Origin of the sequence: Phytobacter sp. V91 (assembly GCF_965644225.1) — a bacterium.
In the GTDB taxonomy this organism is placed as follows: Bacteria; Pseudomonadota; Gammaproteobacteria; order Enterobacterales; family Enterobacteriaceae; genus CBFFRJ01.
This window is the reverse complement of record NZ_CBFFRJ010000019.1, coordinates 1-52,663: the sequence shown is the minus strand read 5'-3', so window position 1 is coordinate 52,663 and position 52,663 is coordinate 1. Positions and strand designations below refer to the sequence as shown.

The following is a 52,663-nucleotide window of genomic DNA, read 5'->3' as shown; positions in this document are numbered from 1 at the left end:
ATACAGCTCAGCTAAGGTAAGGCTAATACAGATAAGGACTCCACTGAACCCCACCGATTAAATCGCACCTTCCCTAAATTAAGCGGTGAGAAAATTGCCGTGCAAGGGATAAAGGGAGCAAAACCAAAGAAGCCGTTGCGTTAACAACGACTTCTCAGGGCTTATTTCAACGAGGGAACGTATTTGTTTTCAATCCGCTCGCGACGGGTTACGTAAGCCGGCAGCGGTTCCACCTTACTCTGCGTGCTAAACCAGGCAAAGGGATCGGTACTCGCCACCAGGGCAAAGTTAGCCCAGGGCTCAAAAGAGCCGGAACGAATGATAACTTTGGCCCGATGGGCGATATCGTGACAGAGCGTTTCGTGGCTTGCTTCACTAAAGTCAGCGCCGGAACCGGTATAAATATCCTGCACCTGCTGATACAACGCCGGGTGGCACTCTTTTACCTCGCGGGCAAACTGTACATCCTCAACATAAAGTTCCTGGCGTAAAACCTTAAGGATATCGACAACATCCGGAATACCCGGCCAGAAGCCAAGATCGATCCGGTTGGCGTTCGCAGGAATGGGGAACCCCGCGTCAGTCACCAGCACGATATCAGTGTGGCCGAGGGTCGCCAGCGCGGCGGCAAGCTGCGGGTGCAGAATACGTGAAGATCGCATCATTATTCTCCTCTTAGCGCGACGGCGCGCCGGATAAAAACCGTTCGACGTCAGGCCGGTATTTGTAAGACGGTACGGTCTCCCAGTCGGTACAGCACAGTGCGGCGGTCGCATTGGCAAAATACGCCGCCTCTTCGATGGGCTGGCCTTCATCCAGCGCCACCGCAAGACCGGCGTTGAAGCTGTCGCCTGCGCCATTGCTGTCCACCACCTCGACCCGGCAGGGTGAGATGTGCAGAGTCAGGTTTTTGCTAAACACCGCTGACCCGGCATCACCGAGAGTCATGACCACCGTCTGACAGCCTGTTTCGAGCAATAAATCGGCTATTTCCCGGTTACTGCGGGCATCATCCGGCGCCAGCCCTAAAGCCACACGCGCTTCGGTTTCATTCGGGGTCAGGTAGTCGACCGCCCGGAGATCCAGACCGCGTAAATCCTGAGCCGGTGCGGGATTAAGGATGGTGATTTTGCCCAGCCGCTTCGCCAACTGTAACCCGTAAAGCGCGGTATCAAGCGGGATTTCCAGTTGCGCCAGCACCACATTGCTCTGCTGTAATGGCGTTACCAGCGCATCAATTTTTGCCCGGTCAAAGAGCTTGTTCGCGCCCATATCCACCACAATGACATTGCGCGCCTGCTTATCTTTGATAATCAATCCCGCCCCGGTCGGTAATTCGCGGGTCAGGGTCAATGCCGTGCTGTCGACCCCTTCGTCACGCATCAGCGCGACAAACTCATGACCAAAGGCGTCGTCACCCACTACGCCAGCATAGCTGACCTTTGCCCCCAGACGCGCGGCCTGCACCGCCATATCCGATCCTTTACCGCCCCAGGTCTGGCGAAAATCAGTACCGATTAAGGTTTCACCCGCCTTGGGTATTCGCTCGGTGGTCATAACAAGCGCTTTCGCATAACTGCCTAAAATAAAAAGACTCATTACGGACTCCTGTTATTGTCACCGTGGCGCAGGGCCACGGCGGGAGCGGGTTAGTAGGCGTTAATGTCGCCCACCAGCCCTTTAACAATTTCCGGCCCTGAGCTGGTTCCCACCAGCTCAGCTCCGGCCTCAAACATGGCTTTCATTTTTTCAAGGGTGTTGACCTTGCCAGAGACTTTGACCCGACAGGGCGCAGTAATATTGGCTTTCAGCAGGCGCACATCTTCAACCGTCGCCGCACAGCCGCCTTTGCCCCAGCCGCTGGACTGTTTCACCCAGTCAATACCCGCCTCATGGGCATAGCGGGTGGCCTTGATTTTCATCGCCTCTTCGGTAATGAACCCGAATTCAAGCATTGCTTTCACCTTCATGCCAAGGTCATGGGCCACCAGCGTGACCTGCTTCAATTCATTCAGATAAAGCGCGTCCATACCGCCTAATAAAAAGCCGGGGTTGGGCGGAAAGTCGAACTCATCGGCCCCCTCTTTTGCCAGCTCGCGCACCACCGCAACTTTCATCGCCGTAGTGTCATTGGCTTGGGGGAAATTCACCGTCGTTGCCACCCTCACACCGCTGCCTTTGAGTACCTCTTTTGCCAGCGACACCCAGCATGGGGCGATCATGGCGGCGTCAAATTGAAACTCCATACAGGTCTCAAGATGCAGAATGACACCTTCTTTAGTCAGGTCCGGGCTGACGTTGGTGAACTGAATAGCTCTGGCGACCTGCCGGGGATCGTTGAAATCAATCATGTACAGCTCCTGTCGTTCGATCGTTCGATGGATGCGTCGATTAACGCCGTGAATAGGTAATGACTGTACGAGCCCCGACACTTTTGCGTGATAGGCGAAATTCTCTGACGTATGGACGTTATTCCCAGGTGAATAAGAGTGTGAGGAAGCTCAAAAAACCGCCAGCGCATTAGCCTGAGTTATCCCCTTCAAAAGACATAAATGAGAGGATTAATAAGAGTGATTCCCAGCGTCTGATAGAGGGTTCAGGTCTGAAAATAATGACAGCGAAAAGCGGCAGGACTCAGTTTATTACCAACTGGTATCGGGAATCTGAAGAGTTTTCTACCCTCGTCAATTACCGCATCCTGCGCGCCGGACATATTCGCACCGCAAAAGAGTATGTGGTCCACCGCCAGTCCGTGGTCGGCCATGAGCTTATTTTCTGTCTGCGCGGCAGAGGTTTTATCCGTATCGACGGACTGCAACATGCGGTAACCTCAGGGCAACTGGCCTGGCTTCCGGTACGCTGGCCGCATGAACATTACCCTGATGCCAGCGATCCCTGGGAGATAGTCTGGATCCGCATTGACGGCGCCAAACTTAATAACATCATGCAGATACTGGATATTCGCCAGCAGCCGGTTTTTGATTTTCAGGCGCCGGATGAGATCCATGAAATTTATCGCCATATATTTGCCCTGATGGACGGTCATAACCTGATGAACGATGCCCGTTGCGATGTGCTTTGCGCGCAGCTCATCTATCAGTTACTGGAAAATCGCAGTCTGGAGGCAGCAGACACGCCGCTGATTTCCCATCGTGGGTTGGGGCAACTGGTTTATCAGATCCACAGCCACTACAGCGATGACTGGGATATCGAAAAATTTATGGCCTGCTGTCAGGTCAGCAAATCACAGCTGTTTCGCCTGTTTAATTCCACCTTCGGGCAAAGCCCGCTTAAATGGCTGAAAAATTATCGTCTCTTTCAGGCCCGGCGATTACTGGTGGAGACCAATGAAACCATCGGACGAATTGCGATGCAGGTGGGTTACAGCGATCCGCTGCATTTTTCCCGCGACTTTCATAAGTCCATTGGTATTTCCCCAAGCGAGTTTCGACGCCGGGAACAATTCGATAACGATCACAAATAAAAGCAGAGGAGAATCTGATCCATATGATGGGGAATTCTGCCTATCTCCCCTCGCCACCAGCTTGCCTATAGTGAACAACGAATTCTTTCGTTATTCATCCTGAGGGGCACTATGCATACGTTAGTCAGTCAACTCGTTGATGCCACGCAGCCTGTTTTACCCGAACGTTTGAATTACCGGATAGGTATTATTGGCGCCGGTTTTATTGTCGAAAACTGCCATCTGGTGGCCTATCAGAAAGCGGGATTTACGCCTTATGCCATCGCTTCGAAAGAGGTCAGCCAGAGCAAAAAACTGGCTGCGGCCTTTGCCATCCCTCACCACTATGAACACTGGCAGGAGATGGTCTGCGATCCCAATATCGAAATTGTCGATATTGCCGTCCCGCCCCATGTTCAGCTGGAGATTGTGCGCTTTATTTGCCAGAAGAATTCCCCGGCAAAACATATCAAAGGTATTTTGTGCCAGAAACCGCTGGCGATGTCGCTGGCGGAAGGTAGCGAAATTGTCCGTCTGAGCGCGCAGAGCCAGATCCCCATCGCCGTTAATTCGAATATGCGTTATGACCCGTCGATACGTGGGCTGAAATATATTCTTGAGAATCAACTGATCGGCACACCGGTTATTGCCAGTATCGATATGCGGGCGATCCCGGACTGGCAGGCATTCCTCCGGCAATATAACAAGCTCGAGCTGTATGCGATGGCAATCCACCATATTGATGCCTTTCGTTTTCTGTTTGGTAATCCGGAAAAGATCACCGCGATCTGCCGCAGCGATCCCCGCACCCCATTCCCGCATCTCGATGGCATAACTCAGTACAGCTTCCAGTATGACAATGGGCTGATTGCCACCAGTCTGGATGATGTCTGGGCCTGGCCTGGCGAGCCCTGCGGTAAAAATAACTACATCAACTGGCGCGTTGAAGGGACTGAAGGACTGGCCGAGGGGGATTTTGGCTGGCACCGTCGGCCGCCGGAGTATTGCGGCAGCACGCTCAGGCTGGCCACCCGGAGCAACCCCGCTGGCTGGGTAACCCCGGAGTGGCAGCGGCAATGGTTCCCGGATGCCTTTATCGGCACCATGGCGGGCTTACTCTGCGCCATCGAGCAGCAGCGTGAGCCGGAAATCAGCGCCAAAGACAATCTCGACACCCTGGCCTGTATTGAAGCCTGCTACGCCTCGATTCAGGAAGAGAGAACCGTCTGGCTCAGTGAAATTCACCTGGAGACTAAATATGATTAACGTCGGCATATTCACCGGTTATTACCCTGGCACGCTGAATGAAACGATCGCCAAAATTAAGCAGGCCGGGATGGGCTGTGTGCAGCTCGATCTTGAATTCTCCGATATCGATCTGAGCCGTGGGAAGATAACCAAAGAGAAAGCTCACCAGGTGCGCAATGCCTTTCGCAAAGCGAATCTCCCGGTGGTGGCCATTTCGGCATATACCAACCTGGTCCATCCGGATCCGCAAAAACGCGCAGAAAATATTGCGGCGGTTAAAGAGATCCTCGCCCATGCCAGCGACTTCGGCACCCCATACGTGATCAGTGAAACAGGCACCTATAACACCGAAAGCGACTGGCTGTACTCGCCGAAAAACAGCAGCGAAGAGGCCTGGCAGGAATTTACCGCCATCGCCCGCGAGCTGGCCGATTTTGCCTGGCGGCATAACGCGGTTTTCCTGGTGGAAAACTACGTGAACAATATTGTCGGCTCCGTGGAACAGGTTGCCCGCCTGATGCGTGAAGTCGATCACCCAGGCCTGGGGCTACTCCTCGATCCCACCAATTATTTCGACAGCAGCACCATTGAGAAAATCGACGAGACATTGATGAAGATGTTTGATGTGCTCGAAAACCGGGTGGTTATCGCCCATGCCAAGGACTGCAAAAAAACCGATGTCGTGATCGAGAAATTCGGCGACGGTGCGGCAGAACATAACAGTTTTCGCGGTGCGGGCGATGTTGAACTGCCTGCGGCCGGACTTGGCTCGCTCAACTACCCGCTCTATTTACAGCTACTGGCGCAAAAGCACCCCAATATTCCGCTGATCATCGAGCATGTCGATGAGGACGATATTCCCCGGGCCAAAATGTTTGTCGATGAGATATTAACGGCGACCGCAGGCTAACCACTCAGCCTGCTGCTGCCACTAAGCATCACCATTGTTTATCCGGATTATGAGCATAAAAGCGCAGCACCTCTTTATAGGGTTCCAGCCGCGAAGAGGGATGCTGCGCAATCTCGTCAAGCAGGATAGCCATCGCCTGTCCATGCTCTCCCAGGTTATACAGGCACAGGGCATAGAAAGGTCTGACTTCATTTGCCTGCGGCCAGTTAATCAGAATCTCTTCAAACAGCGCTTTCGCCGGCAAATACTCACCAAGGCAGCGCAACGTTGAGGCCAGGCCAAATTGCGCCTCGAACTTATCCTCTCCGGCAAGCCCGGCCTCTAAGGCTGCGCGGTAAGCCTGTTCCGCCTCCCGCTCTTTGCCTTCATTGTCGTATGACCAGGCAATGTTCAAAAACGCCTGCGCCCGAACGCCGGGCTCATCCAGCAGCAGACGCAGCGCCTGGCGGCTCTGTCGATGTTCTCCCCTCTTGCGCAGTTCAATTGCCGTTTGTAGCCTGTCGTCCATATTTGTGTCGCCTTTTTGCTGAGTGCCGTTACCATAAATATCACACCATCATCGCAAAAGCAGATTCATCGCCGTCGCCTGTTTAAAAGGACATCACCATGCTGCCTAAGTCCCTTACGCTCCTCGCTCTTCTCCCTTTGATGGCCTGGGCCAGTGAACCCTTGCCTTTGGCCATTCAGCAGGTCGAAAAACAGGGGATCAAAATCATTAAAGAGGTGAAGACTGACGGGGGATTAAGAACCTGGCTCGGTCAGTACCAGGATATGGGAGTAACCGTCTGGCTTACGCCGGATGGCAAACATGCCATCTCAGGCTACCTGTATGATGAAAAAGGAAAAAACCTCAGTGAAGAGCTGTTCAAAAGCGAGTTGTATATCCCTCAGGGGCGGGAACTGTGGAAAAAGCTAACGACGGCAAAAGGAATCAAAGAAGGGCGTCCGGACGCTAAACGCAAAGTGGTGGTCTTTGCCGATCCTTTCTGTCCTTACTGTAAACAGTTCTGGGCCGCCGCGCAGCCGTGGATAACCTCCGGCAAAGTGGAGATAAACACGCTGCTGGTTGCGGTCATTAACCCACAGAGTGGACGCTACGCCTCCGCAATACTGAGTGCTGAAGATCCCGCGAAAGCCTGGAGCGCTTATGAGCTGTCGAACGGAAAAACGCTGCCGCCGTTCCCGGATAAAACCCCGCAGGAGGTCTTCAATGCCGTGCAGTATCATCAGAAACTGATGGATGAAACCGGCGCGAATGCAACTCCGGCTATCTATTATATGAACGAGAACCAGGAGCTTCAGCAGGTCGTCGGCATGCCGGATAAACAGCAACTGGCTGCCATGTTCGGCCCGGAATAACCCGCTCTGATTCAGGCCCGGTGGCCACTCCGGCACCGGGAAAATAACAAATCTGATAACATTCACCCCCTCCAACGCCCTTACCCACCATATTTGGGGATAGACAATATTTTATATTCCAGAAACAGAGTAATAAAAAATATATTTAACTAAAAAAACCACGCTAAATTAATTTTATAAAGTCAGAAAAGCCTAAAATACTCCCTGGAGAAATCTGCACTTATATTTATCGCCCTCAGCGCTAAAGATTCCATTTTGTCTGCCGATGTTTACATAGCGTTTTCTGGACTCAGGTTCGGCGTAATGTTTTCCGTCATTTTGATATGCAAAACCCAATCTCTGATCCGGGACCGTATTCACTGAAGCGATTATAAAATGAGCTTTATGTTGCCAGATTGATAAAAGCCCCGAATTTTAAAATTTATTACAGCAATAGTGTCGACGGACAGCACATCCCCCACGCTGCTCTGTTCGATAATTTAAGGATAAAACGATGGCGAATAAGTTTAAGCGTAGCGCAACCTGTCTTCTTGTTTCTCTGACCCTTGTTCTCAGCGGCTGTGCCAATACAGGTAGCTCTCTGCTGTCGGGTACCAAACCCGATCCACGACTGACCAGTGGCGAACAATCCAAATTCTTCAGCAGCTCCGCAGCCCAGGGCTGTGGCGTTGGCGCTCTGGCGGGGGCAGGCCTTGGCGCGCTCGCAGGCGCACTGGCTGGCAACAGCAAAAAAGCCTTAGTGGGTGCCGCTGTCGGCGGCGTTGCCGGTTGTGCCGCAGGTCTGGCCACCAACTACTATCTGGATAAGCTGAAAAAAGATTACGCCACCACCGCCGATCGTCTGCAGGCGATGGATAAAGACATCAGCAAAGATACCGCTGACCTTCAGAAAGCCGCCGCGAACATGAAACAGGTTATCAGTGATAACCGTGCCGCGCTGACCAAACTGAGCCTGCAAAAAGATAATGCGGGCTTTGATAAAGCCAGCGCCAATAAAGAACTGGCGCAGATTGATGCCAACATCAAGTTTATGAAAGACCGAATTAAGACCATCAAAGAAAGCGATGCCGGTTATAAAGTGGCGCTTGAGGGGCAAAAAACAACCAATCAGGCGGATAAAGAGAAGCTGAAAACGCTGAAGACTCAATACAGCAAACTGAATGAACAGATTGGCGCTCTGGAATCTGAAGCCAATGGTTTGTACAGCCAGCGCCAGGCTATTTCACTGGGTTAATAATTTCGGGCCGATATTATTATCGGCCCCGTTCACGGCTATTACCTGCTGACCTGACATTTTATTCCGCCGACTCAATTTATGGGCCACTTAATGAGAAAATACGCACTACTCGCTTCGCTGTTACTCGCCGGCTGCGCCACCTCTCCTCAGGACTGCGACTTACACGCAGAAGATCCCAGTTTTATTACCAAACTGAGTTGCACAACCTCTGGCGGCTACCGCCAAAAAGTCGATGAGCAGGAGCGTAAAGTTCAACAAAGCCAGCGTGACAATAAAATCGCGCAACAGGATCTGGCGGACACCCGGACCAGGGCGCAGGCTACTGACGCAAAACTGGCAGATGAACAAAGCCGGTTAGCTGCGGCGAAATCCGATCTGGCACAGACGCTGAAAAAGCTCCAGTCGGGCAAAGTGAACAGTAAACAACGCCAGCAGGAAATTAAGCAGTTGCAGGCACTGCAACAGCAATCTTCTCAGGCCACCAGCGCCAGCGAAATCGCGGCTGTTGAGCAAAAAATTGCGCAAGCCAAAAAGAGAATCGCCGCACTTGAGCAAGCTAACGCGCTTTAAAAAGCGTGCCGTTTGTGTGGCAGCCCACGGGCTGCCGCTTTGCTGACAACCACACTGAAGCCAGGCTATGCAACGATTAACAAGAACGGCGCCAATTGATGATTCGACCCTCGCCACCTATGAGGCTACGGTCGCCATTATCCACCGCTATCTTCCCCCTTCCCTTGCGCTGCTTTATGCAACCGCGCGGCGCAGCGCTGAAGGCAATCTGGAGTGGTGGACAGAACGACAAGGGCTGGCGACCCCGCAGTCCGCGCTCAGCGATGCAGAGCAACTCAGGCTCCAGGATAAACGCCAGCAATATCAGAGCACGGTCGCAGGCTTAATTGAGCAGCTTAACGCACGCGGGGAAGAGAAACCGGCCCAGGCGTTGCAGACGCTGCTCACGCATTCACAGGCGCTGAACTGCTACAGCGTCGGCGGCGAACCGGTGTTAATCGACTGGGCAATCCCGGTACAACAAACGCCTGCACCCGTGCCCGTGGTGCCCTGGTGGCGACGCTACCTGCCCTGGCTGCTGCTGTTGCTGTTCCTGCTTCTGCTGGCCCTCGCCGCCTGGTGGTGGTTTGCCTGCCATAAGCGCCCTGCGCCAGTGCAGCCGGTGCCGCCGGTGAAAAACGAGGCACCCGCGGCAGCGGTGGAAGCGCCGGTGAAAAATACCGAGTTAACCCAGGATAACCCGAGCATCAATCTGGAAAAGAAAAAGGATTTCGGGCGCATCAAAGTCAATCTGACCTGGCAACAGGGGCAGCATAAAGAGCCGGTGGATCTGGATATTGCCGCCTTTGTCCGTTTAAAAGATGGCAAAAAAGGGGGCGTTGAGGCGCTCAGTAAGTCTCTCGGCGACTACGACAAACCGCCCTTTATGGTGTTGCAAAAAGATTTGCGCGGCGGCGGCGACCAGGACGGCGAGTGGCTGTTTATCAACGGCAGCCAGTGGCAGGACATTGATGAAGTGCTGATTTACAGCTTTATCTACGGCGGCACGGATAACTGGCAGGGCACCAACGCCACTATCACTATCTATGTGCCGGGCCAGCCGCCGATCACCTCCACGCTGATTAACGGCAGTGAGCGCAATAACGTTGCCGCCATCGCCCGGTTAAAGAATGTCGATGGCGACCTCAAAGTCGAGCGACTCAACAGCTTCTTCCGCAGCCGGCAGGCGCTGGATAAACACTATGGCTGGGGCTTCGAGTGGACGCCTGGTGCGAGCAAAAATTAGCCACATTCATCTGACTTGCGTTAATTAACAGCCCTACAAGGTTTAGACAATGCGAAATTCGATTCAGGGACCACTGTTACGTACCGGCAATAACTCTTCGTTTAAGGCGCTGGGTGAAACCGGCTATCCCGTGTTTAAGATGGCATTTCAGCTCCGTGAAGCCATCTACCGCCTGGATGCCGGGCGCGACCTGGCCCGCCATCTTGCCGTCCCGCAAAACGATCAGGGCGGCGACCGAACCGACTGGTACAGCAGTTTTCAGGGAGATGTCATCCCCTGGAGCGGCGCTTCCGATAGCGAACGTGCTTCTGCCCGCCAGCAGTTCAGTGAATTCCAGATGGCGGTACAGGCATTAAGCGAACAGATGCTCAATGCGGAAAACAGCGGCGCTGGCGGCGATCGCCAGGTCTTTGCCCAGCTCTTAAAATCGGTGGTCCACTTCCCCGATGATGAGTTCCTGTATCTGGTTAACGGGGTACTGGTCATCACCTTCTGGGGCTTTATTCACCCGACGGGCGAGCAGCGTAATCCTATGCACTGGCTACAACCGTCTTCTGTTGTGCAGCCGCCTCCGCTCGCCCCCGTCGCACCGCTACAGCCTGCCGCCAGCGCACCTGTCGCTCCTGAGATTGTACCCGTCGCCCGCCGCTGGAACTGGCGCTGGTTGCTGTGGCTGCTGTTAGCCCTGCTGCTGCTGGCTCTGTTGCTGGGATTACTGCGCGGCTGCGTGCCCTCAGTTTCACTGCCAGGGCTTCCCGGATTCGGCGGCGATAAAAATCTCAGCCAGCCCGTTGCTGACGCCGGGAATCATAAGATTGCAGAGGAAAATATCCCGCTAAATCCGGCCGTAACGCTTCCGGCGACCACCGCAGAGACAGGAGCGGCTACGAGCGTGCCACTGGCAACGCCCGCCGGAGAAACTCAGTTGCCGGATGGCGAACATGCCCATGGCGTGGGCGATGCGGCCACTGAGGCTGCTGTTCCAGCGGCAGAGGCCGCCGTCGGTGAGGAACCTGCCAACGCTGGCAACGGCGAAGTACCTGCAAGCGAACCGACGGCTGATGCATCTGCGCCAGCCGCCGGAGAGGGGCAAAACAACGAGGAGCCAGCAGCTGGGGTTGTCCCCCACACCGTTCCCCCGGTGATACCGGCTCAGGGCGCCCAGGGCAAACCGCTGACGCTTCCGCCTGCCTTAGCTGACGGCCCGGCGCAGTTTCTTAACGGCCAGTGGCGGGTAAACGGCGGTATCCAGGACAAGCAAACTGGCCGCCCGTTGCAGCTGCAATACAACTTTGACCAGGGCAACGGCACTGTCAGCGTGCGTCAGTCCAATGGCGTAACCTGCACCGGCGCGGCCAAAGGGAGCGTGCAGCAAGGGGCGCTTAACATTACCAATCCCGAACAGATGCAATGCAGCGATGGCTCAAACTTTATGGGCCCAACCATAGAGTGCAAATCGCCTGCTTCTGGTCACGCCGATTGTGTCGGCAACAATGATGGGGATAAAACCTTCCCCATTCGTATGCTTCAACCCAATACTTAAACAGGGACGAATTACATTATGTTGCCTGAGATTGTTTCTTTCGATCGCCAAATCACCCTGGTCGGTGACTCCGGAATTCAGTTTATGGATTTCGGCCTGAAGCTTAAGCGCCAGCCAGCCGGTGAATTTGTTAAGCTCGCCAACGGTGTGCTCACTCGTCTGATTTACAACGAGCAGCGCGATTACCATTTCTATCAACCCACCCCAGACGATATTGACAGGGCTAAAAAGCAGTACGAGATTCCTGTCGAGGAAAGCCTCAAATTACTCGACAGCGTCTGGCTGCCGTTGCCGCTGTTTCGTTTTAGCCTGCCGAATATTTACCAGGAAGGACCGCTGAACTGGGCGCGTTTTCGCATAGTGAAGCTCCCTGAACCGGATATGGACGGTCACAGCCACCGCATGACCCTGGCTATCGACACCCGCATTATGGCCAAACAGCAATCCGCTGCCGACCTGAGCCCGAATCACGAAGATGTGAATGCCGGTGCGACCTTCGCCGTAGCCACCGCCACCTATGCCCTCAGCTGGTATCTGACTCAGGACTGGGTCAAAGACTGGCTGACCGAGGTCTTTAAAGAGGCCAGCAAAGGCCGGGATATTGACGAGCGTGAAGATGAGATAAACCGGCAATACCCGCTGGCGCACTACCTCAATCTGCTGTCGCTGATGGCTGTTCCGCTGGAAGGTCTGCAAACCGAGACCGCGCCCATCCTCGAGATGCCGCAGTTTAAGGTGATCGCCAATCGGGAAGTTAACGCCATCAAACCGATCCCGGTGGATCTGATCCTCGACGTGGGTAACTCGCGAACCTGCGGCATTTTGATTGAAGATCACGGGCAGTCAGGATCCGGCCTGATGCATAACTATGTGCTGAAACTGCGCGATCTGAGCGCGCCGGAACATGTTTATACCGAGCCTTTTGAAAGTAAGGTCGAGTTCTCGCAGGCCTTTTTTGGTAAGGATCACTGCTCGGTACGCAGCGGCCGCCATGATGCCTTCCAGTGGCCAACCATCGCCCGTATTGGGGGGGAAGCCAGCCGTTTAGCCTCACGCCGCCGGGGAAGCGAGGGTTCGACGGGGTTATCCAGCCCGAAACGCTATCTGTGGGATGAGAAATTCTATGGCCAGGGCTGGCGCTTTAACGGCAGCTATGTGCAGGACACTAACCCTCTGGCCACCGCCGCGCCCTTTGCCAATTTAATCGATGAAAAAGGCGAGGCGCTGCATACCATTGAAGACGAGATGGATCGCATCCCGGTCTTTACGCCGCGTTATTCGCGCAGCTCCCTGATGACCTTTATGCTGTCGGAAGTGTTGACCCAGGCCATCAGCCAGATCAACAGCCCGGAGCAGCGTATCCGCGAAGGCCATGCCGGTCTGCCGCGCCAGCTTCGGCATATCATTCTGACCGTTCCGCCGGGTATGCCCATGGCTGAACGCTGCATCCTTGACGAGAGAATGCGCCAGGCAGTGGGTCTGGTGTGGAAATCGCTGCGCTGGCACACCGGCGAGAACGACCCTTATAGCGATGAACTCGAAGAGCACCGCAAAGGAAATATCAGGATCCCGCTGCCGAAAATCCGCGTCGAATGGGACGAGGCCTCCTGTGCGCAACTGGTGTATCTCTATACCGAGATCAATCAGAACTTCGCCGGTCACCCGGAGGTGTTTTTCAATAGCCTGGGACGACCGGATCGTAAAGAGCAGGAAACCATTACCATCGCCTCGATTGATATCGGCGGCGGCACCACGGATCTGGTTATTACCGACTATCGTCTGGACAGAAACGGAGTGCTGGGGGGCGGCGCTAACGTGCATATCATTCCCCACCAGCGTTTTCGCGACAGCTTCAAAATCGCCGGGGATGACATCCTGCTCGATGTGATCCAGTCTTACGTTCTTCCCGCGTTCGAGCTCTCACTGAAGGAAGCGGGCGTGCGGGCCATCGACACCCTGATGTCCCAGCTGTGCGGATCGCAAAATATCAGCGCCGCCGAAGCGGTATTGCGCCAACAGCTGAGCCTACAGCTTTTCGTCCCGCTGGCGCTGCACCTGCTGAGCCGTTATGAGCACTTTGATCCGCAGAATGAACAGACCCATCTGCTGATCAATCAACGGGTCAGCGAGCTGCTGCCTGCGGGGAGCATCAGTGACGAGGTTGAAAACTTCGTGCGCCGGGAAGTCCAGAAGGCGGGCGGCCCGAGTGATTTCAAACTGGCTGACATCAACCTCAATGTGCCTTTGGCAAAAATGCACCATGACCTGTGCGCCGGTAAGTTCAACATTGATAAAGTCCTCACCGCCCTGTGCGAGGTTTTATCCTGCTACCACTGCGATCTGCTGCTGCTGACCGGCCGTCCGTCACAATTGCCGGGTATTCAGGCCATTGTGCGCCGCAATCTGCCGTTGCCTCCGGGGCGTATTCTGGCGCTGCATGGCTACCAGACCGGGACCTGGTATCCGTTCCATAAAAACGGCCATATTGACGATCCGAAGAGCACCGCCTCCGTTGGCGCCATGTTGTCGCAGCTGTGCGCTAACCACAGTATTCCCAACTTCCACTTCCGGATCTCGGCGCTGAAGCCCTATTCGACCATTCGTCATATCGGCATCATTGATATGGATAACCTGATCCACGATGACGATGTGGTTTATCGCCATATCGAGTCCGAAAACGGGCAGATCAAGCTGCCGCAGGTGATGGGCGAGGACGGCGAGCCGACGACGCACAGCATTGTGATGCGCGGCGATCTGCGCATCGGCTATCGCCAGCTGGATGCTGAGCGCTGGTCGGCAGCCCCGTTATATACCCTGCGTTTTAGCGAATCAGGGCGGAAAAAATTCTCGGCGGCGTCCTCTAACGACAGCGGTTCCCCGTACCTCAAAGTCCGCCTGACGATTGATAAAGGCAAAGCTGCCCGCAAGCTGGGGCTGATCAGCGATCGCCTGACCATTGCCGATGTGAGCAGCAATACCGATAAATCTTTCAGCAAAAGTGATGTAGAGCTGGAGCTCAATACCATGCCCGATACGGGACTCATTGACAGTCGACACTGGCTCGATAGCGGGAGTGTGAAAAAATAATGAACAACGATCAAAAGACGTTGCAACAAGGCTGGGCGGCTATCGCCCAGGGTTGCCAGGATGCGCTGGGTTGGGTAGACAGCGTGCGACCGAATTCTCGCCGCCTGGATAACGAAGCCGACAAACTCAATCTCAGCCTGCTGCGCACCCGCAATCTGGCAAACAGCCTGACCCAGGTTTCCACCACGCCGATGACCGTGGGTTTCTTCGGCATTTCGCAGGCCGGTAAGTCCTATCTTATCTCGGCGCTAGCGGCAGGCAGCAATGGTGAGCTGGAAGCGCGCTATGGCAATGAGCGGATAGACTTTATTAAACAGGTTAACCCGGTCGGCGGGGGCAAAGAGGCCACCGGCCTGGTGACCCGTTTCACCCGACATGCGCCCGAAGCGCCGGTGGGTTACCCCATCCCCCTGCGTCTGTTCAGTGAGATTGATCTGGCGAAGATCCTTGCCAACACCTGGTTTAATGACTTTAACCACGAGCACCTGAGCTACAAGATTGACGAGGAGCGTATTGAAGAGCGCCTGCGTCCTTTCCTGCAGCGGGCGGGCGGGCCTGCCGCCAGTAATGGCGTCAGCCCTGAAGACGTGGTGGCGCTGTGGGACTACCTCAACGCCTCATTCAAAAAATCAGTGGAGAAGCTGGAGCACGCCTGGTGGCCGCAGGTGCTTAAAATCGCCCCGGCGCTCAACCCCCACGAACGTGCGGACCTCTTCTCACTACTGTGGGGCGAGCAACCTGAGCTCACCGAGACCTATCGTTCGCTGGCGAATGTGCTGGTGAAACTGAACCACGCCAGCATGGTGTTTGCGCCTTTAGAAACCCTTATCGATCACAGCCGCGGCAGCATTATGAATGTCGACAGCCTGAATCGCCTTGGATCGAGCAATGACAGCACGGTCGATATTCGTTTCTGGAAAGAAAACCAGCAAACCGGCAGCGCGACATTAACTCAGGCGGAACTGGCGGCGTTAACCTCTGAGCTGATTTTCCCGCTGGCGGAAGTGCCGCCCAATAGCGTTATGGAGCAGGTCGACTTACTCGACTTCCCGGGCTACCGCGGACGCCTCAAACTTCTCGCCCTGAAAGATGCGGCCCAGGAAGGTCAGAACCCGGTATCGCAACTGCTGCTGCGCGGCAAGGTTGCCTACCTGTTCGAGCGCTATACCGACAACCAGGAGATGAATGCGCTGGTCGTCTGCGCCAGCTCCTTTAAGCAAAGCGACGTGTCCGATGTTGGCCCGGTACTTACCCGCTGGGTGGAGAAGACCCAGGGCAAAAAACCGGAAGAGCGCGGGAACAGCAAAGCGGGCCTGTTCTGGGCCATCACCATGTGTGATATGCGTATTACTGACAATCTGAAAAAAACCGAGAGTCAGTTAAAAGAGGCCTGGGAAGGCATGCTGCATATGACACTGCTGGAACGTTTTGCCCAGTACGACTGGCTGAAAGAGTGGTCGCATGGCGAGGCGTTTAAAAACTGTTTCCTGGTGCGTAAACCCGGGATGGATACGCCCTTCCTGACGCTGGAAAATGGCGCCGACCAGGAGAGCTTTAAAGAAGTGGCTCTCGCTGAACGCCATCGTGATGTGCTCGACACCATGGGTCGGGTCTTTATCAGCGCCAACAACGTGCGTAATCACGTTGCCGATCCCAAAGAAGCCTGGCAGGAGATGCTCCGGCTCAACGACGGGGGGATCTCCCGTCTTACCACGGCATTACGCGGCGTCGCCCATCTCGATTTCAAATTGCAGCGTCTGCGTGAACAGTTAGCCCAATGTCGCCACGAAACCGGCGATCTGCGCCTTGGCCGTTGGTTCGAGAAGGATGGTGACGGTCAGTTAGTGAAGAAGCAGGCGATTGCCAAGGATCTCTGGCAGGGCTTGTCTACCTGTGCGCCGGTCATCGGGGAGTTGCTCGATCGTCTGGATCTGCCCGCGCATGAACTGCGCAACATCTACCTCAGTATCCGCGACCAGGGCCAGGAGCCTCAGGCGACCGGTGAGCAGCGTGCGCCAGCCCCATTTGCGGCCAATCCGTTTGGCGATAACCCCTTTGCCAGCAACCCTTTCGCCGATAATCCTTTCGCCAGTACCCCGGCAGCTGAGCCTGCGGCGGCTGAACCAACCCCTGCCCCGGTACGTGTCGGTCGGGATGATGCTTTCGCCCATCAGGCGTTCAAAGCCTGGGTGGCGCATCTGCGTGAGCTACCGCAGCAAACCGCAAGCTGGCAGCAGCTCGGTATGAGCAGCGAAATGCTCAATCTGCTTTGCGATGAGCTGATCACCGCCGCCACCCGTCTGGACCTGGAGGGCACATTGAAACACGCGCTGGCAGGCCAGGAGCAGGCAGGCACGCTGCTCAATCAGATGATTGCCCGCCAGGTTCTGCGCGCTCAGCTGACCATCCGCGATTTTATTGCCTGGTTTGGCTACCTCTCATTACCCGAAGAGCAGGTGCCGAATAGCTATGTTGGCGAGAAAAAGAAAGTCTTTACTCGCAAGGGTCCCCTTGCCCAGGACGAGTTGCCGCAACTGCCGTCGCTTGCACCGCAGCCCGGCGTCGCCTGGATGGGTGACTGGCTATCGGCACTGATGACCATCATCCTGGACAACGCGGGGCACAGCGCCACCCGCGATATCTCCATTGAACATAACCGGCAACTTGGCCAGATAATCGGCCAGATGAAACAAGAGAATATGTGATGCTAGCTAAAATTTTTCCCTGCCAACCCTCTGAGCCGGGTAACGCGCAATTGATGATTCGCCTGCGTGGCGAACCGGGCGAACTGTCAAACCTGACCTTTAGCCTGTTCAACAATGAGCAAAACTATCTGCAACCGGACACCAGCTGGAGCCCGGCGCCGCACTGGTTTACCATCGACGGCGGCTACCCGTTCAACGGCGGGAGTGGTTTTCGTATCGGCCCGACCCTGCTCGATCCGCTGCTTGAGCGCGCAAGCCAGGTGCAAATTCAGGTAAAACTGGCATCGGGTGAAATCCGCAGCACCACGCTCCAGATGGTGCGTGACGAACTGCTGTCCTCCGATGCGCGCGGCCAAACCGGCAACTACAGCGGCAGCAGCACCTTAAATACGCCGCCATCGGCGCCTGCCCCAACGCCTGCGCCAGCGCCTGCGCCGACAGAAGCGCCGAAGCAGGTTGAAACACCCGCGCCGGAAAGGACGCCGACTGCCCCTGCGCCTAAACGCAACACCGCGCTTATTCCGCTGATTATCGCCGGATTACTGGTGCTGCTTATTGCCGCCGGGGCGCTGTGGTGGTTCCTCGGACGGGACACCGCCGCGCAGCCAGCCAGCGCAGACAAACAACCGGAAGCGCCGGTCGTTGCAGAAGCGCCAGCGCCAACGCCTGCGCCTGCTCCGGCCGCAGAAGCCAAACCCAACGCCAGCGAGTGTTCCCCTGCGAACCTGGCAAGCCAGAGTGAACTGGATTTTGTGCAGAACTGCGTGGAGCAAAAACTCGACAGCAGCAAATTACTGACCATTATCGAAGCGGCTAAAGAAGCGCAGAAATGCGGTGTCGCCCAGCGTCTGTACGCCAACCGCGCTCAGGGCGGCGATGTGAAGATAGCCCTGGCTTACGCTGGCGAATACGACCCGAAAGATCATAAACCAAGCGCGTGCTTCAAAACCCCGGATGCGGATACCGCCGCCTACTGGTATGAAACCGTGCTGCAAACCGAGCCGGAAAACCAGCAAGCGAAACAGCGTCTTGAGGAGCTGAAAAAATGATGAAGACGCATTTTCTTCGCCTCGCTCTGCCGCTGTGCGGCCTGCTGCTCGCAGGCCACGCCGTTGCCGCTGAGGGTGACAAACCCCTGTTGCAGGAGGGCAAAAAGACCCTCTTTCAACGGGTTCTGACCACGCCAGGGTGCAAACTTGGCACGGCTGCTGGCGATGATAAAGGTGAATTACAACCGGCATTCAGCAGCCTGTATGTGTATCAGAAGGCCGAAGTTAATGGGCAAAGCTGGGTTCAGGTTGGCCCTGACAGCTATGGCAAAACCATTGGCTGGCTGCCGCAGTCGTGCACCGTTGACTGGAAAATGCAGCTCACGCTGGCCTTTACCAACCCGGCGAACCGCGACCGGCTGGTGTTTTTCAAAGAGAGAAAAAGTCTTGATGACATTCTCTCCGCGCCCGATCCGGTCTCAGTGGTGGCCCCTTTGCGCGCCCATCTGAAACGCGACGGCAGTGCCGATGGCGTGCTGGCTCAGGAGCCGGAATACTTTGTCGATCTGCAAAAGCAGTTTTACCTGCTGCCGATCCTCAGCGGCGAAGAGGTGATGACCGAGAGCGGGTTCTACACCCGTTTACTGAATGTGGCCTCGGTGAGCAAAGCACAGCCTGAAGAGAAAAAGGGCGATGATATCAACCAGTTGAAAGGCTTTAATGCCTCGGTGGTTTTCGTTATCGACTCCACCATCTCAATGGGCCCGTACATCGAGCGCACCAAAGAAGCGGTCAACAAAGTCTACGCCAGGATTAAGCAGGAACACCTGCAGGATCAGGTTAAGTTTGGTCTGGTGTCCTTCCGCTCCAACACCAAAGCCGTGCCGGGTCTGGAATTCACCTCGAAGATCTTTGCTGACCCTAATCAGGTGAAAGATGGCGACGATTTCCTGAAAAAAGTCGCCGGACTGAAAGAGGCCAAAGTCTCCAGCTCTTTATACGATGAAGATGCTTATGCCGGGGTGCTTTCGACGATCGACAACATTGACTGGAGCCCGTTTGGCGCCCGTTATATCGTCTTAATCACCGATGCAGGCGCCATTGAGGGCAGCAATAAACTCTCCGCCACGGGCATGGACGCCAAACAGCTGCGCCTCGAAGCGGGCAACAGAGGTATTGCGATTTATACCCTGCACCTGAAAACCGCTTCCGGCAAAGACGATCATGCCAAAGCAGAGGGCCAGTACCGGGATCTGTCTAACTTTGACAGCACCCAGTCCAACCTTTACCAGTCCGTCGATGCCGGGGATCTGAAGACCTTTGGTCAGCAGGTTGATGCCCTGGCGAGCGCCATCACCGAACAGGTTAAGGCGGCGTATATGGGCGATGCGGCAATTGGCAGCGCGCTGTACGCCAAAGATGACGGTAAAAAACCGACGTCGGAGGAGAAGCTGCTGGAAGATACCGCCCTGATTGGCCATGCCATGCAGCTGGCTTATCTGGGTAAAAAGAACGACACCCAGGCCCCGCTGGTGTTTAAGGCCTGGATCAGCGACCGCGATCTGATTAAGCAAAATATCCCGACCACCGACGTGCGCGTGCTGCTGACCAAAGGACAGCTAAGCGACTTAAGCGATGTGGTGAGTCAGATCCTGCAAGCCGCCAACGAAGGGATGATCTCGCCGGATAAAATGTTTGAGCGCCTGCGTACCGTCGCCGCCACCATGGGGGCCGATCCGAATCAGCTTAAACAGAAAGAGAATGCCAAAATCAACGAGCTGGGCGTGTTAGGCGAATACCTTGCGGACCTGCCTTATCGCAGCGATGTGCTGAATCTTGATGAAGAGACCTGGAAAAGCTGGGATGGCCTGTCGCAGGAGAAATTTATCCGCACCCTGTCAGCCAAGCTGCGCCATTACCAGAAGTACAATGCCGATGTCGATCGTTGGGTTGAGCTGGCCAAAGGCAGCGATCCCCGGGATCGGGTATACCCGGTACCGCTGGAAATGATGCCCTGATGCTGCACATCGACGCATTATCCGTTGTACGAGGCCAGGGCGCTCAGGCGCATCATGTTTACCTGCCGCAGCTGAGTCTGCGGCCAGGCCAGGTGGTGGCGGTCACCGGCGAGAGCGGCTGCGGCAAAAGTACGCTTCTGGAAGCCATCGGCCTGCTGCTGGCCCCGGCAAGCGTCGGGCGCTTCGAATTGCATGATGAAAAGCTGCTGGATGTCGCCGCGCTGCTGAAGAACAGACAGCAGGCGGCACTGGCCGACGTTCGCGCCCGCCATCTGGGTTTTGTGCTGCAAAATGGCGGTCTGCTTCCCTTCCTGAGCGTGCAGGACAATATCCGCCTGCCGTGCCAGCTACTGGGCAAAACGCCGGATAAAGCCATGCTGAATCGGGTCGTTGAGACCCTGAAACTGGGCCCATTGTTGAGCAAGCTACCGGCACAATTGTCGTTTGGCGAAAGGCAGAGAACCGCGTTTGCCCGCGCTATTCTGCACCGCCCGGGCCTGGTGCTGGCGGACGAACCGACCGCGGCGCTGGATCCTTACAACGCGCAACAGTTGTTCAGCCTGTTTATTGATCTGGTGGCGCAGGAGGGCATGATGGCCCTGGTGGTCTGTCACGACTGGCCGCTGGTGCAACGCTTCAACCTGCCGTGCTTAGTTGCCCGCCCCGATGCCGGAACATCAAACCAGCCTGACGCGCCCGCCCTGAGGGGAACTCACTTTGTCTTTTAACCGCACCCTGCTACTGGGCCGCCTGGCGCTGCAAGATCTGTGGCACGACAGGATCATCTCTTTTTGCATTGTCTCCTCTCTGGTTGCAGTGATCGCCCCGCTGTTACTGCTGTTCGGTTTACGTTTTGGCATCGTCAGCCAGTTGCAAAACGATCTCGCCAGCGATCCCCGTAACCTGGAAATCCGCATGCTAAGCAGCGGCAGCTATGATGACGGCTGGATAGAACAACTGCGTCAGCGCCCGGACGTGGGCTTTGTCATCGGACAAACCCGGTCGCTCAATACCCTTGCCGACCTCCAGGTGGACAGCAGCCATTTTATCGAAAGCGCCGAAGTGATCCCGACCGGCGCTGGCGATCCGCTGTTAGGTAAGCTGGCTCTCCAGGCGCCAAATGAGGTTGTCTTAACTCAGGAAGCCGCACGCAAACTGGCGGTGAACGTCGGGGATACTCTTACCCTTCGCGTCAGCCGCCAGCTGGAAGAGCGCCGGGAATGGGGGCGTAAAAGCCTGACCGTTGTCGGCATTTTACCGCCAACCATATTCAATCGCGCGGCGGTGTTTACCCAACCCGCCCTGCTGCTGATGCTTGAGCATTTCAGAGATGGTTATGCCATCCCGGACTTTGGAGTTAGCAGCGGTCAGCCGTTAAGCAACAAACCGCCGCTCTATGCCCGCGCCAGGGTGTATGCCAGAAGCATCGACCAGGTTGCCGGTCTTGAGCGTGACCTGCGCGCGCAGCGAATCGAAACCACCAGCCGACTGGCGGATATTGAGAATGTGAAAAGCATTAACCGGGTGCTGGGGGTGATTTTTAATACCATTGCCGCCACCGCGCTTATCGGCTGTGTGGCCTCTCTTGTCGGCTCGTTTATCGCCAACGTCGATCGCAAACGTAAGCATATTGCCGTCCTGCGCCTGCTCGGTTTCACCGGCCCCTCGGTGGGCGTGTATGTGATCCTGCAGGGCTGCCTGCTTAGCCTGCTGGCTTACGTCGGTGGCTATGGCATCTATCTTATCGCCAGCCAGGTGTTTAACCACGCGCTGGCCGGAAGCCAGGCAACCGATCAGATGCTGTGCAAAATAACCCCTGAACATAGCCTGCTGGCCATGGCGCTTACCCTGGTCGTCGCCCTGCTGGTTGCCAGCATTGGCGCGTATCGGGCCATTAGGATAGAACCTGCGCAGAGCCTGCGCGAGGTGTGACGTTGCCACCTCATCTTTCAGTCAACTGATGATTAGCGGAGATTGTTCGTGACCAAAACCTCTTCCTCACTGCCGTACTGGTTGGCGCTCGGCCTGCTTGCCAGCGCCTCCTCTGCGCTGGCAGAACCCTGGGATGCGAAGACCTGGAACCCTAAGCCGGATGACGAAGATGTCGTCTTACCTATGCCGTGCGAAGGTTCAATGGCTTTTCGTCGGGTGGAGATCCCCATGGCAGGCCCGCTCGATGATATGCCCATTACCCTGGGCCAGGACGGTGGCGACTGGGGCGTCATCGAGCATAGTTATCCGGCCTTTATTGCCGGCAGTTTCACCGAGGCCAAAAAAGGTAAGGGACGTTATTACCTGATAGCAAAATATGAGCTGACCGACCTGCAATATAAGGCATTGATGGAAGGCACCTGCCCGACGCCGTCAAAGATGCTTACCTTACCTGTTACCGGAAAAAGCTGGTTTGATGCGGTCACCGCCGCCGATAAATACAACCAGTGGCTGCGGACTAATGCCCTGGATAAGCTGCCGAAAGAGGACGATAAGCCCGGCTTTTTACGCCTGCCGACCGAGGTGGAGTGGGAGTTTGCCGCGCGCGGCGGCCTGAAAGTAAACAGCGCTGAGTTTCGCGATCTGCATTACCCCATGGATGATATGAAAAACTTTGAATGGTATTCAGGGGCGCAGTCCTCCAATGGCAAAGTGCAGGTGATTGGCCGCCTGAACCCGAATCCGCTTGGCCTGTATGACATGCTGGGTAATGTCTCAGAGATGATGTTCACCCCCTTTTACCTCAACAAGTTAAACCGCCTGCATGGCCAGGCCGGTGGCTATGTGGTGCGCGGCGGCAGCATTATCTCTGGCCCGGAGGAAATTCGCAGCGCGGCGCGTAAAGAGGTGAATTACTACGACAACGCCACCCCTTTCACCAGTAAAACCACCGGCATGCGGCTGGTGCTGGTGGCCCCCACCATCACCTCGACAAATAAAGTGAAGCAGCTCGAAAAAAGCTGGGAAACCCTGGGAGCGGAAAGCCCGGCCAGCGAAAAGAAAGCCGAAGAAGCAAAAGACACCGCCAAAGCGCTGGGTAGTCTGGCCTCAAATGTCGATGATGCGGCCCTCAAGCAGAAACTGAAAGAGCTGGAAAATCAGCTACGCGCCAGCAACCAGAAGCAGCAGGAAGAACGCGATCAGTCAGTTCGCGCCAGCCTGAATTTAGGCTCCTTCCTGTGCACCAAGTTGCAGGATGACGGCCGCTTCCTTGATTTCTTAAATCATAACTATGAGCTGCTGTGTAAGGACAAAGACGCCAGCGATGCCAATTGCGCGACCCGCAAAACCAAGCTTGGCGAGCAGTCTGACCGACTCCAGCAGCTAACGGGTTACTACGCCAGCAGCCTGGTGGATTCGGCAACCCTGTACGGGCAGGAGGGGCTGAAACGCGAGGTCTCGGTGTTTGAGCAAATGCTGACCATCAACAAACGCCTCACCGGCCTGAAGCCTTTCCTCGCGGCCCACTGGCAGAACCAGCAGAAGTACCTGGAAAACGGCAAGATTGATACCGCAGGCTGGCTGGAGACCTGCAAACAAACGAACGCAGGCAAGTAAGACGCCTGCCACAACCAGAAAAGGAAATGCCATGAAACGGACAGCGAAAATATTACTTATCAGTCTGCTGTCAGGCCTGGGCTGGGGGTCCGCCGCGCATGCTGAAGAACCACGTTATATCAGTATTCGCAATACCGACAGCGCCTGGATACAGGGGCAGTGCTCTTTGGTTTTCAGGCTGGATAATGGCGGCAGTGGAGAATTCAGCGCCCTTTCCCTCACCCTTCAGCTGAAGGACAAGGCGGGCCACACATTGGGCGAAGGGACGCTGAATGTCGCGCCTTTTGGCGACAGTGACGCCACCCGCTCCGTTGACGCCGCGACCGAGTTTGACTGCGATGCGGTAGAGAAAGCCAGCACGATAACCATCAGCGCCGCCAGCGAACTACGCGGCGGTAACAAGCAGGTTAAGCTGCCGCTCTCCACCTTCGATCCGCAGTATTACAAGCCGTTAAAGATAGCAGTCGGCAAGCCGTAATCGCGGGACGGGCAGTCCGGCTTTAAGCGATGCCCGTGTTCCCCTCACTCAGCAGCGCCTGAGTGAGGGAAACAAATGACGCCAGGGCCGGGTTGTGGTTGTCTTTTCGCCACACCAGCACCTGGACAATCGTCGGGCTTTGCGCAATAGCTCTGTACTCGACGTCGGCATAATTCAACTTTTTCACTGATTCCGGCACCAGCGCCGACCCTAATCCTTCAGCCACAAAACTGACGATAGTTTGCTGTAGGTGGGTTTCCAGCCGGTAATAAGGTTCGACCCCGTTGCTGCGCAAAAAAATATCGATGGTTTCCCGAAGCACCGGCGCCACTGCCTGAGGGGTGACAATAAGCGGTTCATTGCGTAAATCAGCCGCCACAATCTGCTGACGCCCTGCCAGAGGATGATGTCGGTTCACCGCCAGACAAAGCCGCTCCTGGCGCAGCGGCAGGCTGTTTACCCGCACCGTCTCATTGCTCTGAAAAGTCACCCCTGCATCATATTCGCCGTCGAGTACGGCCTGGAGTAATACGCCCGGCGTGGCTTCATGCAGCAGCAGCTTCACCTGTGGATAGTCGGTGACCATTCGCCGCGTCAGTTCAGGGATCGTCGTCCAGGCCGCATGCATCATAAACCCCACGGACAACGTCCCTCTCTCGCCTTTGGCTGTCTGCTGCGCATTGCGGCAGGCCTGCTGGTAAGCGCTGATAATGGCTTTCGCATCCTGATAAAACCCCTCCCCGGCCAGGGTAAGGGTCACGCCCAGGTGATGACGCTCAAACAATGTCACCCCCAGTCGCTCTTCCAGGGCGGCAATCTGTCGGCTTAACGGGGGCTGGGTAATATTCAGTAGCCCGGCAGCCCGGCCGAAATTGCGCGTTTCAGCCAGCGTGATGAAATAGTGCAACTGGCGAAAGTCAGCCATCATGTTGATACCTTAAAGGTATGAAGATAAGCATTTAAAGGCATTAGATTATATAGAGCGCGACGGATAGAGTGTGCTTTTTTTACCACCGTCATCAATAACAGTCATCGCGCTATGCTCTCAACACTGAATGTCGTTCTGCCAATCTTTGCCCTGATACTGACCGGATGGCTGGCCCGCAGATTAAGGATCCTTGGGGAAAATGCCCTGTCTGAACTTAATCGCTTCGTTGTCTATCTTGCGTTGCCGGCACTGCTTTTCGATATCATCGCCAATGCAAAATGGAGCGATCTGGCGCAACCGGCGTTTATCCTGGCCTTTTCTGGCGGCATGTTTGCCATTTTTGTTCTCATCCTGGTCATTCAACTTCGCCGCACACGCCATCTTGCCGATGCGGCGATCGATGCCCTGAACGGCAGTTATGCCAATACCGGCTTTATTGGATTTCCGTTAATACTGGTGTTTTTAGGCCACGAGGCGCTGGCACCGACGCTGGTGGCCACTATTCTGACGGTATCGGCCCTGTTTGGGGTCGGCATCATCATGATTGAAATGGGGCTACAGGGAGAGGTCAAACGGCGGATTATTATCGTCAAAGTGGCAAAATCACTGGTGCGCAACCCTCTGCTGGTCTCTCCGGTACTGGCGCTGGTCGTTCCGCTCTCGGGGGCCAGCGTACCAGGCTCAGTCAATGTGTTTCTCAAACTGCTGGGCGGCGCGGCATCGCCGTGCGCATTAATCGCCTTAGGGCTTTTCCTCGCCGGGAAGTCCGTCGACAGAGCCAAAAATCAAAACGTCACCGTGACCCTGCTGGTGGTGCTCAAACTTATTTTGCAGCCCTTAATCACCTGGGGACTGGCCGTTGCGCTTCATTTGCCGCCGATGCTGACGCACACCGCCGTATTACTGGCGGCATTACCCACCGGTACCGGCCCTTTTATGCTGGCTGAGTTTTATCGCCGTGAAGCAGGCACGACCTCCCGCTGTGTGCTGATGTCCACAGTGGTGTCGTTATTCACCCTCTCTTTTTACCTGTCGTTCATTGGGCTATAACTGAGGTGAATGAGTCGAATCATTCCTGATGACTAACGGGGCAAATTGCCCCCCTTACTTCAGGAAATACTTTTACATTGATCACACTTTTCAACTGAAAGTTAACAAAAAACCATAGGGTCATTGACTCGCCATGAAAGAAATCTATAGTTCCAGCCGTAGTTCAAAGCTTGTTACCGTTCGGCGGGCAAAACATAAATACAGCCAGAGGAGACTCTGTGGCTGCGTTTACGTTTTGCCCGTTTTGCTTTCTGGAGTTGGCGATGCTGATAAAACAGATCCTGAATAATAATGTCGTCAGTGTTTCCGATGCCAGCGGCGCTGAATGCATCCTGACCGGGCGAGGTCTGGGATTCAATGCCAAAGTCGGGGATGTGGTGAATGAGCGTAACGTTGAGAAAACCTTCCGCCTGGACGATAACACGATCGCCGATCGGTTTAAGGTTTTACTCAATGAGGTTCCGGTTGAAGTCATTCAACTGACCGATGACATCATCACCCTTGCCAGAAACACCTTAAGCCATGCGGTCAGCGACGTGCTGTATGTTTCCCTCGCTGACCACCTTCATTTTGCCCTGAAACGGCATCTTGAAGGGCAGGAAATCCATAACCCGCTGGAGTGGGAAGTTCGCCAGTTATACCGCAAAGAGTATCTGGTCGGGCGACAGGCGCTGGCGCTGATCGCCTCCCGTACCGGGCAACTGCTCCCGGATGCCGAAGCATGCAGCATTGCGTTGCATATTGTGAATGCGTCGGTGAACGTCCCTGACGGGCAGGTTATGGAAATGACGCGCCTTATTTTTCAGATACAGAATATTGTTAAGTATTGGTTTGCAGTCAGCATCGATGAACAGAGCCTGAATTATCAGCGTTTTGTTATGCATCTGAAATTTTTTGCCCAGCGCGTTATGGCCGGTGAAATTTTGAATAATGATGATGCAGAACTCTTTGAGCAGATGCCGAAGCGTTATGAAAAAACCCTGGGCTGTGTGCAGGCGATCAGTGAATTTGTCGCCAAAAACTACAGCCATACCATGAGTAGTTCAGAGAAGTTATACCTGACGGTGCATATCGGGAACGTGATTAACCGTCAAAGCAATTCCATATAGGCTTGTTACTGTTTAATCAGGCAAACCCCAGAGGAAGCAACCTGTCCGGTGAAAACCGGCAATTGTGAACAGGCATTTTATTGCCTTTATTCTGGAGAATCAGACCGTGGATTATCAACACACTGCGCGCCGAATTATTGAGCTTGTTGGCGGCGCTTCTAATATTAATTCCGCTTTTCACTGTATTACCCGCTTAAGGTTTAGTCTCAAAGATAATGACAAACCAGACCGGGACGCGCTGATGCAGGTCGATGGCGTGATGGGCGTTAATCTTTCCGGCGATCAGTTCCAGGTCATCATCGGCAATAAGGTCACCCAGGTATTACATGCGATACAGGATGAAATACCGTCTCTGGGATCCGCCAACGCCGCAGCGCAAGAACCGGAGACAAAAAGAAAAAATCCGGTCTCTCTCGCCTTCGAGATTATTTCCGGCATTTTCTCGCCCATTATTCCGGCAATTGCGGGCGCGGGTATTCTGAAAGGTTTGCTGTCGCTGTTTATTACCTTTGGCTGGGTGACCGCGACCAATCAGACTTATCAAATAATGACGGTCATCAGCGATGGCGTGTTTTATTTTATGCCGATGGTTCTGGCATTCAGCGCCGGTCTGAAATTCGGCGCTAACCCCTATCTCTCGGTAGCGCTGGCCGCCACCCTGTTTCATCCAACGCTCTCCACATTGTTCCGCTCGGGAGAGCCGGTGGCCTTTGCTGGCCTGACCGTCTCCGTGGTCTCTTATGCCAACTCGGTGATTCCGATCATTCTTTCCGTTTGGGTGTTGAGCTTCGTCGAGCGTTTCTTTAACCGCATTATCCCGACGTCTGTCCGAATGATGTTTTCCCCGCTGCTCAGTCTGATGATTGTGGCCCCGGTGATGCTGATTCTGATTGGCCCGGCCGGTATTTTTGCCGGTAATGCGCTCTCAGGCGGCATTATCTGGCTGGTTGAAAATATGGGTCCACTGGCGGGTATTATCGTCGGCGGCACGCTGTCGCTGATGATTATTACCGGCATGCACTATGTGCTGGTGCCGATTATGATCAACAACATTACCCGCCTGGGGTTTGACCCCATCAAGCCGATGTTTTTTGTCGCCAATTTTGGTCAGGCCGGAGCCGCTTTTGGCGTGTTCCTGCGTTCGCGGAATAAAAAAACCAAATCGCTGGCGCTCTCCACCTCCTTCAGCGCCCTGATGGGCGTTTCCGAACCCGCTATGTACGGCGTAAACATTCGCCTGAAAAAGCCCTTTGCCGCGGCACTTATTGGCGGTGCGCTGGGGGGCTGCCTGGCCATGACCATGGGCGTGAAGGCTTATGCCTACGCTCTGAGCGGTCTCTCTGGTCTGCCTGCGCTGGCTGGCGCTGGCTTTGGCTGGGCGCTGGCGAGTATGGCGCTGGCCTTTGCCGCCGCGACCCTGCTCACCCTGGTGCTTGGGTTTGAGGAAAATCAGGAAAGCAGCCCTGCTGGAGCGGGTGAATCGACGGCGATGGGATCTCCTGCTGTCACGCTACAGCCGCAAAGCGGAAATCTGCCCTCTCAGGCTAAGACCCGCCACGCAGAGACTCAGCTCTTTGCCCCTGCAGACGGGCAGCTCACCCCGCTGAGTGAGCTGAGCGATCCGGTTTTTGCCGACGAAGTCTTTGGCAAAGGAGTGGCGATTGTACCGGTCAACGGCGAGCTGCTGTCGCCGGTTAATGGCCAGGTCGGCTCTGTTTTTGCCACCAATCACGCCATCACGCTGGAAAGTGAATCCGGGACCGAAGTGCTTATCCATATTGGGATCGATACCGTCAAACTGAATGGCCGGGGCTTTACCCGCCATGTTGAGGACGGGCAAACCGTGACCGTTGGGCAACCGCTTATCAGTTTCGACCTTGATGCCCTGCATGCGGAGAACATCGATCCCAGCATCATTGTGATTGTGACCAATACCGAAAACTACGGCGATATCAGCCCAATTTCTCATGAACGTGTGGAAGCACGCGCGCCATTTTTGCAACTGACAGCCGTGGCTGTGTAAGGGGGAGTTAGTGACTTTTTCTAAATCATTTCCGCAAGACTTTTTGTGGGGCGGTGCAACCGCCGCCAACCAACTGGAAGGGGCACATGATGTTGACGGCAAAGGGCTGTCTGCTTCCGATGTGTTTATTTTTGATAACACCGCGCCCAAAGAACGCTGGCTCGATCAGTGGGCAGGGATGACCCACGCCCAGGTCGCCGAAGCACAAAACCCGGACAGTAAAAAATACTACCCCAAACGCCGGGGCAACGATTTCTATCATCATTATGAAGAAGATATCGCCCTGTTTGCCGAGATGGGTTTTAAATGTTTTCGCATGTCGATTGCCTTGACACGCCTGTTCCCACGCGGGGATGAAACCACGCCGAATGAAGCCGGTCTGGCCTTTTACGATCGTGTTTTTGATACCTTACGTCGCCACAATATCGAACCGGTGGTGTCTTTGTCGCACTATGAGATGCCGCTGACGCTGGTCACCGAGTACGGCGGCTGGCCAAACCGCCAGATTATTGATTTTTACCTGCGCTTTGCCACGACCGTGTTCCAGCGTTATCGCAAAAAAGTGAAATACTGGATGACCTTCAACGAGATCAACTGCGTGAAGCACCATCCCTATGTCAGCGTGGGGGTCATTGAAGAGGATCACCCGGCCCTGGAACAGGCGAAATATCAGGGGGCGCACCATCAGTTTGTCGCCAGCGCGCTGGCCACCAAAGCCTGCCATGAGATTATCCCCGGCTCACAGGTAGGCTGTATGATCAGCTACCAGATCCTCTACCCGCACACCTGCCATCCGGACGATCTTCAGGCATGTGAAGAAGCCCAGCGCGTGTCGCTGTTCTTCAGCGACGTTCAGGCTCGCGGCGCCTATCCGGCCTGGTCGGACAGAATGTTTGCCGCAAAAGGGGTGGTTCTGGAGAAAGCGCGCGGCGATGACGAGATCCTGCGCCAGTACCCGGTAGACTTTGTGTCGTTCAGCTATTACATGTCCAGCACCATCAGCGCACATCCGCAGAAGCTGCAGGGCGTGAAAGGCAACCTGATCACCGGCGGGATCCGTAACCCACATCTGCCGGAGAGTGACTGGGGATGGCAAATCGACCCGCAAGGGCTGCGCCTGGCGCTGAATCAACTGTATGACCGTTATCAGAAACCACTGTTTGTGGCAGAAAACGGGCTGGGCGCTGTCGATGTGCCAGACAGCGAAGGCATGGTTCAGGACGATTATCGTATCGATTATTTACGTCTGCATATTGAGCAAATGCAGGAGGCGATTGCCGATGGCGTAAACCTGTTCGGTTACACCTGGTGGGGACCTATCGATATGATCAGCGCCAGTACGTCGCAAATGTCCAAGCGCTATGGGTTTATCTATGTCGATCAGGATGATATGGGCAACGGAACGCTCAAACGTGCGCGCAAGAAGAGTTTTGGCTGGTATAAAAAGGTCATCGCCTCAAACGGTGAAGACCTGAGCTAAATGATCGAGTAAAGGGCAGATATTCTGCCCTTTACTGTCTTCGCTTCTCAGGATGGCTGCCTGGATAAAAATCTCAGGGTTCTGACAGGGTCACCACGACTTTTCCCTTAGCATGCCCTTGCGCCAGATAGTCCAGCGCCGCTTTGCTGTCAGCAAAAGGAAAAACGCTATCAATCACCGGCCTGATATGACCTGCGTCGATCAGCCCGGCAATCTCTGCCAGTTGTTGACCATCGGCACGAATAAACAGAAATGAATAATCAATCTGATGTTTTTCCGCCAGCTTCATCATGCGTCTGCTGAGCAACCCGATGATGCCGCGCAGCAGAAAATTCATTCCCCGCTGGCGGGCAAAGGCCGCATCGAGCGGGCCAGTCAGCGAGATAAGCTTGCCCTGTGGTTTGAGTATTCTCAGCGCTTTTTCATTGCCGTCGCCTCTGACCGTACCCAACACGATATCGTAGTGACTGAGAACATCGGCAAACTGCTGCTGCCGGTAATCAATCACCTCATCGGCACCCAGAGCTTTTACCCACCCGGCATTGGCAGCACTGGTGGTTGTCGCCACCGTTGCACCAAGATATTTCGCCAGTTGAATGGCTACGGAGCCTATTCCACCGGAACCGGCAGGAATAAAGACGTTATCTCCGGGGCTAAGGGTGGTGCGTTCAGTAAACGCCTGCCATGAGGTCAGCGCCACCATCGGCAAAGATGCGGCCTGCACGAAATCCAGTCGTTCAGGTTTTAACGCTGCCGCATGCTCCGGCACCGCCACATATTCAGCCAGTGAACCCGCCTGTGAATCGAATACACTGGCAAATACGGCATCGCCCGCTTTAAACCGCGTGACCGCAGAGCCGGTTTCTACCACCACGCCCGCAAGATCGCTTCCCATCACCGCAGGTAACCGGAATTTGAGCACCGGCTTAAACATCCCTTTTGGGATCATGGTGTCAATGGGATTCAACCCCACGGCATGCACCTGCACCAGGATTTCGTCTGCCCCTATGGTCGGGCGGGGAATACTGTCAAAATCGAGGCTCTTCAGGCCACCATAGCCCTTAAGCAGCAAGGCTTTCATCGTTGGGGATGAGGCGACAGCTTTTGTATTCATCATCTTTCTACCTGCTGACTGGCAAGATAACCCGGCGCTATACCAGCGATGCCAGGTCCGCTGCGTTAAACCCATGCAGGGCGTCAGTCTGCCCGGCTTGTACTTTCTGAGCCCAGCGGGCATCAGATAACAGCGCGCGCCCTACGGCTATCAGATCAAATTCTTCACGCTCCATGCGGGCGTAGAGGTTATCCAGCACCGTCGTTCCTGCCCCCTGGCCGCCAAAGGCGCCAAAGAAATCATCCGCCAGCCCTACAGATCCGACGCTGATGGTTGCTGCCCCCGTCACTTTTTTGGCCCATCCGGCAAAATTCAGCCCTTCGCTGCCGTCAATATCCGGGAATTCAGGCTCCTGGAAGCGGCGTTGCGAACAGTGCAGGATATCCACACCCGCCTCGACCAGCGGGGATAACTAGGCCGCCATTTCTTCAGGAGAATTTGCCAGACGCGCGGCATAGTCCTGCTGTTTCCACTGGCTGACCCGCAGGATCAGGGGAAACTCTGGCCCCACGGCGGCGCGCACTGCCCGCACGACTTCTGCGGCAAAGCGGGCGCGCTGGCCGATGGTGGCTCCGCCCCAGGCGTCGCTGCGTTTATTGGTGCCGGACCAGAAGAACTGGTCAATCAGGTAGCCATGAGCGCCGTGCAGTTCCAGGGTGTCAAAGCCAAGACGTTTTGCATCTGCAGCTGCCTGAGCAAACGCCGCTACGGTGTCGGCAATGTCTTCTTCACTCATGGCCACACCGCGCGGGTCATCCGGCCCGACCAGCCCGGAAGGACTTTCAACCGGCGCATCCGGCTGCCACTCCCCGGCACGCGTTGAGCCGGTATGCCAGAGTTGCGGCCCGATACGTCCGCCTGCCGCATGCACGGCGTCAGCCACCTGTTGCCATCCCGCCAGGGCCTGCTCGCCATGGAAGAACGGAATGCCAGGCATATTCCGTGATGCCGGACGATTGACCACCGTGCCCTCGGTCAGGATCAGGCCAACGGCCCCTTCGGCACGGCGGCGGTAATATTGCGCATTAGCCTCACCGGGCACGCCATCCGGCGCCATGCCACGGGTCATTGGCGCCATCACGATGCGGTTGGGCAGCGTCAGTCCTTTGAGTGAAAACGGGGTAAAAAGCGTCGAGTCAGACATAGTGATACCTTCCTGTCTTTGGGCCTGATTGAGGCACTGATGTTCGCGCAGGCGAACGGTTTTTATTCGCTGGTATTCAGATAACGCGCAGCCGGATGTTCCTGACGGAATTCGGGTAGCATCGCCTGGCGGGCCTGATTAAAACTGATCCATTGCTGTTCGTTATGCAGCGGTGGAATGGTGACAGCTTCACGGCGATCAAAGCCCACCAGAGCCGCATCCACCAGCTCTTCGACATCCATAACCCCGCTGAGCGTGTCGACATCCACGCCGGAACGCTGCCAGATCTCAGTGCGGGTGGCGGCGGGCAGCACGGCCTGCACGTAGACTCCGCTGCTCCCGAGTTCAAGACTCAACCCCTGAGAGAGGAACAGCAGAAACGCTTTGCTTGCGCCATATACCGTCATCCCAAATTCCGGAGCCAGCCCGACCACGGAGCTGATATTGATAATGGCTCCCTCGCCCGCCGTTGCCAGGCGTGGGGCAATGGCATGGGCCAGGGTGACAACCGCAGACAGGTTCACCGCCAGCAGCCGGTTGATATCCGCGGAGGTCTGAGTGGCAAAGGTCCCCGACAGGCTCATACCGGCATTATTGACCAGAATGCCAATCTGCTGGTCGTCGCGTAATCGTTGCGCCACGCGCTCAACATCCACTGGCTGAGTCAGATCCGCCGCCAGGATATCCACCGCGATGGCAAATTGCGTACGAAGACGTTCAGCCAGGGCTTCCAGACGGGAGACATCGCGGGCGACCAGCACAAGGTTGTGCCCTCGCGCAGCAAAACGTTGAGCATAAACAGCGCCAATGCCGGAAGAGGCACCGGTTATCAGAACAGCAGGAGTCAGGGTCATTTCGGCTCTCATCTCAGTTTGGTGGGTGAAAAGTAAACATGCTTGCTTTTATAGATGATGAATGACATATATAATAAATGTCAACCAACATTTAAAAGGCTACGCAATGAAATACACTACCTTTGGTCGTAACACCGGTTTGCGGGTTTCCGAACTGGCGCTGGGTACAGGGAATTTTGGTACTGGCTGGGGCTATGGCTCTGAAAAAGCCGAAGCAAAGCAGGTGTTTGACCGCTATATCGCCGCGGGCGGCAACTTTATCGATACCGCGGATTCCTACCAGTTTGGTCAGTCAGAACAGATGGTGGGCGAATTTATCGCCGCTGAACGTGACCACTTTGTGGTCGCGACAAAATATACGCTGGGGGCCGCAGCCGGAGCGAGCATCTCTGGTACCGGCAACAGCCGCAAGAATATGATTTCCTCGGTGGAGCAGAGCCTGAAACGGCTTAATACCGATCGCATCGATCTGCTGTGGGCGCACTTCGACGACCAGTTAACGCCGCTGGAAGAGATTGTGCGGGCATTCGATGACCTGGTGCGCTCAGGCAAAATTCTCTATGCCGGATTATCAAACTTCCCCGCCTGGCGAATTGCCCGCGCCGAAACGATAGCGGAACTGCGCGGCTGGTCGCGCATCGCCGGGATCCAGGTGGAGTACAGCCTCGCCCAGCGCACCGCAGAGCGCGAACTGCTGCCGATGGCCGAGGCGCTGGGGCTGGCCGCCACCCTGTGGTCGCCGCTGGGCGGCGGTCTGCTGACGGGCAAATACCGCAAAAGCAATGAAGGCCGTCTGACCGGGTTCGCAGGCCGGCTGGTGCGTAAAGAAGAAGGCACCGGGCTGCTGGACAGGATCTTCGTTATCGCCCAGGAGCTGCAAGTCCTGCCGGTACAGGTCGCTATCGCCTAGCTCAGATACAAAGCTGAGCGCGCCAGCACCAGCCTTATCCCGGTACTCGGCTCCCGCACCGTCGCGCAACTTAACGACACCTTACTGGCGCTGGATGTGACGCTGAGTGATTCACAGGTGGCACTGCTGGATGCCGAAAGTGCTGTCACCTATGGGACGCCGCACGAGCAAATCGCCGGTACCCTGCCGCGCGCTCAGGGCGGCGAAAACAGCGGCATGCTCCGCGCGTATCCACCGAAGGCCTGATTGGCCGCAACGGGCATCATCGGTTGAGTATGCATTTTCCATGCCCTAAGATAATGCCCGACTAAGTCAGGAGAAGGTAATGGCCCGAGTATCAAAACAGCAAATGGAGCGTAATCGCGAAGAGATTATCCAGGTCTCATCACGGCTTTTTCGTGAACGCGGTATCACCGGGGTCAGCCTCAACGATCTGATGGCCGCCGCTGGCTTAACCCATGGCGGGTTTTACGGCCATTTCGCCTCCAAAGATGAACTCGTCGCCATTGCCAGCCAGCAAGCGCTTGAGGAGTCAGCCGCCCGCTGGCAGACACTGAGCCAGCAGCCTGGCTGCAATAATCTGGCAACCCTGGCAGAGTTTTACCTGTCGGGCTCCCACCGGGACGGTGCCGGAGAAGGGTGTCCGGTGACGGCGTTAGCCAGCGATGTTGCGCGTGAAGATGCGGACAAAAAAATCTGCGCGGTTTACCTCAATGGGGTAACCAATATGCTGCAACGCCTGGAGTCGGTGTCAGAGTGTGAAGATGAAAGCGAACGCCGGGAGCAGGCGCTGGTACAACTGGCGATGTTGATTGGCGGCCTGACCCTCGCCCGCGCAACGGCCAGTTCCCCACTTTCTGATGAGATGCTCGGCGCGGTAAAAAAAGCGCTACAGACGCAGGACAAAATTTAGCGCAGTTACGACAGACACGCTCAATCGACGGCCACCGCACGCCCGGTGGCCTGATTCTCTGAAATTAGCGCACTGACCCTTGCGAGCCGGAACAGACCAGCTGCCGACGTTTGATATGGTACATTTCAATATCAGACTGCAGGAAAAAGCCCATTTCCCAGGGGTTTTTACGGATAAATTCCTCGCGGATTGTCTCATACAGCGGGCTGTCCGTGGGCACCCGAAAGGCCTCGCCTTCCACGATGGTGTAGTTCCACTCTATCGCCCGCTCGAAGGTATAATGCGCCCGCTCATCCATCGCAAAAAAGCAGTGCGGATTACGCTTAAGCAAAGTGGACTTAAACATGCCGGGGAAGGTGATGATAAAAATGTCATCATCAACCGACGATAAAAATGCCAGCACCGTCGTATGTGGCTGCTCGTTGGCCATCGTAATAAGCACGCCCACCTTATTCACCGCGTCCTTAGCTTCAGGCTCCGGCATCTCTTGCAAGGCGGTAAAAGGCACCGGAAGTTCGGGCCGCTCATCAACCGGGAACTGATACCCCTCTTCCCGTATGTCGAGCACCAGGCTCATCCCATGGATCAACTGACATTCGCGCGGCGTGATAACCACCCAGTCTTCTTCGTGGCTGATAATCCGGCCTTTATAGGAAGCGCGGTATACGCTGATTTGCGCATCGAACTCATCAACGCCGGAACGATTATCCAGGTGCAGGGTAACCAGGTCACCCGTTGAAAACGAATGCCCTTTGGGGAAGTAAACCCTCAGACTATTATCAGCCTGAATAAACACGCCGCAGACGTGGATAACCACCTTGCCCTGCTGATAACCGGCCAGAACACCAAGCACCTGTTTACCGAGATACGTTGCCAGATTCATTTACCCTTTCTCCCTGAAAATAGAGTGTCAATGAGGCTGTTATCGGCAACATTCTGATAAACACTAATTTTTTCGCCAACGACCTCACTATAGCGTTGCCTGGCGATACAGCATTTTCAACGCATCATCTGATTCTGGCTATCAGCTTAATTTTAAAAGGGATTACCGGCCAACCAGTCGATAACGCAAATGATTATGATCACGATCATCTTTTGAAACACCACTCAGATCGTAATATAAACATTTACATAACGAAGGGAATGTCGTGAAGAATCTCATTAAAATCGTGGCGCTAATACCGTTACTTGTCTCCCTGACGCCGCCTGGCGCTTCTGCAAAAGACAATCAACAAGACGAAATCATTGTCACCGGCAATACATCCAGCAGGGAAAAAACAACGGCTGCAGGTGCCGGATTTAAAACGAACGATATCGACGTTGGGCCGCTGGGAAATAAAGCCTGGGTTGATACACCCTATTCTTCCACCACCGTGACCAAAGAGATGATTAAAAACCAGCAGGCCAAAAGCGTTTCGGAACTGCTGAAGTATTCGCCGAGCACACAGATGCAGGCGCGTGGCGGGATGGATGTGGGCCGACCGCAAAGCCGTGGTATGCAGGGCAGCGTGGTGGCAAACAGCCGTCTCGATGGGCTGAATATTGTTTCCACCACCGCCTTCCCGGTGGAGATGCTTGAACGCCTGGATGTCCTCAACAGCCTGACGGGTGCGCTTTATGGCCCAGCCAGCCCGGCAGGACAGTTTAATTTTGTCGCCAAACGCCCGACCGAACAGACCTTGCGTGAAGTGACTCTCGGCTACCAGAGCCGGAGCGCCGTCAGCGGCCATATTGATTTGGGTGGTCATATTGATGACGACAACAAATTCGGCTATCGCATCAATGCCCTCAATGAAGAAGGCGAAGGCAATATCGACGACAGCACCCTGCGACGCCGACTGTTGGCCGTCGCCTTTGACTGGAATATTCAGCCGGGTACGCAGTTGCAGCTGGATGCCAGCCACTACGAATTTATTCAGAAAGGCTACCCCGGCAGTTTCAGCTATGGCGCGGACATCAAGCTACCTTCCGCGCCGAATCCGAAGAATAAAAATCTGACGCTGGACACCGCAGGTAATGATTTGACGACCGAGACACTCAGTACCCGGCTCATTCATTATCTCAATGATGACTGGTCAGTAACCGCCGGAGTGGGCTGGCAACAGGCCGATCGCGCGATGCGTTCTGTTTCCAGCGCCATTTTGAACAGCGATGGCGACATCAGACGCTCAATGAGCGACGCCAGCGCCGCCGGACGTTTCCGCGTTCTGAGCAACACCGCCACCCTCAACGGTCATATTGAAACCGGCTCCCTTGAGCACGATCTGGCGTTGTCTACCACCGGGTACGTCTGGTCCATTTACAGCAGCCTGGGCACAACACAGCGTTATAACCTTGGCACCAGCAACATGTACCATCCATCCGGGATGACCGAACCAGGCGATGGCCAAATTCACACCGATGGCCCGCGCTATAAATCCAGTGAAAACACACAGCAGAGCATCACGCTGGGCGATACCCTGACCTTTAACCCGCAGTGGTCAGCAATGTTTTATCTCAGCCAGAGCTGGCTGCAGACGCAAAACTTCAATACCTCAGGCAATAAAACCAAAGAGATTAATCAGGATGGTTTAAGCCCCAACGCCGCGTTAATGTACAAAATCACGCCCACACTGATGGCCTATATCAGCTATGCCGATTCTCTGGAGCAAGGCGGCACTGCACCTACGGATAGCGGATTGAAAAATGCCGGTCAGACGCTCTCTCCGTATCGCAGCCAGCAATATGAAATCGGCCTGAAAGCCGACGTCAACACAATGAATCTCGGCGCCGCGTTATTCCGCCTCGAACGTCCGTTTGCCTATGTCGACAGCACCGACATGGTCTACAAAGAGCAAGGTAATCAGGTCAATAACGGCCTGGAGCTGACGGCGACAGGGCGCGTTTACGAAGGGCTGAACATTTACAGCGGCGTCACCTTCCTTGATCCGAAACTGAAGGATACCGTCTCTGACAGCACCAGTAACAAGCGGGTGGTCGGCGTGCCGAAAGTACAGGCCAATATGCTGGTCGAGTATAGTCTGCCGTCGATGCCACAGTGGGTTTACAGCGCCAACGTCCATTACACGGGAAAACGTGCCGCCAACGACACCAATACCGCGTGGGCCGATAGCTACACCACACTGGATTTAGGCACCCGCTACACCACAAAAATCAGTGCCGTGCCAACAACCTTCCGTGTGGCGGTAAATAACGTCACTAACGAGCATTACTGGGCATCTATCTTCCCGTCAGGCACCGACGGCGACGGCGGTTCCCCCAGCGCATTCCTCGGCAGCGGTCGCGAAGTGCGCGCCTCCGTGACCTTCAATTTTTGAGTGAGGCATTAATGCGAATTCCTCGTTTTCCCGCGCTGGCGCTTGTCGTCAGCGCCTTTCTGAGCAACGGTCTGCATGGCGCCCTGCCAAACACCGATGTACGGATAACCTCACCCTGGCCTGCGCAAAACACCATCATCACCATGCTCGGCTACGGCAATAATCTGGTGGGGACATCCGCCGTTGCCAAACAGATACCCCTGTTTCGCCAGAGCCTGCCGCACATCAATGATGTGCCGGTAGTGAGCATGCACAACGGCAGCGAACTCAACCCGGAACAAATCATTTCGCTGGGCACACAAATGCTGTTCATACCGGAAAGCATGAAGATCGCTCGCCCGGAATTACTTGAACAGGCGGGCGTTCAGGTACTGGCGTTTAAAGCCAACTCCATGTCTGCCCTGCGCGAGCGGGTACTGAAAACCGGTGACGCACTCGGGCCAGACGCGCGGCAAAAAGCACAGGCCTACGAGCAGTATTTCGCCCATAACGTCGACCTGGTGGCCTCACGCCTGAAAGATCTCCCGGCAGACGCACGCGTTCGCGTCTATCACAGTATGGGCAATCCGCTAACCACAACGGGTCGTCCTTCGCTGAACCAGGACTGGATGGATCTGGCGGGGGCGACCAATGTGGCAGAGAGCTGGTTTGGCCCCAACAAGCGCAGCGCCGGGGAAGTAGCGCTGGAACAGGTGGTAGATGTCAATCCGCAGGTGATTGTCGCGATGAACAAGCGTGACGCCGATGAGATAAATACCTCAGCACAGTGGGCGGGCGTTGACGCGGTAATCCATCACCGGGTTGTCGTGAACCCGAAAGGTATGTTCTGGTGGTGTCGCGAAACCAGCGAAGAGGCGCTGCAATTTTTGTGGCTGGCGAAAGCGCTCTACCCGGAACGTTTTACCGACATCGATATGGCAAAAGAGACGCGGGATTTTTATCGCATCTTCTTTGGCCTGCATCTGACTGACTCGCAAATCAGCGAAATACTGCAGCCATCCAAATGACTGATATTACGACGGATGTACACGAGCGCTATCGCCAGGTACTGCGCCAGCGTTTATCACTGGCGAGCGTTCTTTTACTGGCTATTCTGGCCTCGCTGCTGCTCGATTTCACGCTTGGCCCATCCGGACTGACCCTGCCTGATTTATTGCAGACGCTGGTATATCCGCAGAGTGTCAGCACCGGGATGAAAATTATTGTCTGGGAAATCCGTCTGCCCTACGCGCTGATGGCGTTGTTGGTTGGTATGGCATTAGGGTTGGCAGGTGCAGAAATGCAGACCATTCTCAACAATCCTCTCGCCAGTCCGTTTACGCTGGGAGTGTCATCGGCGGCAGCATTCGGTGCGGCGCTGGCTATCGTGTTGGGGCTGGGCATTCCGGGCGTGACAGATCAGTGGTTTATCCCGGCAAACGCCTTTGTTTTCGCCCTGCTCTCCGCTCTGCTGCTGGATGCTATTGGTCGTTGGACGCGAGTCGCCACTTCCGGCGTGGTACTGTTTGGTATTGCGCTGGTCTTTACCTTTAATGCGCTGGTCTCAATGATGCAGTTTATCGCCGATGAGGACACGCTTCAGGGGCTGGTCTTCTGGACGATGGGCAGCCTTGCGCGAGCCTCCTGGCAAAAACTCGGTATTCTGGGACTGGCATTTCTGTGCGTGCTGCCGCTATCGCTGAGGAATGCCTGGAAGCTCACCGCGCTGCGCCTTGGCGAAGAAAGGGCCATGAGCTTTGGCATTAACGTTCGCCGCCTGCGGCTGGGATCGCTGCTACGCATTAGTTTACTCGCCGCGCTGTCGGTGGCCTTTGTCGGCCCCATTGGTTTTATCGGACTGGTTGCACCGCACATTTCGCGCATGCTTTTTGGTGAGGATCACCGCTATTACCTGCCCGGCAGCGTATTAACCGGCGGGCTGGTATTGTCGCTTGCCTCTGTCGCCTCTAAAAATATTGTTCCGGGCGTCATTATTCCCGTTGGGATTGTGACCTCCCTGGTCGGCGTGCCTTTCTTCCTGAGCATTATTTTGCGCCATCGCGGGACAGTATCATGAACGGACTCATGCTTAATCAGCTCACCACCGGATATGGCAGGAAAACGGTCATTCGCAATCTTGATATTCCCATCCTGCCGCGCGGGAAAATTACCGTGCTACTCGGGCCAAACGGCTGCGGTAAGTCGACGCTGCTGCGCGCGCTGGCCGGACTGAATCCCGCGCAAGGCGACGTGGTGCTAAACGGCGATAATCTGTCAACGATGGCCTTTGCTCAGCGAGCGCAGCAGGTGGTCTTTTTGCCCCAGTCGCTGCCACAGGGGGTACATTTGCATGTGCTGGAGTCAATCATTGTTGCTCAGCGGGCATCGGGGGGCGATGAAAATCAGGCAGAGGTGATGGCGATTCTGCAACAACTGGGGATCACACACCTGGCGATGCAGTTCCTTGACCAACTCTCCGGAGGGCAAAAGCAACTGGTGGGCCTGGCGCAATCACTGGTGCGTAAACCACAGCTATTACTGCTCGACGAGCCGCTGAGCGCGCTGGATTTAAACTATCAATTTCACGTCATGGAGCAGGTTGCACGGGAGACGCGAGGGCGCGATATTGTCACGGTCATCGTGGTGCACGATATTAATATCGCCCTGCGCCACGGCGACCATATTGTGATGCTTAAAGATGGCCAGCTTATTGCGAGCGGCGACCCCGAGTCGGTCATCACTGAACACACCCTGGCAAAAGGGTATGGCGTCCGTGGTAGTATTGAACGCGGCTCAAACGGGTTGCCGTATGTCGCACTGGATGGCCTGGTGTCACTGTAAATTTTCCTCACCGCCGCCAGTGAACCCGCCCGGGGATTATGGTGATAAAAATACATTTCCCGCTGCAAATAAGGACACTTAAAGAATATTTGTATCAAATTATATAAACAGCCATAAAGACTGCATCAAATAATAATTAGTTCTGATATTATTAAATATCATCATTACTCTAACCGTGAAATAAACTTCCGCTTGAAATTATCAAAAAACAAATTATGATAAAAAACATAATATAAACTTTTTCAATCATTAACCACACACAGCTAAAACATTGACAGTAAATTAACAACATCAGCAATTGAGAAGATTGTCCCGTCACTTTGGGATATTGGTGGTTCATTTGTTATCTATGCTTCAAAAAACCAAAAGATAAGTTTTAAATCCCGTGATAAGAAATATGTCTACTATCTTACTGAGGGTGAGGTTGATATCCACCGGACAATTGATGATCTTCTGCTGTTAACAATGAAGTTACCCAAGGTGTTAGGTTTGAGTATCCTGCATTCAGATGATTGTTATCATTACATAAAAACCACAATGAACTGTAAGTTGATAGCATTCGAGCGAGAGAAATTCCATGAGATGATTAACAGTCATAACTTATGGCGGGAAGTGTTTATTATAACTTCATCCCTTGTGAAGTCTTACTTCAAAAGGGATGAAAAATTTTCTTCCCGCTGCGCCTATGATGTAATAAAAAACAACCTTGAAGTTTTGTGGGATAATCCGCCCAATGAAAGAGCAAAAACGTCAATCTTTACCTATATTTTAAGCCGAAGTTCTCTATCCCGCAGTTCACTTAGCAAAGTATTAAAAGACTTGAGCGATGGTGGGTATATTTCAATTAAACGCGGTAAGCCTCTGGATATGAAAAACTTACCGGATAAGTATTAGTGCCAGCCAGGGGGAAGGAAAAACATAAGCCATTTGGATTTGCCCCTCGGGTTAATGTCATTTTTTAAATGATGCTTGTAATTTAAGTAAAGGAAGACGAAAGGGATTAAGAAGCATGCGAGCAGTATGATTCCTAATCCTACGATCCTGATGGTCATTTAATCTCCCCACGTGAAGCCAGTGCAAATAAATACAGCTCATTTCTGTTTTTTAATTTTAATTTTTCCAAAATATTTCGCCGATGTGCGCTTACGGTTTTTTTTGAAATACTGAGAACCGTTGAAATATTATCGTCATGAACTCCGGTGGAGAATAACGAAAAAAGAATATTCTCTCTTAATGAGAGTTTTTTTATAGCGCGTTCTGATTTTATTTTTGCATCATCGCTTAAAGAGTCAAAACACTTTAAATACTGTAACACATCATAGCTATCCGGTAATACCAGGGTGTTCTTCAGCCTTTTCTGCAAAATGGAGAGTCGTAAGTAGTAGTTATCCGTTATGATGATATCAAAGGTTCTTGATTTCGAATAAGCCACCACATCTGGCATCTCACTTGTCATCTTTACGGTATGCAGACAGGATTTAAAACATTGTGTGTATTCAATAAGTTCTTTTATCCCACTGTATAAATAAGAATTATCAGTCACCACACAGACTCGAATGAAAGTGAAGTTCTTCAACATACTGGTATGCCACCCTTGATTATTATAATATATCCAATGAATACAAATTATTGCATTATGTTTTTACCACCTGGATTACCTCGCTCTTAATTATACACACTTAAACTAAATTGATTAATGCAAAATCGGCAAAGGCCATATCGTTTATTGCCTATAGCAATGTGTAAAAATACACATTTGATCATGCGGTTTTGAATATGATAAAAATCAATTAGCCATTTAACCTGCGGCGCAATGTTGAAAACCCAGAGCAGTAAGTTTCTCACCTTACCCGGTTGCTGATGATGCTTCAGTAGCCAAAGTCCGTTTGAAACAGGTTCTGGTGAGCGGATTCTGGTTCATCCAGCGCAGAGAACTGATTCTGTGATGTGAGTCCCTCTGCTACACACTAATTTTTCACGGAGGAGACCATTCCGGATAGTTCCATGAACTATGCATATTATGAATGATATTGTTACGCACCTCTCAAAATTGACCGATTACCGATCTATCCCCGCCTAAAAATGTGAACTGATTCACATCTATTCATTACCTACAGATATATAAAATACAGTATCAACAAAAACAAAACAGCGGTTCATTTTTGCAGGGTAATCCAGGATGACAATTCTATGAACGTAGAAAAACCAATTCTTTTCAGACACCAGCTGGCGTATGGCGGTGGGAATCTTCTGGGCAGCGGAGCACTGGCGATCGCCGGCATCTGGTTACTCTATTTCTACACCACGTTTTGCGGCCTGACGCTGCTGGAGGCGTCAGCAATATTTTCGGTAGCCAGTATCATTGATGCCATCAGTAACCCGCTGATGGGTTATCTTTCGGATAACTTCGGCAAAACACGCCTTGGCAAACGCTTTGGTCGACGCCGTTTCTTTATTTTACTCGGCGTGCCCTTGATGATGTTCTACCCGCTGTTATGGGTCGAAGGCTTCGGTTTCTGGTATTACCTTTCCACTTATGTACTCTTCGAACTGATTTACACCTCGGTGATGGTGCCTTACGAAACGCTGGCCACTGAAATGACCACTGATTTCTCGGCACGCTCTAAACTGACCGGCTACAAAGCGATTTTCGGCAAAATGGCGAACTTCCTGGCGGCATTTATCCCCGGTCAGTTCATCCTGATTTATGGCAAAGACTCCGCAGTGCCGTTCTTCTACACCGCACTCACTTACGGTGCCATTCTGTTTATCGCCATCGGCATGTTGTATTTATCGTCCTGGGAACGTCCGGTGGAAGAAACCGCGCCAGTGGCTGAGAAGAAAATGACGCTGGGCAAAACTATGCTGACGCTGGTGCGTGACATGAAGTCCACGTTCCATTTACGCGTATTCCGCAAACATCTGGGCATGTATCTGTGCGGTTTCGGCGCTGAATGGCTGTTCGCTTCAGTATTTACCTATTTCGTCATCTTCGTTCTGCAATATGATCCGGCAATGGTGGCAGGGCTGAGTAGCCTGAACTCCCTCCTGCAATTGTTATCGACAGCTATTTTCATTGGCATCTGTGTGAAGCACGGCTTCAGCAAGCCTTACATTCTGGCCATCGGCATCGTCATATTCTCGGTTATCTGCTACAGCCTGCTGCACTTCCTGCACCTGCCTCAGCAGTACACAACCGCCGCGATGCTGACCATTACCGTGATTTTTGGTATCGGGACTGGCGGCGTCTATTACATTCCGTGGACGGTTTACACCTTCCTGGCCGATATCGATGAAGCCTTTACCGGCCGTCGCCGCGAAGGCATTTACGCCGGGGCCATGACCTTCTCCGGTAAACTGGCGCGCTCGGTGATTGTCTTTGTGATGGGCGCGATTTTAAACTTCTACGGTTTTCAGTCGAAGTCACATACTCAGCCTGAAAGCGCCGTTCTGGCGATTGCGCTGGTGTTCTGCGTCGGGGTTATTTCACTGGCATTGATGGCCGTAGTATTCAGCCATCAGATGAAACTGAACCGCAAATCGCACTTAGTTGTGCTGGCTGAAGTGGCGCGTATCAAGGCAGGCGGCACAATCAGCGAGGTTCAGCCGGAAGTCCGCGCGGTGATGGAAGAGCTGATCGGTTATCCGTATGAAGAGTGCTGGGGCAACAGCAAAGTCTGCGGCAAAATCTTCGATACGCCAGCCGTTGAAGCCAACCCCCTGGTTAGCGCGACACAAAAACCGTAATACCATTGCGAGCTCTCAGCCCATAACGGCTGAGAACCCCGCAAATAAACATTCTCAAATGTAAAAAACCGGTGCTCATTAGCATAATGCCGCTCGCTTAAGGTGTAACCGGCAACCTTTCACCAGAGTCTCAAGCCTGCGTCCATGCAGGCCATCGCCTCCGCCCGCTTCCCTGCGGGCGGTCCCGGTCAGCCGCCAACGTCTTATCGATTTTCAGCCGGACTGGAAAACCTCGCTGCAAGTCTCTGCATTTCAGCTAATCAGGCTTTGCTTTTAATACAGCGCAGTGAAGGTCAGGTGGGGGAACCCGGCTGAAAATCGCCGACGAGTTTCCGTAAGGCCGGGGGAACCCGCATGGATGCGGGTTCAGGGCGTGTTTTGCAGGGACGCTTCCTCACGCCCGACCCGACAGCCTGAAGGAATAAACGGAGGACAAAATTGCCGGGAGCAATTTTGAACAGCGCCTGCGCTGGCCCCGAAGGGGTTCGCCCCAGAGATGGGGCGAATATTCCGCGCCAGCGGCGATTTTCTTAGCCAGAGCCCGGGTCGCCAGGGCGGTGGCGCCTGACCGCCCTGGCACGTTCACCGGAGAAGAAGCATCAGGGAAGCGCTGGACATAAGGTGAACGGAACACCTCCCCGAACCTTACAGAGTGAGCTCTGGTCAGAAAAAGGCTTCTGGCGACAGGTTTTTAAGTGACCAGCATTAGACTCATTTGCACCGGTTTTTTGTTGCTGTCTCGCCATATGTTGAATTAAATCGGGGCGGCAATCAGCCAGAAAAAACCCGGTTACTGATTAACTCAGGTAACCGGGTTAACTGGAGACGACTCAAACAGTGGGGATTAGAGGAAGTCTTTGCGCTGCGGTGTGAAGGTGTCTAATAACACACCTTTTTCCAGACAGACACAACCGTGCATAACGTACGGCTTTTTATATAAGGTGTCGCCCGCGCTCACCTCATGAGTTTCCTCACCGATAGTGAACTTAAAACGACCGGACAGAACATAGGTCAGCTGCTCATGTTCATGATTATGCATCGGCCCGACGGCGTCCTTCTCGAAACAGACTTCAACGGCCATCATGCTGCCATCGTGCGCCAGAACGCGACGACTGACGCCACTGCCAAGATCCTGTAAGGGAATATCTTTTTTAAATACAAACATCGATTAGTCCTTATTTAACGCGCTGAGCAGGGCATCCGGGATTTCTGCCAGATAGAGTGCAGGCAGGCCTTCATAGTCGGTAGTGAACAGCACCTGACGATTGTCCGGCGAGAAAGAAGGATGCGGATGCGTTACCTGGCGGTCACCATCAAGTACGCGCCAGGAGCTGTTATGCGCGGCAAGCGGAGCGTAACGACAGGTTTTGGTATCAAAAATATACAGCCATGGATCGTTGTCGATGGTATGACTCTTGGTATCTTTAACATCCACCGGCGTGCCGGAACCGTCGCCAACCAGTAACGTTCCGTTCTCATTGCTCATCAGATGCGAACAGGCAGGCATCGACATCAGGCAGCTATCCTCACCGGTTTGTGGATCAAAACGGCGGATATGGCGGTCGTGCTGACCTTTCAGATAAGACACATACATCAGCGCGGAACCGTCCGGCACCCAGAATTCATGAGTACAGCTTTCACCCGGCGCATGTTCTTTCACCTTACGCACGTTGCTGCCGTCTTCATTCACCAGCCACATACGCGCATCTACCAGGTCATGCGGGCCTTCATGGCAGAACGCAACGGTATTGTCGTCAAACGGGCGATAAATCGGGTGGCCGAGCCACTCATTTTTCTCGTGGATCACGCGAGAGGTTCCGCTGTTCAGATCGACGCGCAACAGGCGGCAGTGCGGATTACTATGATAAAACTCCTGGAATATTTTCCAGTCTGATAGCGGCGTCCAGTCCTTACGACTGATTTCAATCCCCACCAGGCTGGTGCATTCGCTGTTGGCGACCCAGGTGCCGTACCCGACCCACTCTTCCGGCACGCTATAGACGGTTTTCTCGCTAAAATCGGCCAGCGTTACGCGCTGCAAGCTGCGCTCATTTTTGACGTAATACAGGAACTGGTCGTCCGGAGAAAGGAATCCGCCAAAGGTATTATCACCTTTGCCTTCCGTCAGTTGAACTGCCTTTTGGGTCTTCAGATCCAGCAGATAATAGTTGCGGTTACCATCAAACTCACCGGCAAACAGCAGCTTATCGCCGTCGCGGGTAAAGCATTTTTGATAGAAATAGTTGCGATGACACAGAACATCGGGAGGCGTCAGACGCGTCACGCGCGCGCCGGTCTGAGCGTCCTGTGTGGTATGGAAGTTAAACTGGATCTGAGAACCTTTAGCCATGATTCACCCGTAGATAGGTAGTATGAAATTAGCCGTTGAACAGGCATCCTTGTCACATAAGAGGTCTGCTCGCTTAAATGAAAAGTTGTTTCATTTATTTGAAAATACCATACCATTTTATTGTTGGTTTTTCCTGTGATAATGAAAGAATATGCGGACGAGATCAAAGCTACAGACATCATGGTACTGCCCGCAGTCTCTCCCAGGGGTCGTCATCATGCCGACTCCAGGAAGGGATGCGCAGGACGTCGGTAAGATAATCGCACAGTAACTTCACCTTGAGGGGAAGCAGGTTTCGGGTGGGATACATGGCATAAATCCCCATCGATTCGCCCTGCCAGTCGGGTAAAACTTCAATAAGCGCGCCTTTGCGGATGTCACTGTTAACCAGAAAATCGGGTTGCAGGATGATCCCATGCCCCGCCAGGGCCAGCGTCCTGCACGTGGCCCCATTGTTGACATGCAGATTAGGTTCCACGCGAAATTTTACGACTGCGCCCTGCGGCGGCTGTAACTTCCATTCATCCCCGCTACCGTAATAGCTGTAGGCCACCGTAGCATGGTCAATCAGTTCCTCCGGATGAGAAGGTGAACCACAGCGGGACAGATAATCCGGTGATGCGCACAGCACCATGCGCGTGGTGGTCAGCAAGCGGGCAACCAGGGTTGAATCGCTGAGATGGCCGATGCGCACCACCAGGTCATAGCCTTCCTCTACCGGATCGACGCTTCGGTCTGACAAAAAGATATCCAGCCTGACCCCTGGGTTCTGGATCATAAACTGCCCCCAGAGTCCGCCAAGCTGGAGAACGCCAAAATCCTGAGGCGCGCCAATCCTCAGTCTCCCGCTGGCCTGGCTGGCGTTGGAACAAACCTGATTCTCCGCATCCTGAATGGCGGCCAGAATTTCCTGGCAGCGCAGGAAAAACCCGCGCCCTTCTTCGGTGAGGGAGATTTTACGCGTGGTGCGGTGCAGCAGCCGCACGCCAAGGGATTGTTCCAGTTCCATGACCTGCCGTGAGACGGCCGCACGTGACAGCCCCGTGCTTTCCATTGCCCGTACAAAGCTTCCTGATTTGACGACGGCGACAAAGGTCGTCATTGACTGAATTTTGTCCATTATCTCTCTTTTCGGGATAATCAATCTATTGTGAGCGTATTTATTGCTAATGGTATTGCTAATAAAGTGGCGCAGGCAATCGAATCATGTGGCAGACAAAACACTTTGCTTTATTTGCACCGACTTTTCGCCACCTTCCGCGCAGGACACCAGAAGATAAATGGCCTGCGGTTATTTTAATCAGTAAGAGAGAGAAATATGTCCGATACCCATGCTGCGCGCCCGGCAGATATTGTGAGTCCGGTAACGCATCAATCTTTATCTGATAAATTTACGCCTCAGGCCGCACGCGAGGCCGGTCGATTTGGTCATGATAAACCGACCCCGGAAAACGCGATTGTTTTACTGGTAGACCATCAGATTGGTTTAATGGCGGGTGCCCGTGATGTCACCTCGCTGGCCGAACTGAAAAGTAATGTCACGGGTCTGGCGAGAGTCGCTAAAGCGCTGAATACTCCGGTGCTGATCACCTCTTCCAACGCGCAATGGCAAAACGGGGACACCCTGCCAGAGATAAAAGAACTGTTTCCTGAGACGCCGATTTATCGTCGCACCGGTATTATCAATGCCTATGAAGATCCCACATTCCGTCAGGCGCTTGAAGAGATTGTCGAACGTACAGGACGTCGGCATATCATCATCGCCGGCGTAACCATTGGTACCTGTTGCACCTTCCCGACGCTTTCACTGCTCAATGATGGCTATCAGGTTTTCCCGGTGGTCGATGCCTGCGGAGCCTGGAATCGCTACGAAGCGGATGCCGCCATGTCACGGATGGCGAATGCCGGCGCTGAACTGGTCACCACCTTTGCACTGGCCTGCGAGCTTCAGGCTGACTGGAAGAAAGAGAGTGCGAATGCCATGCTTGAGCCGTTTATCCAGAATTTACCTGAATATAGCTTTGTGCTACAAAACTTCTGGAATAATGCCAATGGGCATAGCGTGCCGGACCCTTTTGGAATGGTTAAATAAAGCCCTGTAGCTGGATCTGCTGGCCAGGCTCGATGGTAAAAAAACCTGGCCTGCGCCACCGTTATCTGCAATGGACTATTTCAGGCCCCAGGTGACGCGCGAAAATAATCACGTTTGAAGGGTACAAATGAATAATGCATTTTTTGCCATTGACACAGAGCAGGTGACATTCTCATCTCCGGAGATCGCCCTGCCCTTCGGCTATGCTTCAGTCGCCGGACGGTTTTTCCATCACGATATTCCATCGCCTTATGATGTCGAAATGGCGATTGCGACTATCGAAGACCATATTCAGGCTGCGACCGGGTTGCACACTATTGCCAATACATTGCACGGTGCTGACGATTATCTGCAGGACATTTCACGAATTGCTGGTGGGTATAATCCGCTGACTCAGGAACATATTGAAGAGGTGTTCAACAGGATTGCGGATGTGGTTTCCGGCAGTCCATGGCGGGAAAGTGAATTCCCCGCTGACCCGCACTTTATCAGCTACCTGATTATTCTTCGCGAGCTGTCGCACCATCTGCATATTCTGCATATTCAACTGCCTGAAACGCAGAGCAGTACATCGCGCTGATCGTATTCAAACGGGCGCCGTCGCCAAAAGCCCGGCGCCCGTTTTCAAAGCCCTCGCCCGTACAGCCAGCCCCTCACCCTTTCCCCAGCTTCGACAGCATCTCCGGGCGCATAAATTTATGGATGACCAGCATAAACAGCAGCGATGGTACCAGCAGGATCAGCGCGGTAATGGACGACACCTGATAGTTCCCCGACATACTGGCGTTATACAACAGCAGCGGCAGCGTGGTGATATCCGGCGCGCCGACGAAAAAGGTGCCGGTAAACTCATCCAGCGATTCGAGGAACACAAAAATACTGGCTGCAATAATCCCCGGCGAGGCCTGCGGCAACACGATATGCCAGAAGGTGTAAATCGGCCCGGCCCCAAGGTTACGTGAAGCCCTTGCAAGCAAAGGGTCCACGGCGGAAAAAGCCGCCACGCAGATCCACACCGAGTACATCAGGCCGTGGACGCTGTGCACCAGCACCACCCCCGCGATCGTGCCGTTCAGCCCCCCCTGATAAAAAAGCCGGGCGATATTCATATACACCGTCAGGTTCGGAAACGCCTGCGGAATCAAAAACAGCAGCATAAACAGCACCCGTAGCGGCATCCCGCGCCGGGAGAGCGCATATCCTGCCGGAACCAAAATCAGCAGGCAGACCACTACCGACAGCAGCGCAATAAACACGCTGGTGAGCAGTGAACCGGAAACGTCGCTGTACGGGCTGAATACCTGATACCAGTATTTAAGCCCCCACTGGCTGGGCAGCGTATGGGGGAAAAACCAGCTCTCCGCCACCGTCCAGATAAGCAGGTTCAGCAGCGGGCCGAACATCGCCAGCAGCATAAAAATCAACAGCAGCGTCTGCAGCGGCAGACTCACACTCAATTTTTGCCGCCCTTTTGCCAGCCACGTATTCACGGGTGTCATACTGACCTCTTTCATTATTCGCCTCCCTTCTGTTGCAGGCTATGGCGCAGGTAGAACCACGACAGCACGCCGCAAATCAGCAGTGACACCACGCCCAGCGCATTGGCCACCCCATAGTCGCCGTAGGAATTGACGCGAAACGCCATATCCACGGTCATCATCGTCGGCGTGCCGACCCCAATCATCAGCGGTACAGAGAGCACCGACATCATGGTCACCGTCGACAACACCAGCGCCACGCCGATAGCAGGCAGCACCTGCGGCAGAATAATGTCGAACAGAATGCGCGGTCGCGAAGCGCCCAGATTGCGTGCGGCCAGCATTTGCGACTGCTCAAGCGAGGCCATCGCGCCGCAAATCAGCAGCGTGGCGAAGGCCAGTTGTTTCCAGACAAAGGTAATGATGATCCCTTTCCAGCCCAGCCAGGAGACGGTCTCCATCGGCGTAAGCAGGTCGGTTGCCACCAGCGTGTTGTTCATCAGGCCATTTTTGGCCAGGAAGGTACGCATCATCTGCGCGGCAACAATAAAGGGGATAAACAGCGGCAGGCGGTACAAGAACCCCAGCATGCGCACAATGGGCCGACAGGGTGACAAGGTGATTACCGCCGAGAGCGTAATGGAAATCACCGCCAGCAGCGCCACGCTGATCAGCACAATCATCAGCGTAAAGGCGATATCGCTGGAATAGAGGGCATAAACCTTACTGAAATGGGCCAGGGTGAACATTAGCGCCCTTACAGGGCGAGCGTCACCGCTTCGCGGTTCCGATGGTATTCATGATCGGCATACCGTTTTATACTCTGCGGTATGTTAATTTCCGCAGGGATTCATGAAAATGGCACGCAGCAAAGCCCCCAGAAAACGCAAGCCCGGTAAATCAGGTAAACCACCTGTAGCCCGTATTACCCCCCCCTCTTATCCAAAACGTTT

43 protein-coding genes and 2 pseudogenes are annotated in these 52,663 nt (G+C 54.2%); 30 read left to right on the top strand and 15 right to left on the bottom strand.

Annotated elements, in window-relative coordinates; translation table 11 throughout:
- Window positions 1-161: 161 nt before the first annotated feature.
- From rbsD to deoC, 3 genes are read right to left on the bottom strand one after another with little or no spacing between them, the layout of a single operon-like run.
- Window positions 162-662 carry a D-ribose pyranase gene (gene rbsD, locus ACSZO4_RS06135; protein WP_437887984.1) on the bottom strand — a complete coding sequence of 167 codons (501 nt, stop codon included), beginning with the start codon at window positions 660-662 and terminating at the stop codon, window positions 162-164.
- 13 nt (window positions 663-675) lie between these two features.
- Window positions 676-1,599 (bottom strand): ribokinase, encoded by a 924-nt coding sequence (locus tag ACSZO4_RS06130; RefSeq protein ID WP_437887980.1) that lies wholly within the window; start codon window positions 1,597-1,599, stop codon window positions 676-678.
- 50 nt (window positions 1,600-1,649) lie between these two features.
- The gene (deoC, locus tag ACSZO4_RS06125) at window positions 1,650-2,351 is read right to left on the bottom strand and encodes a deoxyribose-phosphate aldolase (protein ID WP_437887979.1); all 702 of its coding nucleotides are present in this window, start codon (window positions 2,349-2,351) and stop codon (window positions 1,650-1,652) included.
- Between the two features lie 260 nt (window positions 2,352-2,611).
- Here deoC and ACSZO4_RS06120 point away from each other — a divergent pair, with 260 nt between their 5' ends.
- The 3 genes from ACSZO4_RS06120 (at window position 2,612) to ACSZO4_RS06110 (ending at window position 5,621) form a co-directional block, all read left to right on the top strand.
- Window positions 2,612-3,484, top strand: coding sequence for an AraC family transcriptional regulator (locus tag ACSZO4_RS06120; RefSeq protein WP_437887978.1), 873 nt, complete (start codon window positions 2,612-2,614; stop codon window positions 3,482-3,484).
- Between the two features lie 111 nt (window positions 3,485-3,595).
- Window positions 3,596-4,729 (top strand): Gfo/Idh/MocA family protein, encoded by a 1,134-nt coding sequence (locus ACSZO4_RS06115; RefSeq protein WP_437887977.1) that lies wholly within the window; start codon window positions 3,596-3,598, stop codon window positions 4,727-4,729.
- Window positions 4,722-5,621 (top strand): sugar phosphate isomerase/epimerase family protein, encoded by a 900-nt coding sequence (locus tag ACSZO4_RS06110; RefSeq protein ID WP_437887976.1) that lies wholly within the window; start codon window positions 4,722-4,724, stop codon window positions 5,619-5,621. Before ACSZO4_RS06115 ends, ACSZO4_RS06110 begins: the two co-directional genes overlap by 8 nt.
- Window positions 5,622-5,649: 28 nt before the next feature.
- On the opposite strand, the gene ACSZO4_RS06105 is transcribed toward ACSZO4_RS06110, so the two are convergent.
- Window positions 5,650-6,129: a tetratricopeptide repeat protein gene (locus ACSZO4_RS06105; protein WP_437887975.1), complete on the bottom strand. Its 480-nt coding sequence runs from the start codon at window positions 6,127-6,129 to the stop codon at window positions 5,650-5,652.
- A 98-nt stretch (window positions 6,130-6,227) separates the two neighbouring features.
- On the opposite strand from ACSZO4_RS06105, the gene dsbG reads away from it, so the two are divergent.
- The 13 genes from dsbG (at window position 6,228) to ACSZO4_RS06040 (ending at window position 24,381) form a co-directional block, all read left to right on the top strand.
- Entirely contained in the window at window positions 6,228-6,980 is a 753-nt protein-coding gene (gene dsbG, locus ACSZO4_RS06100) for a thiol:disulfide interchange protein DsbG (RefSeq protein ID WP_437887974.1), read from the top strand.
- Between the two features lie 493 nt (window positions 6,981-7,473).
- On the top strand, window positions 7,474-8,214 hold the full coding sequence (locus ACSZO4_RS06095; RefSeq protein WP_437887973.1) for a hypothetical protein: 741 nt from the start codon (window positions 7,474-7,476) through the stop codon (window positions 8,212-8,214).
- 93 nt (window positions 8,215-8,307) lie between these two features.
- Complete coding sequence (locus ACSZO4_RS06090; protein WP_437887972.1) at window positions 8,308-8,787, top strand: hypothetical protein; 480 nt, start codon at window positions 8,308-8,310, stop codon at window positions 8,785-8,787.
- Window positions 8,788-8,854: 67 nt separating this feature from the next.
- Window positions 8,855-10,012: a tellurite resistance domain protein gene (locus tag ACSZO4_RS06085; RefSeq protein WP_437887971.1), complete on the top strand. Its 1,158-nt coding sequence runs from the start codon at window positions 8,855-8,857 to the stop codon at window positions 10,010-10,012.
- 49 nt (window positions 10,013-10,061) lie between these two features.
- Window positions 10,062-11,555: an SrfA family protein gene (locus ACSZO4_RS06080; RefSeq protein ID WP_437887970.1), complete on the top strand. Its 1,494-nt coding sequence runs from the start codon at window positions 10,062-10,064 to the stop codon at window positions 11,553-11,555.
- 18 nt (window positions 11,556-11,573) lie between these two features.
- Entirely contained in the window at window positions 11,574-14,642 is a 3,069-nt protein-coding gene (locus ACSZO4_RS06075; protein WP_437887969.1) for a virulence factor SrfB, read from the top strand.
- Window positions 14,642-17,347: a putative virulence factor gene (locus ACSZO4_RS06070; protein WP_437887968.1), complete on the top strand. Its 2,706-nt coding sequence runs from the start codon at window positions 14,642-14,644 to the stop codon at window positions 17,345-17,347. The genes ACSZO4_RS06075 and ACSZO4_RS06070 overlap by 1 nt, the downstream gene beginning before the upstream one ends.
- Window positions 17,347-18,396, top strand: coding sequence for a hypothetical protein (locus ACSZO4_RS06065; RefSeq protein ID WP_437887967.1), 1,050 nt, complete (start codon window positions 17,347-17,349; stop codon window positions 18,394-18,396). The genes ACSZO4_RS06070 and ACSZO4_RS06065 overlap by 1 nt, the downstream gene beginning before the upstream one ends.
- Window positions 18,393-20,354: a vWA domain-containing protein gene (locus ACSZO4_RS06060; RefSeq protein ID WP_437887966.1), complete on the top strand. Its 1,962-nt coding sequence runs from the start codon at window positions 18,393-18,395 to the stop codon at window positions 20,352-20,354. Before ACSZO4_RS06065 ends, ACSZO4_RS06060 begins: the two co-directional genes overlap by 4 nt.
- On the top strand, window positions 20,354-21,082 hold the full coding sequence (locus ACSZO4_RS06055; protein ID WP_437887965.1) for an ABC transporter ATP-binding protein: 729 nt from the start codon (window positions 20,354-20,356) through the stop codon (window positions 21,080-21,082). Before ACSZO4_RS06060 ends, ACSZO4_RS06055 begins: the two co-directional genes overlap by 1 nt.
- Window positions 21,072-22,286: an ABC transporter permease gene (locus ACSZO4_RS06050; RefSeq protein WP_437887964.1), complete on the top strand. Its 1,215-nt coding sequence runs from the start codon at window positions 21,072-21,074 to the stop codon at window positions 22,284-22,286. Before ACSZO4_RS06055 ends, ACSZO4_RS06050 begins: the two co-directional genes overlap by 11 nt.
- Window positions 22,287-22,334: 48 nt before the next feature.
- Window positions 22,335-23,903, top strand: a complete 1,569-nt coding sequence (locus tag ACSZO4_RS06045) for an SUMF1/EgtB/PvdO family nonheme iron enzyme (RefSeq protein WP_437887963.1) — start codon at window positions 22,335-22,337, stop codon at window positions 23,901-23,903.
- 31 nt (window positions 23,904-23,934) lie between these two features.
- Window positions 23,935-24,381, top strand: coding sequence for an IrmA family protein (locus ACSZO4_RS06040; RefSeq protein WP_437887962.1), 447 nt, complete (start codon window positions 23,935-23,937; stop codon window positions 24,379-24,381).
- Between the two features lie 22 nt (window positions 24,382-24,403).
- Here the strand turns inward: ACSZO4_RS06040 and ACSZO4_RS06035 are convergent, their stop codons facing one another.
- On the bottom strand, window positions 24,404-25,309 hold the full coding sequence (locus ACSZO4_RS06035) for a LysR family transcriptional regulator (RefSeq protein WP_437887961.1): 906 nt from the start codon (window positions 25,307-25,309) through the stop codon (window positions 24,404-24,406).
- A 111-nt stretch (window positions 25,310-25,420) separates the two neighbouring features.
- On the opposite strand from ACSZO4_RS06035, the gene ACSZO4_RS06030 reads away from it, so the two are divergent.
- The 4 genes from ACSZO4_RS06030 (at window position 25,421) to ACSZO4_RS06015 (ending at window position 30,971) form a co-directional block, all read left to right on the top strand.
- Window positions 25,421-26,359, top strand: a complete 939-nt coding sequence (locus tag ACSZO4_RS06030) for an AEC family transporter (protein WP_437887960.1) — start codon at window positions 25,421-25,423, stop codon at window positions 26,357-26,359.
- Window positions 26,360-26,622: 263 nt separating this feature from the next.
- Window positions 26,623-27,468 (top strand): BglG family transcription antiterminator LicT, encoded by an 846-nt coding sequence (gene licT, locus ACSZO4_RS06025; protein WP_437887983.1) that lies wholly within the window; start codon window positions 26,623-26,625, stop codon window positions 27,466-27,468.
- 106 nt (window positions 27,469-27,574) lie between these two features.
- Complete coding sequence (locus ACSZO4_RS06020; RefSeq protein WP_437887982.1) at window positions 27,575-29,491, top strand: beta-glucoside-specific PTS transporter subunit IIABC; 1,917 nt, start codon at window positions 27,575-27,577, stop codon at window positions 29,489-29,491.
- Between the two features lie 10 nt (window positions 29,492-29,501).
- On the top strand, window positions 29,502-30,971 hold the full coding sequence (locus tag ACSZO4_RS06015) for a glycoside hydrolase family 1 protein (RefSeq protein ID WP_437887959.1): 1,470 nt from the start codon (window positions 29,502-29,504) through the stop codon (window positions 30,969-30,971).
- Between the two features lie 73 nt (window positions 30,972-31,044).
- On the opposite strand, the gene ACSZO4_RS06010 is transcribed toward ACSZO4_RS06015, so the two are convergent.
- The 3 genes and pseudogenes from ACSZO4_RS06010 to ACSZO4_RS06000 all read right to left on the bottom strand — a co-directional run bounded on the left by ACSZO4_RS06010 (window position 31,045) and on the right by ACSZO4_RS06000 (window position 34,083).
- Window positions 31,045-32,052 carry an NADP-dependent oxidoreductase gene (locus tag ACSZO4_RS06010; RefSeq protein ID WP_437887981.1) on the bottom strand — a complete coding sequence of 336 codons (1,008 nt, stop codon included), beginning with the start codon at window positions 32,050-32,052 and terminating at the stop codon, window positions 31,045-31,047.
- 70 nt (window positions 32,053-32,122) lie between these two features.
- Window positions 32,123-33,229, bottom strand: a pseudogene (locus ACSZO4_RS06005) (NADH:flavin oxidoreductase).
- Between the two features lie 62 nt (window positions 33,230-33,291).
- Window positions 33,292-34,083 carry an SDR family NAD(P)-dependent oxidoreductase gene (locus ACSZO4_RS06000; RefSeq protein ID WP_437887958.1) on the bottom strand — a complete coding sequence of 264 codons (792 nt, stop codon included), beginning with the start codon at window positions 34,081-34,083 and terminating at the stop codon, window positions 33,292-33,294.
- A gap of 106 nt (window positions 34,084-34,189) precedes the next feature.
- Here ACSZO4_RS06000 and ACSZO4_RS05995 point away from each other — a divergent pair.
- Window positions 34,190-35,239 (top strand): annotated as a pseudogene (locus tag ACSZO4_RS05995) (aldo/keto reductase).
- Between the two features lie 79 nt (window positions 35,240-35,318).
- The gene (locus ACSZO4_RS05990; RefSeq protein WP_437887957.1) at window positions 35,319-35,906 is read left to right on the top strand and encodes a TetR/AcrR family transcriptional regulator; all 588 of its coding nucleotides are present in this window, start codon (window positions 35,319-35,321) and stop codon (window positions 35,904-35,906) included.
- Between the two features lie 64 nt (window positions 35,907-35,970).
- On the opposite strand, the gene ACSZO4_RS05985 is transcribed toward ACSZO4_RS05990, so the two are convergent.
- Complete coding sequence (locus ACSZO4_RS05985; RefSeq protein WP_437887956.1) at window positions 35,971-36,789, bottom strand: hypothetical protein; 819 nt, start codon at window positions 36,787-36,789, stop codon at window positions 35,971-35,973.
- A 265-nt stretch (window positions 36,790-37,054) separates the two neighbouring features.
- On the opposite strand from ACSZO4_RS05985, the gene ACSZO4_RS05980 reads away from it, so the two are divergent.
- From ACSZO4_RS05980 to ACSZO4_RS05960, 5 genes are all read left to right on the top strand, one after another.
- The gene (locus tag ACSZO4_RS05980; protein WP_437887955.1) at window positions 37,055-39,223 is read left to right on the top strand and encodes a TonB-dependent siderophore receptor; all 2,169 of its coding nucleotides are present in this window, start codon (window positions 37,055-37,057) and stop codon (window positions 39,221-39,223) included.
- Window positions 39,224-39,234: 11 nt separating this feature from the next.
- Window positions 39,235-40,230: an ABC transporter substrate-binding protein gene (locus tag ACSZO4_RS05975; protein ID WP_437887954.1), complete on the top strand. Its 996-nt coding sequence runs from the start codon at window positions 39,235-39,237 to the stop codon at window positions 40,228-40,230.
- On the top strand, window positions 40,227-41,279 hold the full coding sequence (locus ACSZO4_RS05970) for a FecCD family ABC transporter permease (RefSeq protein ID WP_437887953.1): 1,053 nt from the start codon (window positions 40,227-40,229) through the stop codon (window positions 41,277-41,279). The genes ACSZO4_RS05975 and ACSZO4_RS05970 overlap by 4 nt, the downstream gene beginning before the upstream one ends.
- Window positions 41,276-42,043, top strand: a complete 768-nt coding sequence (locus ACSZO4_RS05965) for an ABC transporter ATP-binding protein (protein WP_437887952.1) — start codon at window positions 41,276-41,278, stop codon at window positions 42,041-42,043. Before ACSZO4_RS05970 ends, ACSZO4_RS05965 begins: the two co-directional genes overlap by 4 nt.
- 582 nt (window positions 42,044-42,625) lie before the next feature.
- Window positions 42,626-42,937, top strand: a complete 312-nt coding sequence (locus tag ACSZO4_RS05960; protein WP_437887951.1) for a helix-turn-helix domain-containing protein — start codon at window positions 42,626-42,628, stop codon at window positions 42,935-42,937.
- Between the two features lie 154 nt (window positions 42,938-43,091).
- Here the strand turns inward: ACSZO4_RS05960 and ACSZO4_RS05955 are convergent, their stop codons facing one another.
- Window positions 43,092-43,622: a response regulator transcription factor gene (locus ACSZO4_RS05955; protein WP_437887950.1), complete on the bottom strand. Its 531-nt coding sequence runs from the start codon at window positions 43,620-43,622 to the stop codon at window positions 43,092-43,094.
- A gap of 611 nt (window positions 43,623-44,233) precedes the next feature.
- Between ACSZO4_RS05955 and ACSZO4_RS05950 the strand changes: the two genes are divergently transcribed.
- On the top strand, window positions 44,234-45,790 hold the full coding sequence (locus tag ACSZO4_RS05950; protein ID WP_437887949.1) for an MFS transporter: 1,557 nt from the start codon (window positions 44,234-44,236) through the stop codon (window positions 45,788-45,790).
- Window positions 45,791-46,634: 844 nt separating this feature from the next.
- Here the strand turns inward: ACSZO4_RS05950 and ACSZO4_RS05945 are convergent.
- The 3 genes from ACSZO4_RS05945 to ACSZO4_RS05935 form a co-directional block, all read right to left on the bottom strand.
- Window positions 46,635-46,955 (bottom strand): cupin domain-containing protein, encoded by a 321-nt coding sequence (locus ACSZO4_RS05945; RefSeq protein ID WP_437887948.1) that lies wholly within the window; start codon window positions 46,953-46,955, stop codon window positions 46,635-46,637.
- 3 nt (window positions 46,956-46,958) lie between these two features.
- Window positions 46,959-48,140: an oligogalacturonate lyase family protein gene (locus tag ACSZO4_RS05940; RefSeq protein WP_437887947.1), complete on the bottom strand. Its 1,182-nt coding sequence runs from the start codon at window positions 48,138-48,140 to the stop codon at window positions 46,959-46,961.
- Between the two features lie 178 nt (window positions 48,141-48,318).
- Window positions 48,319-49,260, bottom strand: a complete 942-nt coding sequence (locus tag ACSZO4_RS05935) for a LysR family transcriptional regulator (RefSeq protein WP_437887946.1) — start codon at window positions 49,258-49,260, stop codon at window positions 48,319-48,321.
- 198 nt (window positions 49,261-49,458) lie between these two features.
- On the opposite strand from ACSZO4_RS05935, the gene ACSZO4_RS05930 reads away from it, so the two are divergent.
- Window positions 49,459-50,232, top strand: a complete 774-nt coding sequence (locus tag ACSZO4_RS05930; RefSeq protein WP_437887945.1) for an isochorismatase family protein — start codon at window positions 49,459-49,461, stop codon at window positions 50,230-50,232.
- Between the two features lie 127 nt (window positions 50,233-50,359).
- Complete coding sequence (locus ACSZO4_RS05925) at window positions 50,360-50,812, top strand: hypothetical protein (RefSeq protein ID WP_437887944.1); 453 nt, start codon at window positions 50,360-50,362, stop codon at window positions 50,810-50,812.
- Between the two features lie 73 nt (window positions 50,813-50,885).
- Here the strand turns inward: ACSZO4_RS05925 and ACSZO4_RS05920 are convergent, their stop codons facing one another.
- Window positions 50,886-51,746, bottom strand: coding sequence for an ABC transporter permease (locus tag ACSZO4_RS05920; protein ID WP_437887943.1), 861 nt, complete (start codon window positions 51,744-51,746; stop codon window positions 50,886-50,888).
- Window positions 51,746-52,459 (bottom strand): ABC transporter permease, encoded by a 714-nt coding sequence (locus tag ACSZO4_RS05915; protein WP_437887942.1) that lies wholly within the window; start codon window positions 52,457-52,459, stop codon window positions 51,746-51,748. Before ACSZO4_RS05915 ends, ACSZO4_RS05920 begins: the two co-directional genes overlap by 1 nt.
- Window positions 52,460-52,663 lie beyond the last annotated feature (204 nt).

Excerpts from the sequence above, each read along its gene's own strand:
- rbsD (WP_437887984.1), bottom strand. The coding sequence starts at position 662 with ATGCGATCTTCACGTATTCTGCACCCGCAGCTTGCCGCCGCGCTGGCG.
- ACSZO4_RS06130 (WP_437887980.1), bottom strand. The coding sequence starts at position 1,599 with ATGAGTCTTTTTATTTTAGGCAGTTATGCGAAAGCGCTTGTTATGACC.
- deoC (WP_437887979.1), bottom strand. The coding sequence starts at position 2,351 with ATGATTGATTTCAACGATCCCCGGCAGGTCGCCAGAGCTATTCAGTTC.
- ACSZO4_RS06120 (WP_437887978.1), top strand. The coding sequence starts at position 2,612 with ATGACAGCGAAAAGCGGCAGGACTCAGTTTATTACCAACTGGTATCGG.
- ACSZO4_RS06115 (WP_437887977.1), top strand. The coding sequence starts at position 3,596 with ATGCATACGTTAGTCAGTCAACTCGTTGATGCCACGCAGCCTGTTTTA.
- ACSZO4_RS06110 (WP_437887976.1), top strand. The coding sequence starts at position 4,722 with ATGATTAACGTCGGCATATTCACCGGTTATTACCCTGGCACGCTGAAT.
- ACSZO4_RS06105 (WP_437887975.1), bottom strand. The coding sequence starts at position 6,129 with ATGGACGACAGGCTACAAACGGCAATTGAACTGCGCAAGAGGGGAGAA.
- dsbG (WP_437887974.1), top strand. The coding sequence starts at position 6,228 with ATGCTGCCTAAGTCCCTTACGCTCCTCGCTCTTCTCCCTTTGATGGCC.
- ACSZO4_RS06095 (WP_437887973.1), top strand. The coding sequence starts at position 7,474 with ATGGCGAATAAGTTTAAGCGTAGCGCAACCTGTCTTCTTGTTTCTCTG.
- ACSZO4_RS06090 (WP_437887972.1), top strand. The coding sequence starts at position 8,308 with ATGAGAAAATACGCACTACTCGCTTCGCTGTTACTCGCCGGCTGCGCC.
- ACSZO4_RS06085 (WP_437887971.1), top strand. The coding sequence starts at position 8,855 with ATGCAACGATTAACAAGAACGGCGCCAATTGATGATTCGACCCTCGCC.
- ACSZO4_RS06080 (WP_437887970.1), top strand. The coding sequence starts at position 10,062 with ATGCGAAATTCGATTCAGGGACCACTGTTACGTACCGGCAATAACTCT.
- ACSZO4_RS06075 (WP_437887969.1), top strand. The coding sequence starts at position 11,574 with ATGTTGCCTGAGATTGTTTCTTTCGATCGCCAAATCACCCTGGTCGGT.
- ACSZO4_RS06070 (WP_437887968.1), top strand. The coding sequence starts at position 14,642 with ATGAACAACGATCAAAAGACGTTGCAACAAGGCTGGGCGGCTATCGCC.
- ACSZO4_RS06065 (WP_437887967.1), top strand. The coding sequence starts at position 17,347 with ATGCTAGCTAAAATTTTTCCCTGCCAACCCTCTGAGCCGGGTAACGCG.
- ACSZO4_RS06060 (WP_437887966.1), top strand. The coding sequence starts at position 18,393 with ATGATGAAGACGCATTTTCTTCGCCTCGCTCTGCCGCTGTGCGGCCTG.
- ACSZO4_RS06055 (WP_437887965.1), top strand. The coding sequence starts at position 20,354 with ATGCTGCACATCGACGCATTATCCGTTGTACGAGGCCAGGGCGCTCAG.
- ACSZO4_RS06040 (WP_437887962.1), top strand. The coding sequence starts at position 23,935 with ATGAAACGGACAGCGAAAATATTACTTATCAGTCTGCTGTCAGGCCTG.
- ACSZO4_RS06035 (WP_437887961.1), bottom strand. The coding sequence starts at position 25,309 with ATGATGGCTGACTTTCGCCAGTTGCACTATTTCATCACGCTGGCTGAA.
- ACSZO4_RS06030 (WP_437887960.1), top strand. The coding sequence starts at position 25,421 with ATGCTCTCAACACTGAATGTCGTTCTGCCAATCTTTGCCCTGATACTG.
- licT (WP_437887983.1), top strand. The coding sequence starts at position 26,623 with ATGCTGATAAAACAGATCCTGAATAATAATGTCGTCAGTGTTTCCGAT.
- ACSZO4_RS06010 (WP_437887981.1), bottom strand. The coding sequence starts at position 32,052 with ATGAAAGCCTTGCTGCTTAAGGGCTATGGTGGCCTGAAGAGCCTCGAT.
- ACSZO4_RS06000 (WP_437887958.1), bottom strand. The coding sequence starts at position 34,083 with ATGACCCTGACTCCTGCTGTTCTGATAACCGGTGCCTCTTCCGGCATT.
- ACSZO4_RS05990 (WP_437887957.1), top strand. The coding sequence starts at position 35,319 with ATGGCCCGAGTATCAAAACAGCAAATGGAGCGTAATCGCGAAGAGATT.
- ACSZO4_RS05985 (WP_437887956.1), bottom strand. The coding sequence starts at position 36,789 with ATGAATCTGGCAACGTATCTCGGTAAACAGGTGCTTGGTGTTCTGGCC.
- ACSZO4_RS05975 (WP_437887954.1), top strand. The coding sequence starts at position 39,235 with ATGCGAATTCCTCGTTTTCCCGCGCTGGCGCTTGTCGTCAGCGCCTTT.
- ACSZO4_RS05970 (WP_437887953.1), top strand. The coding sequence starts at position 40,227 with ATGACTGATATTACGACGGATGTACACGAGCGCTATCGCCAGGTACTG.
- ACSZO4_RS05965 (WP_437887952.1), top strand. The coding sequence starts at position 41,276 with ATGAACGGACTCATGCTTAATCAGCTCACCACCGGATATGGCAGGAAA.
- ACSZO4_RS05960 (WP_437887951.1), top strand. The coding sequence starts at position 42,626 with ATGATTAACAGTCATAACTTATGGCGGGAAGTGTTTATTATAACTTCA.
- ACSZO4_RS05955 (WP_437887950.1), bottom strand. The coding sequence starts at position 43,622 with ATGTTGAAGAACTTCACTTTCATTCGAGTCTGTGTGGTGACTGATAAT.
- ACSZO4_RS05950 (WP_437887949.1), top strand. The coding sequence starts at position 44,234 with ATGAACGTAGAAAAACCAATTCTTTTCAGACACCAGCTGGCGTATGGC.
- ACSZO4_RS05945 (WP_437887948.1), bottom strand. The coding sequence starts at position 46,955 with ATGTTTGTATTTAAAAAAGATATTCCCTTACAGGATCTTGGCAGTGGC.
- ACSZO4_RS05940 (WP_437887947.1), bottom strand. The coding sequence starts at position 48,140 with ATGGCTAAAGGTTCTCAGATCCAGTTTAACTTCCATACCACACAGGAC.
- ACSZO4_RS05935 (WP_437887946.1), bottom strand. The coding sequence starts at position 49,260 with ATGGACAAAATTCAGTCAATGACGACCTTTGTCGCCGTCGTCAAATCA.
- ACSZO4_RS05930 (WP_437887945.1), top strand. The coding sequence starts at position 49,459 with ATGTCCGATACCCATGCTGCGCGCCCGGCAGATATTGTGAGTCCGGTA.
- ACSZO4_RS05925 (WP_437887944.1), top strand. The coding sequence starts at position 50,360 with ATGAATAATGCATTTTTTGCCATTGACACAGAGCAGGTGACATTCTCA.
- ACSZO4_RS05920 (WP_437887943.1), bottom strand. The coding sequence starts at position 51,746 with ATGAAAGAGGTCAGTATGACACCCGTGAATACGTGGCTGGCAAAAGGG.
- ACSZO4_RS05915 (WP_437887942.1), bottom strand. The coding sequence starts at position 52,459 with ATGTTCACCCTGGCCCATTTCAGTAAGGTTTATGCCCTCTATTCCAGC.